The organism is Levilactobacillus bambusae (assembly GCF_003124125.1).
GTDB classification, from domain to species: domain Bacteria; phylum Bacillota; class Bacilli; order Lactobacillales; family Lactobacillaceae; genus Levilactobacillus; species Levilactobacillus bambusae.
In genome coordinates this window covers 403,701-461,371 of sequence record NZ_QCXQ01000001.1, presented here as the reverse complement: position 1 = coordinate 461,371, position 57,671 = coordinate 403,701, and the positions used below count along the sequence as shown (strand labels likewise).

Below are 57,671 nucleotides of genomic sequence, written 5' to 3'. Positions count from 1 at the left end.
TACCATGATTAAGGCCTAGTGTTATTCGAGAAATCGATGGCCGAACAATTTAAAACGGCTGGGTTACTAAGGCAGGATTGCTTTAGTGGCTCAGTCGTTTTACTATGGTGACAGTTCAATTATCTGAAGAAGGGATGGCATCATGAAATTTATTCACGCGGCCGATTTACACTTAGATAGTCCATTCTTAGGCTTGGCGAAAGCGCCGACCCCGTTATGGAATAAAATTCGCCAGTCAACGTTTCAATCGTTCACTAAGATTGTTGATCTAGCGATTAAGGAACGGGTGGATTTTATTTTAATTTCAGGGGACCTTTTTGATCGGGATGTTCAATCCGTCAAGGCCCAGGGTTTTTTACTTAGTGAGTTTAGCCGGCTACGGGATCAAAGGATTTCCGTAATCATTAGCTTTGGTAATCACGATTATTTGGCGGATCAACAATTAGCAGTTGATTACCCGGATAACGTTTTTGTCATGCCAACGACTGTCACCACCCATAAATTAAAGTTGACAACGGGCGAAACAGTTGCCATTAGTGGATTTAGCTATCCCAGCCGGTGGGTAACGACTGATCCTTCCGCAGATTTTCCCACGCGGGAGGGGACCGATTGGCACATTGGAATGTGGCATGGCGAAGTTGCTACTAAAAACCAACGGACGGACCACTATGCCCCGTTTGACCTGCAAAAACTCCTACGTAAACGTTATGATTATTGGGCTTTAGGGCATATTCATCAACGTCAGAGCCTCAATACGAATCCACCAATTTGCTACTCCGGCAATATTCAGGGACGTGACCGAAGCGAGACCGGACAAAAGGGAGTTTTTTTGGTTCACAGTGAAGGCAACCGATTGATTCCGGAGTTTCACGCCACGGCTCTCATAGAGTGGAAATCACTCAGCATCAATGCAGCGGAGTTAGGGACCCTTACCGATCTTGACCGTACCATAGACCAGTGGGCGGCAGACCAAACGGCACCCTTTAAACTGGTAACCGTCCAGATAGCGCACGGCGAACAGCTTTCGGCGTCGTTAAAGGCAACCATTGACTCGGGGGAGTGGCTAGAGCTCTTTCAGGAAAGCCATCGTAGTCAGTTTCAGCGTCTCGGGATTTGGGTAAGCCAAATTCGCATTGATGAAGTACCGGTAAGTCCCACCCGAACTAAGATGGACCAGCAGTTTTGGCAAACCGCCGCGGAGCAGGTGTTTACCCGTGATCAGCTGCTCACGTTGAGTGGCCCACTAAGTCGGGAGGGCTTTCTGATGGATTGGCTCAATGATCCACAAACGATGGTGGAGATTAAAAGGCACGCGGGCCGGCTGTTGAGTCATCAGACGGAGGATGTTCAAAATGAAAATTAAACGGCTCACCCTTTACGGGTACGGAAAGTTTGCAAATCAATCGTTTGATCTGGATGGCACGATGACCACCTTTTACGGGCAAAATGAAGCTGGTAAGTCAACGATTGCGCAGTTTATCCCCGCAATTTTATTTGGGTTCCCGTCAAAACGGTCTGCAGATTTGCGTCACGAGCCACTAACCGGTGGGCGATATGGTGGCGAACTCATTATTGAAAAGCAGGGCCAGGAATTTCGAGTTCAACGCGAGTCCGGTCCAAAACGGGGCCGGGTAACACTAACAGCCCTTCAGACGGGATTACAATTACCGCCCGAAACGTTGACTGATCTCATTGCTCCGCTGGATGAAGCGCTATACGAAACTGTGTTTTTCATTGATGAACCCCGGCTGGCGCAGGTGTTTTCGTTAAAACCAGACCAGCTCACGTATTTAATTCAAGGGTTGGGGGCAGCTGGAAGCGAAGAATGGCAGGAGTATGAACATCAATTAGAGCACTCGGCTAGGGATCTTTATAAACCCACGGGCAGAAATCCCGTTATCAACCAGCAACTTGGCACGCGGGCCGAATTAGTGGACCGAATTGAACAATCCAAAGCAGTCTACCCCCAGTTTGTAAAGGCCGTTGACCAGCAGCATCAGTCAAACGAGCGGCTCAAGGATTTGGAAACAACGGTGCATCAAGCCAACCAAGAGCTAAATGAACTTCAAGTTCTGGAATCCAAGTGGCCGACTTACAACCGACTAACAGTTCTGACTGATCAGCAGACTAATCATACGGTTGGATTCAGTCGGGATGATGAACAGGAATTACAACATTTATTGGTCCGATTGGATGACTTAAAGACCCAACAGCAAGATTTACAAGCCGAACTGGCACAGGCTAAGGGACAAACGCCCCAACAGATGGTTGGGTATGCAACACATCAGGAACGGTTTGACTCATTAGCAGCCGAACTGGCACAGATGACTCAGGTAGCGTTACAAATCGAACGGGATCAATCAAACCAACGGAATCAACATGAAGAATATCAAGCTTTGCTAGACCGATATTCGGTTGGTGGACAGGTTCCCCGACCGTTTACACGTTCGGATGATCAACTGGTTTCGGAGTTATTAAATCAACAGCGTAAGCTACGGCAACGTCAGCAAACCATGCAGAACCAACTAAACGCTGCCAACGAACAAGGCCCCAGAACCCGAACCACACAGCGTCAGCCGGTTACCCGAGACCTTCTACTAATAGGAGTGGGGTTAGGGCTACTTTTAGTGGCGCTGTTTATGCCAAGTATGGCGGTTAAACTGGTGGGGGCCTGCATTGGACTAGGAATTGCCGCCTACGCGTATTTCGGTTTGTCGGCAACGACGTCACACAGTCTACCGACTGATCAAGTTAGTGAATTTTGGGCGCAGCTTCGTGAAAATAACCGTGATGCGCAAGCGGTAACGGATCAATTAGATCAAATCGGAATTCGGTACGGCCTGACAGCGTTAGATCCTGAACAGTGGTCCTCAATTCAGCGTGACCTCAATCGGTTGCAGCAGTTACAGCGGGAAATTCAGGATCGGGGACAATTCCCGCAGCGGATAGTTATTGAAGACTACCTGCAACAATGGCAAACGGTTATGCCCGAGCTTAAGTTCAGTGATCAGATGAGTTATTCTAATCAACTGCAGGCGGTTTCAGCGAGGGTCGATCGTATTCGAAGTGCCGCACAGTCGGAACAGTCTACGGTTAGTTTGTTAACCCAGCTCCGCCGACAAGAACAGCAGCTAAGCGGTCAAGTTGAACGCCAGGTTAGCCAAGTTAACCAATTCTTGCGGAACCGCGGGGTAGAAACGGCCGATCAATTCAACGCCCAGGTTACCGTTGAGAGGGATCGGGAAGTTGATCAGACGGAACTCAGGCGGTTGAGTCAGCAATTATCAGCTGATGATTTGAAGCATCTCGCCCAGTATAAAACCCGGCAGGAGCTTCAAACGCAACTTGAGACGGTTCAAAACCGGAGTACTCAACTTCAGCAGCAACAGACGAATACCGTGCATGAACTAGCCGAGTTAGCCGCTAAAATTGAGGCGTGGACAACTAACGGGCTGCAAACGGACCTGGAACAGCAGCTGGCGGCGTTAGATACTGAAATCATTGCCAACGTTGAAAAGTACTTATCCCACCAATTTGCGGCCCGGTGGATTGATCAAATGTTGGCCCTAGCTTCCCAGGATCGGCTGCCTGAAATTATTCAGCTGGCAGAGGGACAGCTAGCACTTCTAACTAAAAACCGGTATACTCAAATTAAATTGAGCAGTGAGCAGATTGAAATTAAGGGTGAACAAACACCGTGGTTAACGGTTGGTCATCTCTCCCGGGGGACGGCTGAACAATTATATGTTTGTTTGAAGTTAGCCGTGGCACGCGTTTTAAGTGAGAGTCACCGACTACCACTAGTGATTGACGATGGATTTGTGACCTTTGATGACCAGCGCCGGCAAATGATGTCGCAGTTGTTAACGGACGTTGGCCAACAGTTACAAGTGATTTTGTTAACCTCGGATGCTCAAGCTGCTCAAACAGTTAACCAAAATCAGTTAATCAAACTTTAGGAGGGATTACCTTGGCTGAACCACAATTACTTATGACCTACGGTGTTGATGATGAATTAACCACCTTTGTGTTACTAAAATCCGTTGACGTCCGGGTAGCCAAAAACGGCAAGAAATATTTGGCGATCATTTTTCAGGATGAATCTGGGGAGATTTCCGGAAAGTACTGGGATGCTTCCGATGAAGATATTGCTCAGTTTGTGGCGGGGCAGGTAGTTCAATTGCACGGAAAGCGGGAGACTTACCAGGGCTCCCCGCAAATTAAGATTTATCACTTGCGGTTGGCAACGGATACGGAACCTAACGATCCTAAACTCTACGTGGAACATTCACCGATGAAACGGGATGACATGGTTAATGAAATTAGTCAGACGTTGTTTGAAATTACGGAGCCGTCATGGAATCGGATTATCCGGTTCCTATTGAAGGAAAAACAGGAAGCCTTTTTTGACTTTCCGGCGGCCAAAACCAATCATCATGCCTTTGAAGGTGGATTAGCATACCATACGATTTCGATCTTGCGGTTAGCCCATTCCGTGGTTAAACAATACCCAGCATTAAACGGACCGCTGCTTTATGCTGGCGCCATTTTGCATGATTTAGGCAAGACGTCTGAATTAAGCGGACCCGTTTCAACCACCTATACGAACGAAGGCAATCTCTTGGGGCACATTTCGATTGTCGACGGGGATATTGTGCGGGCCTGTGTCCAACTAAAAATTGATCCCGATGATGAATCTGTCATTTTATTGCGGCACATGGTTTTATCACACCATGGCGAACTGGATTACGGTTCACCGGTTGCCCCGGAATTAATGGAGGCTCAAGTTCTTCACGACCTAGATGAAATGGATGCGTCCATTATGATGCTATCAGCGGCCTTAGGCAAAACGGAACCCGGTCACTTTACGGAACGGCTTTTTGCAATGGACGGCCGCCGGTTTTTCCGGCCAACCCGGTTGCCAGAACAGGTCCCAGAAAAGGGGCAATAATCAAAAAAGGCCACTCCCGCGGGAGTGGCCTTTTTTTGGTACTTAGTTATTTACTAGCACTGGAACTTGATGAGATGTAATCAGATAAGATATTCTTTAAATCGCTATCCTTAATCTGAACGTCACCGTTCTTTAAGACTTTTGAAACCACACTGTGCAGCTTAGTGCTGTCGTTTAAATCATTGTTGATGATTTGTGATTTCAATTCAGCCTTGTGGTCTTGCCACTTACCCTTGCCAGGATTATCTAGCATTAAGATAACGTGGTAACCATACTGGGTTTTAACGGGTTCGGCCGTGTATTCGTTGTTGTTCAACTTAAACGCAGCCTTCTTGAATCCAGAGTCAAGGGAAGTATCTGTGTTGTCAAACTTAGGTAGCTTACCACCATTGTTCTTAGTTGCGGTATCCGTTGAATTCTTCTTAGCTAAGGAAGTGAAGGTACTTTGAAGTTTCTTTGGATCCTTCTTGTTGTCGTTTAACTGGTCGATGATATCTTCAGCCTTTGACTTCTTAGATACAAGGATTTGAGCAACTTCGACCTTAGGTTGGTAGCTCTTGAACTGCTTTTGTAAGTCAGCATCGGTAATCTTGGTGTTGGCCTTAACGGCTTCCTTTAACAGAAGGTTAGAGCGAATTTCGGTCTTTAGTTGGGAAGCTGTCATCCCACTTTGGGAAAGGACGCTGCTAAATGATGACCCATACTGTGACTTATATTCATCATATTGCTTTGTCACTTCGGACTTCTTAACTTTATCGCCGTAATCCTTTTCGAGCACCTTATTTAAAATCATTTGTTGCAAGATCTGTTTTCCAGAAGAGGTGGTCTTCATACTGCTGTAGTAGGCACTTTCAGTAACGTCTCCACCCTTGGTAGTTGCGACTGCTTTGCTTCCACAGCCGGCTAATGTCAAACTAATGACAATTCCGCTGAGTGCAATGACCCATTTCTTCATAATATGTTCACATCCATTTCTAAATGATTAAATCGTACAAAATTCATCTTACCACACGTTCATGAAATCCTATAAAAAGACGCAATAACTTTACAAAAAGTTCATATTATTCATGGGTAGTAGAATCTTGGCCGTTTAACCGGTTAATGGCGTCGTTTAGTTTGGCCACGCGGGGCTGAATTTTAAACTCAAACTTGTTAATGTCCGTTTGAATATCGGTTATAACCGGTTGGGCATTTTGAATGGCTTCCTGAAGTTTGGTGAGGTTATGTTGGACCGCCCGCCGTGAGGCCTGAAATTCTTGGTATTGGTCCACCTTAACCCGAACATCATTAACCTTTTCTTTTCCCCAGTCAATGGGATTCTGACGCGTTTGGATTAGGTGAAAGGCCAAGCCAATTCCGGCGGTAACGATGGATCGCTCGGCAAAATTTTTTAGTCCCATACTAGTCCTCCATTTCGGCTTCAATGGCCCGTTGAATTTTAATGTAGTCTTCAGGCTGATACTTTGATGAGTTGTCTTTAAACGTCATTGAAAAGTCATCGTGGTCGGTGTAACGGGGAACCAAGTGGAAGTGGGAATGAAAGACGGATTGGTAGGCAACCGCACCATTATTATTCACGATGTTCATGCCCTGGATATTAGGGTTTGATTTCCTTATTGCGTTGGCAATTTTGGGAATCCGTGAAAAGACAGCCGCGGCTAGCTCAGGATTATACGCAAAAATATCAGCCACGTGAGTTTTGGGAACCACTAATGTATGACCAGGAGTTCCCTGAGAAATGTCGAGAAAGGCCTTAACGACGTCATCCTCATAAACGGTATAACTTGGAATTTCCCCTAAAATAATTTTGCAGAAAACACAGTCTGGATCAAAAGTTGCGTCCATAGGACATCCTTCTTTCAGTCAGTTTAAGCCCATTATACAATGAACGGTACCAAGAAAACACAATTAACCTGAAAACGGTTGACAGATTTTAGAGTTTCACACGGGTGTGCTATACTGTGGACAATCAAATGGATTAGAAGCGGAGGGATTGATTTGACGTTAGAAGTCAGTCACGTGGTTGGCGGGTATTCACAAATCCCCGTTTTAAAGGATATTAGTTTTGACGTTAAAGACGGTGAGTTAGTGGGCCTGATCGGGCTGAACGGAGCCGGAAAGTCAACGACAATCAACCACATAATTGGGTTATTAACGCCCTTTAGTGGCACCATCTCCATTAATGGAATAACCATTGCGGAAAACGATCAGTTGTACAAACAGCAAATCGCATATATACCGGAAACCCCGGTTCTATACCCAGAACTAACACTGAGGGAACACATCGAACTAACCATTATGGCTTACCGGTTAAATCAGGAAGAGGCCTGGCAAAAGGCGAACGAACTTTTAAAAACCTTCCGTTTAGACAACAAATTAGATTGGTTTCCGTCTAATTTTTCGAAGGGGATGCGGCAAAAGGTCATGATCGTTTGTGCGTTCATTACCAACGCCAATCTATTTATTATTGACGAACCCTTCATGGGGCTTGATCCCCTGGCTAAAAGTGATTTACTTGCTGAAATGGATAAAAAAAAGCGAGCTGGCGCTAGCATCTTAATGACCACCCACGTTTTAGAAACGGCCCAGCAATACTGTGATCGGTTTGTGCTGCTTCATGACGGGCAAGTAAGGGTGGAAGGGACGCTAAAGGAATTACATGAGGCGTTTCCGGATAGCGGTGAGTCGTTAAATGATATTTACCTTTCCCTAACCAAGAAAGCGGGTCAAACGGAATGAAAACTTTATTTTCAACCCGACTGAGCCGACATTTAAGGAACATGGTGAAGTATCTCCGCCTAGTCTTTAATGATTTTTTTATCTTTGCTCTCATGTTCTTAATTGGCGGTTTGGGTTACGGCTATTCCATTGAACTCCAGCGGTTGCACGCAAATAGTTGGTGGGCTCCGCTCATTGTCATCGTGGTGGCAATGATTAGCGTTCAAATTGGCCGGTTAGCGACCCTGATTGAAAGTGCCGATAGTGTTTTTTTGCTTCCAAGGGAGCATGATATGCACGCGTATCTGGTGGCAGGAAGACGTTACAGCCTTTGGTTAGCAATGGTAACGCAGGGCCTAGTTTGGTTTGTGCTGCTGCCCTTTATTCGGGTGACGTTGACCACTAACTGGATGAACATAGTGGGACTGCTAATCATCATGGTTAGTCAGAAGGACTTAATCTTGCGGCGGGCGTTAGCCAATTGCTACCGGTATGAAACCCCGCTAATTAAACGGGGCTGGATGATTGACTGGGGCTGGTCCTTAATTTTATTTGCTACGGCGGCTTACGGCGGCTGGGTCATTGCAGCCGGGTTAGCGATTGCGGCCGACCTTGTTTTTGCAGTGCAGACCGCTACCACTTGGGCTAAGCACCCGATTGATTGGCGGGCGGAGATCGTCAGGGAAGATAGTCGAATGCTCAGTATCTATCGGTTCTTCAATCTGTTTACGGATGTCCCTATGCTACGTGGAACCATTCACCGGCGTAGCTACTTGGACGGGTTGTTTCGCCGAATTCCGGCTAACCAAGCGAATACGTTTCGGTATTTATATGCTCGGGGACTTGTCCGGGGAACGGAGTTTAGTGGCCTGATCATTCGACTGACTCTGATCGGGCTGGTCATTTTGTACTTCGTCAGGGGGCTTTGGCTCCCCGTAATCTTTTCGGCGTTGTTTGTCTATCTCCTAGGATTCCAGTTACTGCCGTATTTTTCCCAGTTTGACGATAACGTTTTTACGCACATTTACCCCGTGGCCAATACGGAAAAACTGAAAAACTTTCAGCAGGTGATGCGAACCATTCTCATCGTGACGGGGGTGTTGTTTGTCGTGATGGCTTGCATCGCAAATCTGAACTGGGAAACGCCCGTGGTGTTAACCTTAGTCCTCGGGGTTGAAATTTGGGTGATGGTTCAATTTTATGCCCCCCGGCGGTTAGCCCGACAAAAAAATTAAGTTGACGTTAACCTAGGTTAGCCAGTAAAATAAGGCTATTCTGAACTTAAATCGAAATCAGAGCTGTGTTCAGTCAACGGGTTGAACATAGCTCTTTTATTTACACTTGGAGGAAAAAAGATGCGCGTACGCAATAAACCATGGGCTAAACCGTACATTGAGGAACATCCTAATTTAATCGTGACCGATCCAGTTCCGTTAAAGGGAAACTGGCAGAGTCGGTTTTCGGCCGTTCAGCCCCTACACGTTGAAATTGGGACCGGGAAAGGTCAATTTATTGTTGAGATGGCCAGGTTACACCCCGAAATCAACTTTTTGGGAATTGAAATTCAAACGTCAGTAATTGCTATTGCACTCAAGAAGGTGGTTGAAAGCGAACTGCCAAACATTCAATTAATTTTGTCTGATGGTGCTGACGTTGACACCTTCTTTGATCCGAATGAAATTGACGAAATTTATTTAAATTTTTCGGATCCGTGGCCTAAAACGAAGCATGAGAAACGGCGGTTAACTTCAGCTGGATTTTTGAAAAATTATCAGGATGTTTTAAAACCAGACGGCTTACTTCAGTTCAAGACCGATAATCGGGGACTGTTTGAATATTCACTGGTGAGTTTAAATAACTTTGGAATGATTTTTCAGGGAGTTTGGCTGGATCTTCACCAAGCTAACGATGAGGTAGAAGACGTCCAGACCGAGTACGAACAAAAGTTTTCTGCGCTTGGACCGATTTATCAAGTTATCGCTAAGTTTAACCAGGCATAGAACAAATTGAACGAATAAAGCAGACCGGGCAATCCGTAAGTGGATTGCCCGGTCTGCTTTATTTAGTCGGGCCTGCTTAAGGCGGAGTCGCTTTAGGCGAGTGTTATTTTAGTTGAAGTCGGTTGGTCCGTCCGGTGAACATCAAGGATACTGCCTGTTTTGGCATCCGCAATGAATTCATAGGTCACTAATTCATCGTCCTCATACCGGGTAATGCCACCGTAGTAAACGTCGGTCTTTAGAGCAAATTTTTGAAAGGGAACGGCATGGGTTTGAATCCAGGTGCCCTCTACGGGTGCTTCCGCTCGAAAGGCCTTCTTCACTTCAGTTAGAATGGCTTCAGGTGAGAGTCGCTGCGGTTTGCTAATAAATTGGCTGATAATGTAGCCGATGACCGCTGCAATGATACCCGTTAAGCTAAGCTGATAAAGCTGTTCGTTTTTAGCTCCCATAGTAAAACCTCGCTTTCGAGATGATTTATCCTTAGTATACCAATGAATCCTATAAATTTCACACGAAACGAAAAATTGCGCCAATTTCTTGGTATAATAGTTAGCAGATAGTTTTAGACGAGGAAGGGTGTTTAGATGTTAATTACCAGTTATAATCCGGGTGAATTAGGGGATACCTTAATTACCATTGTTGGTCCCGACGCTGAAGAGCAAGCGAGCGTTCGCCAGCAGGATATTGTCCGGATTTACGATGTTAAAACCAATCAAACGACTGGTTATAATTTTTTTAATGTTTCAAAAATTTTACCAAAGCTTACGGGAAACGGACAGTTAATTCTCCCGACTGACGAAGTAGCGGCGTTGAATGCGGCGTTAGTGCAGGCCGGGTTTGATGGTGAGCTAGTGGCTGACATGCAATCTAAGTTTATCGTAGGGGTGGTTAAATCAGCCGTTGCCCACCCAAAATCTGACCACCTGTTGGTAACCGAAACTGAAATTGGTGGGGGAAAAACCCTGCAAATTGTCAGTGGTTCGCCTAACATGAAAGCGGATATTAAAGTCGTGGTTGCCGTGCCAGGAGCAATGATGCCAAACGGCGAGATTATTTGGCCGGGTGAATTGCGTGGGGTTGAAAGTAATGGTATGATTTGTTCAGGCAGAGAATTGCAGATTAAAAACGCACCACAACGGCCTGGAGCTTTAATTTTACCAGATGATTATCAACCCGTTGGCGAAGCGTTTGACTTTGAACGAGCAGAAAGTTTGTTCGAATCCTAAATAAGATCTGAACTGGCCGGGCACATCTAATGTTCCTGGCTTCTTTTGTGCCTTTTACCTATTGTGAATTGAATTGTATTTTGAAAGGAATCGGATCCGAATGAATCATTATGATGGCCCTGCTTTTTATCGCAAATTTGCGGGCAGAACGGAACCAAAACAACGTCGGACACCGAATGAATCGGAACGAAGCACGTCACCCTTTAAACGTGAAGAAGGATCCGTGAAGAAGACACCCGCCACTAACCCGACTTCGGTCAATAAACGGGCTCAATTAACACCGAAAGTGGCAGACCAGACTAAAACGTCGGGAACCACAGCAAAAACCCGGGGTGAGTTAACGGAAGATGCAGCAAACTACACCCGGCCGTTTACCCCAACTAAAATTCCAGCCCAGTTAGTCACGAAACCCCGGATTAAACGACCAGAGATTGGCTATCAGTCACTTGTTCGGCATTTACATAAGCCAGATGACCAGGTCCTGCTTTTTGACTTCAATACCGTGATTTCAGAGCAGCCGCAGTCAACTTTAACGTTTGCTCCTACGGTCGATGAACAATCAGAAACAGGAACACCAGTAGCCTCTAATGAGCAACCGACTACCTTGGAACTAGATGCCACTCCACTTAACCAGCAAGCAGAACTTATTTTGCCGGATGAAGATGAAGTGACACGGTTGGCAACTAGTTTAGCAGCACAGACGCCTAAGGAGGCCACAGGGACCACTAGCGAGTCCCTATCTAATGAGATCGTCAGTCCCACTGATGATCAAACCCAACCGGTGGAATGTGAAGAAGAGACGGAAGAGTCAGTTAGTGACGTTTCGTCGGACCAAACCGTGGTTGACGAACCAATCGTGGAGAGCCAGAGTGTGGCCTATGCAACGGAGGAAAGTGAAATTGCAGCGGCAACTCCGATAATAGGGGAGGGTGAACAGTCCGATTCTACGACAACTTTATCCGGTGACTTAGACGTTTCTGAATCGATGATATTAGGTCAGAAATCTGAAACGGTCGAAACAAATGAACCGACCACAAAACCAGAGTCATCATCTGCATCTAAGCAGCCTAAAGCCCGAATTCATGCGGCTAAGTCGGTTAAACCACGGGGCTTAGGTCATGGGTTAGGCGATATTATGTCTGATGAGGAAAACGACCAACGTGATTTGGCATTATTTAATCGTGAGTCGGATCAGCCTGATATTGTTGAACAGCCCCAACCGGCCCTGCGGGAAGACGGTCACGGATATGAATTTCCGGGCATTGATTTATTGACCCCTCCCGTAACCCAAGATGATGACCAAATGGATGATTGGATTGAACACCAAGTGGACATCTTAGATCAGACCTTAAGTGCCTTTAACGTTAAGGCCGAGGTGTCGGACTGGACGATTGGGCCAACGGTAACCCAGTTTCAAATTCATTTAGCGCTTGGTGTTAAGGTCAATAAGATTACGAATTTGATGGACGACTTAAAGTTGGCGTTGGCTGCGAAGGACATCCGGATTGAAGCCCCGATTCCTGGAAAATCAACGGTGGGAATTGAAATACCTAATCCGAAGGCCCGGCCAGTTATGCTGTCTGAGGTTGTCAACACCCCTAAGTTCCAGGAGAGTGAGTCACCGTTAACGATTGCACTTGGGGTCGATTTAAACGGGGAACCGCAAATTACGGATCTGCGCAAGATGCCGCACGGCTTAATTGCTGGTGCAACCGGCTCAGGAAAGTCCGTTTTCATTAACTCACTGTTACTTTCCATTTTATACAAAGCCACCCCCCAACAGGTCAAGCTCCTGCTTATTGACCCGAAGGCCGTTGAAATGGCGCCGTACAATGGGATTCCTCATTTAATTGCGCCCGTTATTTCGGATTCTAGAACGGCTTCGGCGGCCCTTAAGTGGGCGGCAAAGGAAATGGATCAGCGGTACGAAAGGCTGGCAGCGGCTGGGGTTCGGAAGATTGAACAGTTTAATGACCGGGCTGATGCAAATGATGAACCCGGCCTGAAAATGCCGTACATCGTGATCATTATTGATGAGTTAGCTGATTTAATGATGGAAGCAACGAGCGAAGTTCAGGATTATATTGCCCGAATTACCCAAAAGGCACGGGCGGCTGGAATTCACCTGATTGTTGCAACCCAACGCCCTAGTGTAGATGTCATTACGGGAATGATTAAGAATAATATTCCAACTCGGATTGCCTTCATGGTTTCAAGCCAGGTTGATTCACGGACCATCCTTGATCAGGGTGGTGCAGAACGGCTCCTTGGCCGTGGTGATATGCTGTACATGGGGAACGGGTCCAGTCAAGCGGTCCGGCTCCAAGGTGCATACGCCGATGATGAAGTGGATTTAATCACGAACTTTGTTAGAACCCAGGGGAAGCCCCAGTACGCATTTTCCCCTAAGAGCCTTCTGGAGCACGAAACTGAAGTCGAAAATCAAGACGAGTTGTTCCCTGAGGTCTTACAGTTTATTGCCGATGAGGATACCGTTTCAACATCAAAGCTTCAGCGAATTTTCTCAATTGGCTACAACCGAGCGGCCAAATTAATTGATGACTTGGAGAAACATGGATATGTTTCGGCCCAGCAGGGATCAAAACCAAGGGACGTTTACTTCGAATCAGCTGACCTTGCTGAGTTACAGCAGTCGGCACCCCATCAATCTGAAAAATCAAGTTTTTAGCGTGGGGTTGCTCGTATTAAAATCATCTTTAGAGTGTTCTAGGGTCAAGACCCTAAATAATTAAAAAAAACTGGTTAGAAAAGAGGATTTTTCCATGGATAAAGAAACCACGTACTACTTCGTTGGAATTAAGGGCTCGGGAATGAGCGCGATGGCACGAATTTTACACGATAAGGGCTTTCAAGTTGAGGGTTCTGATATTTCACAGTATACGTTTACGCAGCGTGGATTAGAGGATGATGGGATTCCGGTTTACGATTTTAACGTTGATCACATTCATGATGGATTAACGGTGATTGCGGGAAATTCATTTAATGATGACCACCCTGAAATTAAGAAAGCCCATGAAATGGGTCTAACGGTGTATCGGTATCATGAATTCTTGGGTCAATTAATTAAGGATACAACTAGTATCGGGGTAGCCGGGGCCCATGGAAAAACAAGTACAACTGGTTTGCTGGCCCACGTTTTAAGCGGCGTGGCCCCAACCTCCTACTTAATTGGGGATGGAACGGGAAAGGGAACCCCTAACGCCCGATTCTTCGTCTACGAAGCGGATGAATATCGGCGCCATTTTCTGGCAACATACCCAGATTACGCCATTATGACCAACATTGATTTTGACCATCCCGACTACTATCAGGACAAGGATGACTACTTTAGTGCGTTCGAAACCTTTGCTAACCAAGTGCAAAAGGGAATCGTTGCCTGGGGTGACGATCCTTACCTGCGGAAGCTAGAAACTAAAACCCCGGTTTACTACTACGGAACGAGCGATAATGATGATTTCCAAGCGGTAGATATTAAGCGGACAACGCAGGGATCTAAGTTTCATGTTACCTACCAGGACAAAGATTTAGGCGAATTTGAAATTCACTTGTTCGGTGAACATAACGTTTTGAATACGTTAGCAGTGATTGCGGTTGCCTACTTTGAAGAGGTTGATCTAAACGAAATTCGGCGGGAACTGTTAACTTTTCAAGGGGTTAAACGCCGGTTTACGGAACGGACCATTGCGGACATGACCATTATCGATGACTATGCCCACCACCCATCAGAAATTAAGGCAACGCTAGACGCGGCTCGGCAACAGTATCCCAACAAAGAAATTGTCGCTGTCTTCCAACCCCATACGTTTAGCCGGACCATTGCATTAATGGACGAATTTGCGGAAAGCCTGAATTTAGCTGATCAGGTCTTCTTGACCCCCATTTATAGTTCACCACGTGAAAAGAGTGGGGATGTCTCAAGTGAGGACTTGGGTGCAAAAATTTCTAAGGGCGGCCAAGTCATTACCCTGGATGATGTTTCGCCGCTATTGAATTTCCATAATGCAGTCGTTATTTTTATGGGTGCCGGCGACATCCAAAAATACGAACGAGTTTACGAAGATTTACTGAGTAATTCAACGTTAAACAATAGTTAGAGAATCAAAAAGTTAAACGTTGCCTTAAAAAAATTGTCATCTCAGTTGAAGTGGCCCCTGATTTTGGATTCCGATTCAATCTCAGGGGCCACTTTTGGCTTACAAGTGATGACTTGAATTGGGAGATTAACATGATGAACTCCTGTGCTTTGATTGTCATAGGGGGAGTGCACGTTGGTTAGCTAACCATTTCTTTAAGCGGATTTTTCCGTGTTTATAGTCGCAAAGAGGTCCCCAGTTGCGTTTCAACGGACCGATTTGGGGGCTTTAATTCACTGGTTTCAGGTCCGTAACGGCGTTATTACGGGCTGTACCCTGAATAATACGTGCATTAAGACGGCTGCTTCGGCATATGAACGCCACCTGAACGTTAAGGTTGTGGCGGAACCCTGCGTGGCTAGTTCGAAAAAACGTGGGCGATGGCGGTTGCCGAACTGAACCACTAAGTTATTATGGCCGACCAGTTGATGACGCAACTGAGTGATTCAGATAGTAGCGGAAATGAGTTTAATAATGGCTTGTAAGTGATTTGTGAGCCATTATTTGACTCTTCATTTGCGTCTGTTAAACTATGAACAGGTATTTAGCAAATTGATTGTTAGAAAGAGGGAAGGTTTATGAATAATTTTGAACAGCGGCCAACGGTCAATGCCGAGGTTGGGTTAAACGCCTTTTTAACTAAGATGTTTGGGTGGATGACCTTAGCCGTTATTGTTTCAGCTATTACGGCTTACGGAATGTCATTTGCCCACATTCAGTTGAGCGGCTTGGGAATTTGGGTGCCACTCATCGTCTGGTTTGTTCTTCCGTTCTTCGTTAACGCACAAGCCATGAAGCGCCCGGGACTAGCTTTTGTTCTACTAATGGTTTATGCGGTGGTTACCGGTGGGGTATTTTCAATTTATGCACTAATCTATAGCGGAACCGCAATTACATCCGCCTTTTTATCCAGTGCCATCTTATTCATTACAATGGCGGTAATGGGGTTAACGACAAAACGCGATCTCTCTAAGCTGGGAAATCAAGCGTCGGCCGCCCTAATTGCCTTGGTCATCGTCATGTTAATTAACCTATTTTTGCGAAACTCACTAATTTCATTAGTGTTCTCTGTCATTGCGGTCATTATTTTTACAATTTTGACGGCAACGGATACTCAACGGTTAAGAAACCTATACTTGCAGTATGGAAATGAAGAAACGACAACTGGATTAGCGGTTTCGGGTGCTCTGCAGTTATACTTGGATTTTGTTAATCTGTTCTTGCAACTTCTCCAAATTTTTGGAATCTTCGGTAACGATCGGAATTAATTTTAGGCAGTGAAGGATCATCTCCGGATGGTTCTTTTTTTATGGGAAACTTTGGTGGAATAATGTTTTTAACGGGGGCAATTTGGTAAAATAAGGGGTAGAAACTTTAATTGAACGGATTTGCGGAATGGTTTATTTCGCGGAAGGAGAGACATATGGCAGAAAAGCGACTATTGCTTATTGACGGAAACAGTATTGCGTTTCGGGCGTTTTATGCATTATATAAATCGCTAGATCGGTTTACGAATGCAGAGGGATTGCATACCACCGCAATTTATGGTTTTAATACCATGCTTGATACCATGCTGGCTAAGGTCAACCCGACGAACGCGCTAGTGGCTTTCGATGCTGGTAAAACAACTTTCCGAACGGAAATGTTTTCGGATTATAAGGGCCAACGGGATAAGACGGCAAGTGAACTATCCGAACAGCTGCCCTTTATTCATGACTTATTAGCGGCCCGCGGCATCCAGAGCTACGAACTGAAGGACTATGAAGCCGATGATATTATTGGGACGTTAGCCTGTCAGGCAGATCAAGCTGGGTATACGACGACCATTGTGACAGGTGATCGGGATCTTAAGCAGCTCGCAACGGATCAGACGACCGTTGCAGTCTCTAAACGTGGGGTCACGGAGGTTGACTTATTTAACCCGGTAAAGATCCACGAGACAATGGGAATTACCCCAATTCAAATTATTGACGTCAAAGCACTTCAGGGGGATGCCTCTGATAATTATCCAGGCGTTGAGAAGGTCGGGCCAAAGACTGCCCAAACCTTAATTCAAGATTATGGGAGTGTTGAGGGTGTCTACGACCACTTGGATGAAGTTTCCGGTAAAAAGTTAAAGGAGCACCTCATTAGCGGGAAGGAAAATGCGCTGCTGGGCAAAAAACTCGCCACGATTATTCGGGATGCTCCGTTGACGATTGGTCTGGAAGATACGAAGTACGATGGCATTCACCGAGAAGAACTCATTGCCTTTTATGAGAAAATGAATTTTCAGTCCTTCCTTAACCGGATGCCAATGACTGATGGTGAACCAAAGCCAGTTGCCGAATCAGAAGCCATTAAGTACACTGAATTGACCGAGGATAACCTGGATCAGCTTGGCGATTTATCTGGAACGGTTGATTTTTATCTCGAAATGATTGATGAAAATTACCATACTTCAGCTATTAATGGGTTTGCGATTGGTCAGGACGGCCATTGGTTTGTGAGTCGTAACGCTTCATTAATCAAGCGCCAAGAGATTCGGGGGCTCCTCGAGAATTCTGAAGTCAAGAAGGACGTTTTCGATGCGAAACGAACTTACGTTGGATTAAGGCGGTTAGGCGTTGACCTTAAAAACGTTGACTTTGATTTGCTGTTAGTTTCCTACTTGTTGAACACCAATGATAATTCCAATGATTTAGGGAAGGTCGCTAAAGAACATGGTTATCAACAAATTCCGACCGATGAAGCTGTCTATGGTCGGGGGGCTAAGCGGGAAATTCCAATGGATGACCTCGTTTTCTTTGAGCACCTGGCCCGTAAATTAAAGGCAGTCGCTGACCTTAGAAAGCAATTATTAAACGAGTTGGATCGGCACGAGCAAACCCGACTATACTATGATATTGAGCTACCCATTGCAGTCATTTTAGCCCAGATGGAAATCGAAGGAATTACGGTGCAGGCGGAAACGTTAGAGGCCATGGGCAGCAAATTAAGTGAACGCATCGCGGAACTAGAACAGGTGATTTATCAAGAGGCCGGGGAAGAATTCAACATCGGGTCACCTAAACAACTCGGCCACATCCTGTTTGAACAAATGGGGCTGACGCCGCTTAAGAAAACTAAAACGGGTTACTCAACTTCAGTGGATGTGCTAGAACAACTGGCTGCAGAGGCCCCAATTGTTGAAAATATTTTAAAGTACCGCCAAATAACAAAAATTCAGCATACGTACGTCGAGGGACTATTAAAGGTGATTAGCCCCACTGATCATAAGGTCCACACCCGTTATTTACAAACGCTAACGCAGACTGGCCGGTTATCATCCGTTGACCCAAACTTACAGAACATTCCGGTTCGTTCTGACGAAGGGCGTCAGATTCGGCAGGCTTTCGTTCCCCGGCATAAGGGATGGAAGATTTTTTCATCCGATTATTCTCAGATTGAGCTTCGGGTGTTAGCGTCGATTTCACACGATCAAAATATGCAGGATGCCTTTAAAAATGGTGAAGATATCCACGCCGCAACGGCTAGAAGAATTTTTGGGTTAAGTTCGAATGATGAGGTAACGCCTGATCTTCGACGTCAGGCTAAGGCCGTCAACTTTGGGATTGTTTACGGGATTAGTGATTACGGTCTATCAAAGAACATTGGGATTAGCCGGAAGGATGCCCGAACGTTTATCGACAAGTACTTTGCGGAGTATCCCGACGTTAAGAAGTATACGGAAGACGTTGTCAAGGCGGCCGAAGAAACGGGCTACGTTGAAACGATCGCCCATCGGCGCCGGTACCTTCCAGACATTAATAGTAAGAACTTCAATAAACGGTCGTTTGCTGAACGTACGGCCATGAACACACCAATCCAAGGTAGTGCGGCCGACATTATTAAAATTGCAATGATCCACATGCAGGAGGCCTTAAAGGATTACCAAGCTACCATGCTGCTACAGGTTCATGATGAATTGATTTTCGAAGCACCGGAAGAAGAAATTAGTCAGTTAGAAAAACTGGTTCCGTCCATTATGGATTCAGCCGTTCACCTCGATGTTCCGTTGAAGGTTGAAAGTCACTATGGGGATACTTGGTACGATGCGAAGTAAGGATAGAGATGGGGGAGCGAAATGCCAGAGTTACCAGAAGTTGAAACGGTTCGGCGGGGATTAACGGAATTAGTCGGGGGTGCCACGATTGACCACGTCACCGTGAACTATGAAAAAATGATATCACCAGATAGTCCTGAATTTGAATTATTATTGGAGGGTCGCACGCTGGAACAAATTGATCGGCGGGGAAAATATTTGCTGTTCCGGTTTAACGGGGGATTAACCATGGTGTCCCACCTTCGAATGGAGGGCAAGTACGATGTTCAACCCGAAGGCGCACCGATTGCCAAGCATACCCACGTTATTTTTCATTTGACGGATGGTCGGGAGTTACGCTATATGGACTCCCGGAAGTTTGGCCGGATGGCGTTGCTGCCAACGGGGCAGGAGGATCAGCTATCCGGAATTAAACGCCTGGGTCCTGAACCAACCCCCACAACTTTAACCCTCGCTTATATGAAGCAGGAATTTAGTAAGAGCCGCCAGGCGATTAAGCCCTTTTTGCTGGATCAATCCCACATTACGGGATTGGGGAATATTTACGTTGACGAGACGTTGTGGATGACAAAGATTCACCCGTTAACCCCAGCCAAATTGCTAACGGACGATGAATTAGCCATGTTACGTCTTAATATCTTAAATGAAATTGAACTGGCGATTGCTAATCACGGGACCACGGTTCATTCGTTTTCAACCGCCTACGGAAATGCGGGGAGTTTTCAAAATTCCCTCCATGTTTATGGTCGGGCCGGGGAACCGTGTGAACGATGCGGCACCTTGATTGAAAAGACTAAGGTCGCGCAACGGGGGACGTCATTTTGTCCCTACTGCCAAATTCAAAAGGAGTTAATTAAAAAATGACAACGTGGCTAGGGTTAACGGGCGGAACTGCCGTGGGAAAGTCAACGATTGCAAACTTTTTTGCCGATCAGAGCGTTCCCGTTGTCGATGCTGATCAGGTTGCCCGCCAGCTTGTCACTCCGGGTACCCCCGGATTAACCGCCTTGATCTCTGAATTTGGGCCCGAAATCGTAGCTGAAAATGGGACGCTGGATCGAAAAATGCTGGGACAGCTGGTGTTTCATCAACCCGCTGAACTTACCCGCCTAAACCGTGTGATGGCGCCCTTGCTGCTTCCTGAAATTCTTCGACGGATGAAGCGTGAACGAAATTCAGAGTTAGTGGTTCTGGACGCCCCAACCCTGTTTGAGGCGGGGTACGTTCCGCTAATGGATCTTACCATGGTCGTTGTGCTATCACCGGCTAAACAACTAGAGCGATTAATGGCCCGGGACGGATTAGATCAACAGGCTGCCGCTGAACGAATTGCCAGCCAATGGTCACCATCATTTAAGGCCAGTCAAGCAGATGTTGTCATCGATAGTTCGGGAACGATTGCTAAAACCCGGAAAAAAGTGTTAAAATGGCTTGATGACACTGATTTTAGTGGCTGATAAAGTTTAGTAATGAGGTGACAACGATGCAATGCCCACACTGCCATCATAATGGTTCTCGGGTTGTTGATAGTCGACCAACCGATGACGGACGTGCGATTCGTCGACGGCGGGAATGTGAAAACTGCGGTTTTCGATTTACAACGTTTGAACGAATGGAAGTCACACCACTTTTGGTGATTAAGAAAAACGGGGCCCGTGAAGAATTCAACCGGGAGAAAATTCTCCGGGGAATTATTCGCTCAGCTGAAAAACGGCCCATCGGTATGGATACAATGACTAGAATTGTAGACGAGGTTGAAAACAAGGTTCGCTCACTAGGTGAAAACGAAGTGGCCAGCCAAGTAGTCGGCGAGTATGTGATGGACGAATTGCGGACGACTGATGAAATCGCCTATATTCGGTTTGCCAGCGTTTACCGGCAGTTTAAGGATACTGGGGTCTTTTTGAACGAGTTAAAGGACATGATTGAAACGGATAAGAAGAATCAGGACGGGCATAAGGGGTAACAAAAATGGAAAATTCATGGCATCAATTGAATTTACGCTCGGGCTTTGTTGCCAGTGTAACGGGATGGATAACTGACCTGGACTGGCAGGTCCTGGCGCAACTCTATACCCCCTTCATTGGGTCATTGTCGGCGACCGTTTATACGACACTCTTTTGGCGTTTTACCAGTGGGGAAGAGCTTCAGACCCACGCCAAACTTCAGGAGGCACTGAACGTTAGTCTTCAGGATTTTTATAATGCCCGCCTAAGATTAGAAGCAGCTGGGTTGCTGACCACGCGAGTGAGTGAACGTGATGCGCAGCCTGTTTTTTATTATCAATTAAATCCGCCAGTAGATCCTGGCGATTTTTTTAACGATGATCTATTAAGCGTGCAGCTATTGAGTATTGTTGGGGAGTCCGAGTATCAGCGGTTGGTGGATCATTTTACCGTGGTGCCGGAATCGGGCAATGACACCCAAAATATTACTAAGAATTTTTTGGAAGTTTTTCATCCAAGCGATCAGCAGTTGAATCAACTGCCAGACCCAGTCCTTAAGGGACGCCATAACCTGACAAATAATCAACCTGAATCGAACCGATTGGATCAGGTGGATGACTTTGACTTTCAGTTACTTGGTCAGATGCTGGAGAAATCCTATATTAATTTGGACCAGTTGAATGCTCAGCGTCAGTTGATTTTAATGGAACACGTCACCTATGGCATTGATGAGATTGAGATGAAACGGTTGATCGAAACGGCTACGAATATTGCAACCAATGTGTTTGATCCCGAGCAGTTTAAACGGCTCGTTGTTAATCAATTTAACCAGTCCCAAAGGCCGGTTAAATCTGAAACCCAGCGGGAAACAACTTCGGTGGTTCAACCTAAGGTACCGGCGACAACTGGCACTGAGGACCAACTCATTCAATTTGCTTCTGCGCTAGCTCCCGTCAACTTCCTTCAGGCCCTTAAAAATGAGCAGGGGGGATACGTGACGGATGGTGAACAGCGGGTGGTTCGGAACTTAGTTAACCGACAATTGTTTGCACCATCACTGATTAACATTATGATTTACCACCTGTTAGTGGATGAAAACCGGCCGACCCTCAATAAAAATCTCTTGGATGCCATTGCCAATGATTGGGCCAGGGATAAAATTACAACGCCGCAGGGAGCGATAGCAGAGATTCGCAAACACCAGCAGCAAGCCAGCCAACCAAAGAAGACCAAACAGCGGTCCAGTCGTAATCAACGTCAGGGAAAGGCCGTTACGGAGACGCTGCCGGATTGGGCCAAAAACCCAACCACGCAGTCAACCGAGAAGCTGTCATCGGATGAACAAGAAAAACTGAAATCACGAATCAAGGCAATGCGGGAGTCCACTAAGAATAATCAAACTAGTGATAAGGAGGTGCGTTAACCATGGAGAGTTTAAACGAGATGATGGCCAGTTACATGCGCCGTCACAATGTTGATCATAACTATGAAGAACTGATGAGTCGGGTTCTAAAGGACCCGGATGTTCAAGCCTTTTTGGCCCAGCATGCTACTGAACTGAATGAAGATGCCGTGCAAAAGTCGGCCGCAAAACTGTACGAGTTTGTGAACGAGAAGGATAAGGTAGCGAATGGACAGTCTTCGTTTGCGACGGGATATGAACCGCGCTTAGTTTACGCTAACCATTTAATTGACGTGGCCTACGAACCGACTAGGGAAACGAAACAGCGCGAGCAGCAGCAGATTTTAGCGAACCGGGTGCATGCAATTTCAATGCCGAAAAACATTCGGGAAGCCAGCCTAGAAAACTTTGACGTGGATGATGCTTCCCGTAAGGAGGCCATTAGTGCGGCTCTGGACTTTATTGATGTCTATTCTGCCAGTCCGAAACGTCGGCATCAGGCCCTTTATCTTTACGGCAGCTTTGGGGTGGGTAAGACCTACTTACTGGGTGCCGTTGCAAATGAACTTGCTGAACGGGGATTTAAAACGACGTTAGTTCATTTTCCGAGCTTTGCCGTGGAAATGAAGAGCGCGATCGCCACTAATTCCGTGCAGGATAAATTAGATGCCATTAAACGGGCCCCGATTTTAATGATTGATGATATTGGGGCTGATGCGATGTCGGCGTGGGTACGGGACGAAGTCTTTGGGGTCATGCTAGAATATCGGATGCAGGAGGAACTGCCGACGTTTTTTAGTTCTAATTTTTCAATGGCCCAGTTAGAAAGGGAACACCTTCAAGTGACGACTAACGGTGGCGATGAACCCCTTAAGGCGCAGCGACTTATGCAGCGGATCCGCTTTTTGGCTCGTGAAATTGAAATGATCGGGGTTAATCGCCGGCCCCATTAGAAAATCGCCAAGTTTCCTAAAAGTCCCTTGACTTTAATTTGGGAAGAGTGTTTAATTATCAACGTAAGTAACGAAGACATGATGACTAATTCTCAGTGTCAGAGAGGCTAACCCCGTCTGAAAGTTAGCTGACTAGGATTAAGTCGTTACCACTTTGTTAAATCGTTAGGTGGATAATACCTAACCGGATCGTTTCGTTATCAACGAGTAGAGTTCACCTAACCATAGGAATTAGGTGAAGAATTCGGGTGGAACCACGTTATTAACGTCCCCAGCACAGGTGTTTTTGTGCTGGGGACTTTTTTATGCAGGTTCGGCCCCTAATTAAAAGGAGAGTGTACGTAATGGCAGAATTATCAGTGACGTTCCCCGATGGTAGCGTTAAGTCGTTTGACCAAGGGGTAACGAGTGAAGACATCGCCAAGTCCATTTCAATTAGTTTGGCGAAAAAGGCTGTCGCAGCAAAGGTGGATGGCGTGCTTGTCGATATTTTAGAACCCATCACCCACGATGCAACGGTTGAAATTGTAACAAAGGATTCTAAGGACGGGCTAACTGTCGCTCGGAATACGGCAGCTGTCTTGTTGAAGCTAGTCTTAAAACAGACCTACCCTGAAATTCATTTTGGTGAAGCCCGGGCCGATGAAGATGGCTTTTTTGTCGACACGGATAAGGCGGACGGCCAAGTCAGTGCGGATGAATTAGATGGCCTGGAATCTAAGATGGCAAAGCTGGTGCAGGCAAAGCTGGCCGTTGAGCACGTTACCTTAAGTACTGCTGATGCCCTTAGCCAGGTTGCCGGCGACCCTTACTCAACTGAGTTGGTTAATGATGTGGTTGATGACAAGGTCAGCTTCGTTAAGATCAACGATGAGTTAATCCTTCAGGATGGCCCACAGTTACAAACGACTGGGGACCTCAAACAGTTTAAGCTCCTTTCTGTTGCTGGTGCTTACTGGTTGGGAAAATCTTCTAACCCAATGCTGCAACGGATTTACGGCACGGCATTTTACAAGAAGGCTGATTTAGACGAAGATCTAAAGCAGCGTGAGGAAGCCCGGGAACGCGATCACCGGGTAATCGGGAACCAATTGGACCTTTTCTTTGTTGATCCAAAGGTTGGGGCCGGATTAGCCTACTGGATGCCAGATGGTGCTACCATTCGCCGGACGCTGGAACGTTACATTATTGACAAAGAAGTCACTCACGGTTACCAACACGTTTACACGCCGGTGCTGGCTAACTTAGACCTATACAAGACGTCTGGACACTGGGATCATTACCGTGAGGACATGTTCCCACCAATGGATATGGGGGACGGAGAACTGCTTGAATTGCGGCCGATGAACTGTCCAAGTCACATTCAGATTTTTAACCATCACATCCGGTCCTACCGTGAACTCCCACTTCGGATTGCCGAACTTGGCATGATGCACCGGTACGAGAAGTCTGGCGCACTTAGTGGGCTTCAGCGGGTGCGGGAAATGACGCTGAACGATGGCCATACGTTTGTGACTCCCGATCAGATCCAAGAAGAATTTACTAAGATCCTGAAGCTGATGGTTGAGGTTTATTCTGACTTTGACATTAACGACTACACGTTCCGGTTAAGTTACCGGGATCCAAAGAACACCGAGAAGTACTTTGACGATGACGAGATGTGGAACAAAGCTCAAAGTATGTTGAAGGGGGCCATGGATGACCTCCACCTTGACTACGTTGAAGCTGAAGGGGAAGCGGCCTTCTACGGTCCTAAGCTGGACGTTCAAACGAAGACGGCGATGGGAAATGAAGAAACGCTTTCTACCATCCAATTAGACTTTATGCTGCCAGAACGCTTCGACCTCACCTACATTGGTTCAGATGGTCAAGAGCACCGGCCAGTGATGATACACCGGGGTGTCATTTCAACCATGGAACGGTTTGTCGCCTACCTCATCGAAATGTATAAGGGGGCCTTCCCAACCTGGCTGGCTCCACACCAAGTTCGAATTATTCCAGTTTCCGAAGAAAAACACGGAAACTATGCTGAAGGGTTACGAAAAGAGTTTGCCGCTGCTGGTGTCCGGGTTGATGTTGATACCCGGGGCGAGAAGATGGGCTACCTGATTCGGGATGCCCAGACCCATAAGGTACCTTATACGGTCGTTGTTGGTGAAGATGAAGTGAATAACAATACCGTTTCAGTTCGCCGTTACGGGGAACAAGAGACCAAGACGGAAACTAAACCAGAATTTCTGGCCGAAGTATTGGATGATATTGCGTCCTACAGTCGAAATGGGAAACCAGCAGAAAACCAACTTGAAAAGAAGTTGGATGCCGAGACAAAATAACTTCAAATTTCATGAGTGTGACCTTGACAAGAACAGGGGATTCAAGTAATATAGAAAACGTTGATAAATTAAGTAGAGGCCACCGCTTCTCACCTAGCGACGTTGATGTTACTGGGCCAGATATCTTGTTAATTTTAAAATTTTCTTGAAAAGAAATTAACGGGTGCGGTATGCTGAATACTGCACCCGTTTTTTATGGCGTTAAGCCATAATTGGTCTCATATTTTAATGGAGGTGAATTACCATACCAAAGAAAGACACAAAGAAGAACATGATGGTGAATGATGGAATTCGTTCGCGTGAAGTTCGCTTAATTGACGATGAGGGGAACCAGCTTGGTGTTAAAGCAACAAGTGACGCTCTGAAAATGGCCGATGATGCAGAATTAGACTTAGTTTTGGTTGCGCCAAAGGCTAAACCGCCCGTTGCCCGGATTATGGACTACGGAAAGTACCGGTTCGAACAGCAGAAAAAGGACCGTGAAGCCCGGAAAAACCAAAAAGTTGTCAGCGTGAAGGAAGTTCGGTTAAGTCCCGGAATTGACGTGAACGACTTCAACACGAAGTTGAAGAACGCCAAAAAGTTCTTAGCAAAGGGCGAAAAGGTCCGCGTTTCCATTCGGTTTAAGGGCCGTGCCATTACCCATAAAGATTTGGGTCGTGACGTCTTAAACCGATTTGCTGCACAAACAGCAGACGTTGCTACCGTTCAACAACATCCTAAGATGGATGGACGGAGTATGTTTTTAATGTTAGCTCCGCTAAAGGATAAAAACTAAGGCGACTAACGTTAAAGGCTGTAAATTTTAAGGAGGAACATTTCTACTATGCCAAAGATGAAGACGAACCGTGCTGCCGCAAAGCGTTTTAAAAAGACTGCTAACGGTGGTTACAAGAGTGCCAGTGCTTACACTAGTCACCGTTTCCACGGTAAGACTAAGAAACAACGTCGTAACTTACGTGGAACTCGTATGATGAACGAGACAACCGTTAAGACTTACAAGAAGTTGTTATTAAACAAGTAATTCAGTTTACTTGATTGTGGGTCGATTAAATCGACATATCGTTTTTGATGATTTAGGAGGAAAAGAATATGCCACGAGTTAAAGGTGGAACAGTTTCACGTAAGCGTCGTAAGAAGATTCTCAAGTTAGCTAAGGGTTACCGTGGTTCAAAGCACCGTTTATTTAAGACGGCTAAGGACCAAGTAATGAAGGGTTACCAATACGCTTACCGTGATCGTAAGACCACTAAGCGTAACTTCCGTCGTCTTTGGATTGCCCGGATTAATGCGGCAGCCCGGATCAACGGTTTGAGTTACAGTAAGATGATGCACGGTTTAAAGGAAGCCAACATTGACGTTAACCGTAAGATGTTAGCTGACTTAGCCGTAAATGATGCAGATGCATTTGCTGCATTAGCAGAACAAGCTAAAAAGGCTTTATAAAATTAACTCGATGTTTTATTGAGTTAAAAACCAGTCCCACGGGTAGTAATCACTATCCGTGGGACTGGTTTTATTTTTGATTAATCGTTCGTTAAAATAATTTTTCCGTGGTGGCCAGAGTCTAAATCTTTATGGGCTTCGATAACCCCGGCTAAGGAAAATGGTTGGGTTTCACCGACTTCGATGTCGAGCATGCCGTCACCGTAGAGATCAACCATATAATTGAGGGCCTTACCTGTTTGGTGGTAAGTCGCATCATTCATTTCAATGAAGGTGATGTCGGGGGCGGCTTGTCTAATCGAATTTGGAATGTGAGTTAGAGATAGTAAAATGCCGGTTGGCTTAAGCAGGTCTAACGCCATCTGTAAATGGTCGGCTCCCCGTGACGCATTCACTAAGAAATTAGTTCGGTGTAGTTCATCAATGTTTAAAGCATGATCATAGGTCAAGACTTGATCGGCGTGCAACTGTTGGGCCCGCTGGGTGTTTCGGGGGGAGACCACTGCTTGCGCCCGATGACCCAGTTGTTTAGCGATTTGAAGGGTTAGCGACCCTACCGCTCCGGTTGCGCCCATGACCGTAATCATTTGGTCTTCGGGTAATTCGGTGGCCCCAAAGAAAATATCGTAGGCGACGGTTCCGGGGGTTGGAAGTGCGGCGGCCTCAGCTAAGGGTAGTGCTTCTGGTTTTCTGACCATTCGCTTTTGGCTCACGGGAACGTATTCACCATAACCGCCAATGTTAGCCTTGCCAATCACGACTTCGCCAATGGAAAATTGATCAGCATCTGAACCTTGTTTGACGATTGTGCCAACGATATCCGTCCCAGGAACAATGGGGAAGTTCATTGGCCGATCCTTTTGGGTTTTGCCTTCTCTCATTAAGGCGTCGTAGGGAGTGACTCCAACGGCCATAACCTTAACGAGCATTTGGCCTGGTTTAAGGTCTGGTTCGGGCAGGTCGAGGTCCGTAAAAACATCTGGCCCACCAAATTGATTGAATCCATAACTGTACATGTAAAACGCTCCCTTCAGTGGCTAATTGTTCCAAGTTTATTGTACTCCAGTTATCAAGTGGTTTCATTCCTGGTGCCTTGTGATAAGATTGGAACAATAGTGGTCAAACGGGGGAAAATTGCGTATAATATTCTCCTAGATGTAAATTGGGCGGAGCATGCTCAAAGAGGAGGAATTTGGTAATGATTGATCAGTTTAAACCCACGTGGATGGTACCCGCAATCTACGATATCACGCCAGACCAACTAAATAAGCACGGGATTCGGGCAATCTTAACTGATTTAGACAATACCTTAATTGCCTGGAACAACCCGGACGGGACCCCCGAATTACGGCGGTGGATGTACCAAATGCACGACGCTGGAATTACAATTGTGGTGGTTTCAAATAATAGTGCTGCGCGAGTCTCACGGGCAGTTGCTCCCTTAGGGCTACCGTTTGTGTCACGGGCGTTAAAACCCGGAACTTCTGGCATTGAACGGGCCCGGCGCAAGGGACATTGGTCAAAGAATGAAGTGGTGATGGTTGGGGATCAACTGATTACTGATGTTTGGGCAGCCAACCGCGACGGGGTCCGCAGTATTTTAGTAAAACCAATATTAGAAACTGATCGATGGAATACCCGGTTTAACCGGCACTTTGAAAAGAAACTATGGCGGCGACTTAAAACCGCCCATGATGATTTAGATTGGCAGGAGGACATTAATGACCGAAAATAAAACGGATGAGTTACTGATTGACGGAGAACCCCTTTACTGTATTGGGTGTGGGGCCCGAATTCAGACAGCTGATAAAACCCAGCCTGGGTATACGCCAGCTTCAGCCTTAAAAAAAGATTTCGATAAAACTGAAGTGTACTGTCAGCGCTGTTTTCGGTTGCGGCACTATAACGAAATTACCCCCGTTGGCCTAACGGACGATGACTTTTTACGGTTGTTGAGTCAAATTCGGGATGCTAACGCCTTAATCGTTTACGTGGTTGATATTTTCGACTTTAACGGCAGCTTGATTCCCGGTCTGCACCGATTTGTTGGTGAAAATCCAGTGTTACTGGTTGGAAATAAAGCCGACTTGATGCCGAGTTCAATCAAACAGTCAAAGCTGAAGGATTGGATCCGGCAGCGGGCCAACGAAGCTGGAATTCGGCCAATTGATACGGCGTTAATTAGTGCAAAGACGAATCAATCGGTGGATGAACTGCTTCAGTTAATCGATCAATACAGGGGAGATAGAGATGTCTACGTTGTCGGTGTCACTAACGTTGGTAAGTCGACGTTAATTAACCAAATTATTCGGCAGAACACCGGGGCCAAGGATGTCATTACGACCTCTCGCTTTCCGGGGACAACGTTGGATCGAATTGAAATTCCATTGGATGATGAACACGTTTTAGTGGACACCCCCGGAATTATTCAACCGGAACAAATGGCCCATTACCTGTCGGGAAATGATTTAAAGGTCGTTACACCGCAAAAAACGATTAAGCCCAAGGTGTATCAGCTTAACGATGGCCAGACCCTATTCTTTGCTGGCATGGCTCGGTTTGACTACATCAAGGGCCCGAAGCACGGCTTTACCCTATACTTTGAAAATAACTTATACGTTCACCGGACTAAGCTTGAAAATGCCGATCAATTTTACGACAAACACGTGGGGGATTTATTAACGCCGCCACATGCGGACGATGAAGCCCTGCCCGAATTAGTTCGGCATGAATTTCATACCGATGAAAAAAGTGACCTGGTCTTTGAAGGCTTAGGATGGGTGACCGTTCCAGCTGGGGTGACCGTAGCTGGTTGGGCACCTAAGGGCGTATCAGTCATATTACGCCGCCCCATGGTTTAATCGACTAGCAGACTTGAAACAACTTGGAGGAAATTAAATTTAAATGACTTTACGTGGAAAACAAAAACGCTATTTACGGGCCCAGGCTCACTCGCTAAAACCCATCTTTTCGGTTGGAAAGAACGGGCTCACGGAGGCGTGGCTGAATCAATTGACGGGCGCCTTAGAAAAACGGGAACTCATCAAAATTAACTTACAGCAGGCCGCTGATGTGACGACTAAGGAGACCCAGGCATTCATTGAAGAAAATACCCCAATTGAAGTGGTACAATCGATTGGTAGGGTCTTAGTACTTTACTTACCGGCGAGTGACGAAGCTAACCAGCGCTATTCAGTCACCGTTAATCACATGTAAGGAATCGGGGATGCATTTTGGCTAAAACGACGACGCAACTTCGTCCTGAGGTTGCAATTCAGGTACAGGTGGATGAAATTAAGCCTAAGCACCGTATCGGGATCTTAGGTGGGACATTCAATCCTCCGCATATGGGACACCTCATCATGGCGGATCAAGTCTGTACGCAGCTGGATCTCGAACAGGTTTTGTTTATGCCTGATGCACTTCCACCCCATATTGATCAAAAACTGACTATCCAGCCAGAGGACCGCGTGAATATGGTAAAATCGGCGATTGCTGATAACCCCAAGTTTGGCCTTGAGCTAGAGGAGGTCAACCGGGGCGGGAAGAGTTATACGTTTGAGACGATGAAGATCTTGACGGAACGGCACCCTGAAAATCAGTACTACTTCATTATTGGTGGCGATATGGTCGATTATTTGCCAAAGTGGTATCGAATCGAGGATCTTGTGCACCTGGTTCAATTTGTAGGGGTCGGTCGGGAAGGGTTTCGGTGCGAATCACCCTATCCCGTCATGTGGGTTGATGCACCAGAAGTTAACGTCAGTTCCACGCAGATTCGTCAATTGGTTAGCCAGCGGCGATCGATTCGCTACCTGGTTCCCATGATGGTTGAACGTTATATAAAGGAGCATCAGTTATATCATGACTAAGGATTTGGTTTATCACGAACACCTAACGCCTTACACCCGGGAAGAACTTGTCGAAAAGATTCATACCCAACTGAAGAAACCCCGATTTGAACACGTTTTGCGGGTTGAACAAGTTGCAATGGAACTCGCTAAGGAAAATGATGCGGACGTTGAACGGGCTAGTATCGCGGGATTATGTCACGACTACGCTAAGCAACGGCCCGACGCTGATTTTATTACGGCAATTAAGGCCTACCACATGGATCCCGACCTCCTCAACTATGGCAATGCCATCTGGCATGGTCTCGTTGGTGCCGAGCTGGTAAGACGGGAACTATTAATTGACGATGAAGAGATTTTAAATGCCATCCGGTACCACACAACGGGAGCTCCCTACATGACAACGTTGGAGCAGATTATCTACATGGCCGATTATATTGATCCAAAACGGGATTTTGACGGGGTTGAACAGGCGCGACAGTTATCACACGAAGACTTACCGAAAGCCGTTGCCTACCAAACGAAGCGGACCCTGGCCTATTTAATTGCCAAAAATGCACCAGTCTATCCTGCGACTCTAACGACGTATAACGCCTGGGTGCCTCAATATTCTGACTTATAAAAGGGAGTAAATGAATGAACAGCAAAGAAATTTTAGAAATTGCCGTTAAAGCGGCTGACAGTAAAAGAGCTGAAAATATCGTTGCCTTAAATTTAGACGGGGTTAGTTTAGTTTCCGACTATTTTTTAATTATGGATGCGGGATCTGGTCGTCAGGTGCAAGCCATCGTCGATGCGATTAAAGACGCTGAAGAAAAGGCCGGCGTAACCGTAAAGTCCGTTGAAGGTAAGGATGCCGCTAACTGGATTTTAATGGATTTGGGTGACGTCGTGGTTCACGTCTTTAAGTCCGATCAACGTGGTTACTACAACCTCGAAAAATTATGGTCACAGGCACCTGCCATTGACGTTGCCCAATGGGTGACTGAATAATGGAAAACTATACGACATTTGCTGAGCTGTACGATGAGCTCTTCGATCCAGCCATGTACGATCAGTGGCTGGATTTTGTCGTGTCAAACGTCAAACCGGGTGACGGTCCCGTATTGGACTTGGCCTGCGGAACGGGACGGTTAGCGGTTATGATGGCTAAGGCCGGCTATGAGGTGAGCGGCTTGGATCTTTCAGCCGAAATGTTAGCGATCGCAGACCGGCACGCATGGGAAGTGGACGTGACGATTCCGTGGATGCAGGGGAATTTGTTAGACTTAGCTGGGGTTACCCCAGCCTCCGTGGTGACCTGTTTTGATGATTCACTAAACTATTTGGCTGATGAAGAGGAGGTCGGACTGGCGTTTAGTCAGGTGGAAAAGCACCTTGTTAGTGGGGGAACCTTTATGTTTGATGTGATCACCCCGTACCAAACGGATGACCTATATCCGGGCTATATGTATAATTATCACGATCAACACCGGGCGTTTTTATGGTCGAGTTACGGAACAGAAATCCCTCATGAAGTCGAACATGATTTAACCTTCTTTGTTTATAACGAAGAAAAGCAGGGTTACGATAAATTGAATGAGCTCCATCATGAACGAACTTACAGTTTGGCAACCTACCAAGAACTATTAGCGAAGGCGGGATTTTCCCGGGTTGAGGTAAGTGCGGATTTTGGGAATGGTGAAATCACACCGGAAACGACACGCTGGTTTTTTACGTGCCATAAGGAGGCGTAAACCCCATGTTACATGCGGTTGGCATTGTTGCGGAGTATAATCCATTTCATAATGGGCACCGGTATCAGCTGTTGCGAGCTAAGGAAATAACGGGGGCTGACGTAACGATCGCCATCATGAGCAGCAATTGGCTGCAACGGGGGGAACCGGCACTCCTTGATAAATGGGATCGAACCAAGTTAGCCCTGCAAAATGGGGTGGATCTGGTTATCGAACTGCCGGTTCAGTTTGCCGTCCAACCGGCTCACCGGTTTGCTATGGGCGGGGTCCAATTAGCAGCTGCAATCAACTGTGATTGGCTGGCTTACGGTGCTGAACACCCTGAGATCGATATGATGAACTTAGTTATGGAACAACCCCGGCAGTCAGATTTCTTTCGTCGGTTCGACCAAACGTATGCCGCACAATATGATCGTTTTCTTCAAGCCGCAACGGGAATTCGATTGACTGACTCAAATGATATCTTGGCGTTTGCTTACGCGCAGGCTAACCAGCAGTTGGGCTCACCCCTCCATTTAGTGCCCGTCAAACGGGAGCAAAGTCGGCACCGAGATCCAACTATTGAACGCTCAACCTCGGTTGCAAGCGGAACTGCAATCCGGCGAGCCGCTTTTAAACAGCGCTGGGACACGGTAGGGCGGGTAGTACCGGAAGCGACCTTGAACGCCCTTCAGCAAAAATCCGGGATCACCTGGGCCGACTTTTGGCCCCAGTTACAGTCGGGATTAGGGATCACCAATGTCAATCGATTGCGGGATTTCTATATGATGACTGAGGGAATTGAATTTCGGCTTCAGCGTGAAGCAAGGAGGTCAACTAATTTTGACCAGTTCATGCAGCGTGTGAAAACAAAGCGGTATACGTACACCCGGCTCCAGCGTCAGGCGGTATACGCGCTATTGCAGTTAACGCCCGATGAAATGATCGGTTCCGCAACGCTGCTCAGGGTTTTGGGGTTTAACGATACGGGCCGAGCCTACCTACACCAAGAAAAAAAGCGAACGGGTCTGCCGTTAATTACCCAGCTATCACCTGCGCTCGTTGATGGCGAGTATCAGGCTGAGTATAGGGCGGGCCTCATGCGCCAAATGGTGACGGGGGTTGAACAGGATTTGCACCGTCACCCGATTTATGCGGCATCATTATGAGTTGAATCATTTATTAGCTATCAAGGAAATCACCTTGACATTATATTTTTGAACGGGTATACTTATATCCGTTGCATTAGGAGGTCTTTGCGATGAAATGGTCGTTATCTGATAGCTTAAAGAATCAGGAACCACTTCAATTTGATGACACCTTAGACTTAAAGTCTGACTTGATGGATCGGTACCCGAGCGAGGTGTTGGATTTAACTCCCGTTCACGTTTCAGGTACCCTGCGTAATGAGGGCGGTCAGGTAGTATTGACGGCGCACATTACGACAACCATTACGGTTCCATCTTCACGGTCGCTTGAACCCGTAGCGTTACCAGAGGACTTTGAAATTAAGGAATACTATGTCAATACGCAGGCTGCACTGACTCAATTCGAGGAATCAGATGTTGTTTTAGTCATTGAGGACGACATTATTGATTTCGATAAAGCGGTTGGTGATAATATTCTTGCACAAGTCCCAATTCACATTCTGACCGATAAGGAAGAACAGGGCGCCCCAATGCCAAACGGCGAAGACTGGCGTGTCATTTCGGAAGCGGATCAGGAACAAGAGAAGAAGGACAATCAATCTGTTGATCCACGTCTTGCAAAGCTTAAGAATTACTTCCCTGATCAGGATGATAAGTAATCCCTTTGCAAGCCAATAAAAATTTCACTAGTGGATAATTTTATTTGAAGGAGGTGTTGGTCTTGGCTGTACCAGCACGTAAAACGTCTAAAACTAAGAAGCGCATGCGTCGGGGTCACATTAAGTTGTCTACTCCTAACTTGTCAGCATGCCCAAACTGTGGTGAACTTCGCGTAAGCCACATGGTTTGCCCTAGTTGTGGATATTACAATGGCCGTCAGGTTGTTGCTAGTAATAAGTAATCTATCGTTTGATAGACAATGAAAAACACCCAGAAGTCCGCGGCTTCTGGGTGTTTTTTTGTCGATTTAATGGGTAGCTCGAATTAACTTTTGAAGCCAGAGAGTGAGGCCGATTCCCGTAATAACCAGCATTAGGCTGCCAAATGGAGTAAGTGATAATCCGCCAATTTGAGTCAGTTTACCACCAAGCGTCGACCCCATGGCAATTCCAACGTTAAAGGCTGAAATATTAAGGGCGGACGCCATCGTGACGTCTTTAGGGGTGAACTTTTCGGCTAGCTGAACAATGAATAGCTGGAGGCCTGGGACACTCATAAACGCCATGAGACCCAGAAATAGCACGGCCATTAACCCAAGGTAATGGGTATTCATTAATAAAAAGAAACTCAGGGTAGCAAGGCCTAACCCAGTGAACATTCTTAACAGGGAGGTTAGCGGCGATTGATTTGCGAGCCGCCCACCAACGGAATTCCCAATTGCAACCATCATTCCGTACAGAACTAAAATTAAGATAATTGATCGAGGTTGCCAGCCCATATTTCTCATTAGAATGGGTGATAGATAGGTGTAGATGGGAAAGGTGGCCCCGTATCCGAATACGGTGATTAAGAGGGCCAGCAGAAGCTGCGGTTGCCCGAGGATCCGCCAAATCCCCCTAATTTCTGATCGTCCGGGAGTAGGAAGGTTTTTGGGGACCAGGATAAAATCGGCAATTAGGCCAATGACGCCAATCCCAACGATAAACAGAAAGGAGAAGTGCCAACTGGTCAGTTCACCGATAAACGTCCCAAGTGGTACTCCGGTAACGGTGGCGATGGTGAGTCCGGTAAACATAATGGCGATGGCGGAAGCCCGCTTGTTTTTAGGGACCACGTTGGCCGCAATTAAGCTTGAGATCGTCATAAAAATACCGTGGGCTAAAGCGGCAAGAATCCGACCAAGTAATAGAACCCAAAAGGCTGGCGCAACCGCTGAAATAAGGTTGCCTAAAATGAACAGCAGCATGGTAGCCATCAAAAGGGTTTTACGGTTGATCTGGCCGGTGAGAAGGGTAAGCAGGGGGGCTCCAATTGCGATTCCAGCTGCATACACTGTCACCGTTAGGCCCGCGGTTGAGAGTGAGATGCCAAAGGTTTTAACCAGCATGGGAATTAGGCCGACACTAATAAATTCGGTTGAACCAATTCCAAATGCGCTTACGGCTAATGCTAAGAGCGTTAACGTTGGGTGCGTGGGTCTTGATGTTGATTTAAGTGATGAATCCATTATCAATTCCTCCTAACAAAAAATAAGTATGCAATTGATTATACGGAGGAATTTAGGCTAAGCAAGTAGGTACCTAAAAGTAACCAGTAAAAACAACGCCCGTGTCAAACCGGATTAACAACCGAAAAAGGGAGGGTCACCGGAATTGGTTAAATTTCGGTGACCCTCCCTTTATATTAAATTATAGGCTTTTAAGCCTCAACGACTTCTAAATGGTCTTAAGCGAATGAGTTACTTAGTAAAGTCAACGACCATCCGACCAACAATTTGGTTGTTCTTCATTTCGTCAATGATATCGTTAACTTCATCTAGACGACGAGTCTGAACAATTGGGTGAACCTTTCCTTCGGCGCCAAATTGGAAGGTTTCGGCAAGGTCCTGACGGGTTCCCACTAAGGAACCGCGAACTTCGATTCCATCCAAAACAGTTTTGGCAATGTTAAGGCTCATATCCCCTTGAGGTAGGGCAACGGCAACAAGCTTACCGTCTGGCCGAAGTGCGTTAACTGATTGAGTAAAGGCATCGGTGGTTACGGCAGTAACTTGGGCGTTGTGAACCCCACCAACTTTTTCTTGAATTTGTTCTGAAACGTTCCCGTCGTGACGGTTGATTAAGACTTCTGCACCGTTGTCAGAAGCGGCTTGCAGCTTTTGTTCGTTGCCATCAACAGCGACTACGTGGGCCCCGAAAACGTTGTGAGCGTATTGGATGGCTAAGTTTCCTAAACCACCGGCGCCAACAACTTCAACCCATTGGCCAGGCCGAGTTTCCCCAACCTTTAAGGCCTTGTACATGGTAACACCGGCACAGGTTAATGAGGTTGCTTCAACGGGGTCTAATTCATCAGGAACCTTAACCGCATAGTTAGCATCGACGATACATTCTTCTGCCATGGCACCGTCAACCGTGTAGCCAGAGTTTAAGACGTTCCGGCAAAGGGTTTCCCGACCGGTCAAGCAGTATTCACAGTGGCCGCAACCTTTGTAGAACCAAGCGATAGAAACCCGGTCCCCAATTTTTAGGTTGGTAACGTCATCCGCAGTTTCGATTACTCGACCCACGCCTTCATGTCCGATAATCCGGCCAGGCACTTCACCAAAGTCACCAGCAGCAACGTGAAGGTCAGTGTGACAAAGACCACAATATTCCATTTTCACTAGGGCTTCACCATGGTGAATGGGGCGTAACTTAACATCCTTAATATCAACGTAACCGTCAACAGGGTCGCGAACAACAGCTGCTTTCATATCAATAACCTCTTTTTATTATCCTTTTTTTTAACACGGTTACATTATATCGAACTAGACCAAAAAAACAAGTGAATTTTTGAACAAAAAGTGGGATTTATAAAAAAATAATAAACTCATGAAAGTATAAAAATAAGCTGAGAAGCGCCTTACAAAAGACTCAGGATATGATAGAATAAACGTTGAATTGTGTTCATTTTGGGATCATCTAACACAAACAAAGCTAAACGGTTAGAGGGGTTAACGGATGAGTCGAATTTTAATAATTGAAGATGAGAAAAACCTAGCTCGGTTTGTTGAGCTGGAATTACAACATGAGGGGTACGAGGCACAGGTTGAGTTCAACGGTCGTTCTGGACTCAAAACAGCGTTGGAAGGTGACTTCGACGTCATTCTGCTAGATTTAATGCTCCCAGAGCTAAACGGAATTGAAGTTGCACGGCGGGTCAGGGAAGTGAAGACAACCCCCATTATCATGATGACCGCCAGGGATTCCGTTATTGACCGGGTTTCCGGGTTAGATCATGGCGCAGATGACTACATCGTCAAGCCGTTTGCCATTGAGGAATTGTTAGCCCGGCTGCGTGCGCTCCTGCGTCGAATTCACATTGAAGAAGAGCAGAAGAGCGTCAAACAAACGACGGTAACCTTTAAAGATCTGACCATTGAGAAAGAGAATCGGGTGGTTCGGCGCGGAACGGATGTGATCAATCTCACCAAGCGGGAGTATGAACTGCTACTTACCCTAATGGAAAATGTCAACGTGGTTTTGGCCCGGGACGTTTTGCTAGCCAAGGTTTGGGGTTATGAATCGGACGTTGAAACGAACGTAGTCGACGTTTATATTCGATACCTTAGAAACAAAATTGATGTACCCGGACAGAAGAGCTATATCCAAACGGTCCGGGGAACTGGGTACGTGATGCGATCATGAGTCAATCAAAGTCAGAGACGAAGGAACCAACTCGGAAACCGCGGTTTTCCTTAAAGTGGAAGTGGGCACTCAGCACGACGGTTGGCGTTTTAATTATCTTCTTAGCGATTATTGTGATCCTCTTTAACAGCTTTACATCCATCATGATTAAGCAGGAACAATCCCACGTTTCTGATTCGATGGTGGTTTTAACGGATAAACTGAGCGGAACGCAGGGGCCCTTAACGACTGATGATATTACTCAGCGACTGCAGGGTCAGCTGGCACCGATGCAAACTAATGGTAAGGCAGCCCGGCAGTTTGTTTTCTGGAACAACGTGAATGTCACAATTTTTGGTCCCAGTGGCGAGCGGCTGTTTGCCTCCCAAAATAATCGGGCCCGGTTCAAACGAATCCGGACGGACACGGTTGCTCGGAGTCAGGTCGCGGGTGAGTCTGGATTGATTGGCCGGGCCCCCATCATTTCTCGGTCGACGCACCAAGTGATTGGTTACGCTCAAATTGACGACCAGATGACAGACCTTCACCGAACTAGCCGACAATTAGGCGCCATTTTAGGTGTTCTTGCCCTCCTAGCGGTTTTCTGCGCGGCGGTTTACTGTTACATTATGGCTAGCTTTTTGCTGCGGCCAATGGAAGAGATTAGCGACACGATGAACATCGTTAGGGCTGATCCCCAAGCAGAGGTTCGGGTCCCCGATTTGAACCGGAATGATGAACTTTCGGATTTGGCCCAACTATTTAACGGGATGCTAGATCAGATGCAGCGGTATATTGATCAACAAACGGAATTTGTGGAAGATGTGTCACATGAACTAAGGACCCCGGTCGCTATTTTGCAAGGGCACATGGAAATGTTGAAACGCTGGGGGAAGGATGACCCAGAGGTTTTAAACGAATCCATTGATGCGTCACTTCAGGAAACCAAGCGAATGGAAAGTTTAGTTCAAGAAATGTTGGACCTCTCACGCGCAGAACAAATTGAATTGAACTTTGGCAATGAAATTACGAACGTGACTAAGGTCGTTCACCAAGTCTATAATGACTTTGAAATGATTCACCCCGACTTTACGTTTGTTTTGGATGACGACGTTGAAAAGGAAGTTGACGTTCAAATATACCGCAACCACCTTGAACAGGTCTTGATTATTCTGCTTGATAATGCGGTGAAGTATTCGACCAAGCGGAAGGAGATTCACGTGACCTATGAACGCAGCGAACGAAACGTTGATATTGCGGTTCAAGACTTTGGTGAGGGAATTGCCCCGGATAATATTGATAAGGTCTTTAACCGGTTTTATCGGGTCGATAAAGCCCGCAGCCGAAACAAGGGGGGCAATGGGTTAGGGTTATCCATCGCCCGACGTTTGATTGAGGCCTATCACGGGACGATATCGATTGAAAGTTCCCTGGGGTACGGGTCCATATTCCAAATTTCCCTCCCGATTTTAACGGGACAGGAAGTCGAAATTTTAGAGGAAAAACGGGATATGGCTGAAACGCAGCGGGACCAAAAGCCGCTTGCGTCTAACCTCTTAGAGGATCCTAAAGCCGAGGATCAGGCATCAAAACAAGATTAGAGTTAACGAAACGATCACTAACGAAATGGGCGACACGCTGAACTTCAATTGATTTTTGATTGGGATGAGCCGTGGAGGCCTTTTTTTTATGGTCGAAAACGGTTGGGCAAGACGTGAACTAAAAATAATTTATGTTATGTAAAGCAAATGATCAATAAAAAAGCCGACCTCTTCAGGTCGGCTTGGGTCATTATGATTGATCGTGATGCTGTTTACCAGCGTTTCGGTTACGGTTTTGAGGTTGTTCAATGACCTTTTTTTCTGGTTTTGGGGTGACCGGTTCCGTTGGAGTAACCACTTTAACGGGATGGGCCTTTATTTCTTGGTCGACTTGCCGCCGAATACGTGGGCGGTAGAGATTAATGATTAACGTTTGCAAGCAAGCAAAAATTCCACCAATGAAGAAGTAGAGTCCGAGTCCTGCGGGTGATTGGAAGGTAAAGACAAAAATCATAACGGGGGATAACCACATCATCATTTTCATTTGCTTCCGCTGATCCTCTGGCATTCCTACCATACTGAGGTAACCTTGAAGCAGGTAAATTAGGAAGGACAGAATGGCCAGGAGAATACTTGGTTTCCCCAGGGGAATTCCAAAGAAAACGCTTTTTGATAGCTCAGGTGAGTATCGAATAGCTGCGTACAGGGCGGCAAAGATCGGGAGCTGAATCAGAAGGGGTAGGCATCCGATGCCCCCGGTCATACTAATGTTATTATCCCGGTAGACCTTCATCATGTCCTGACTGACAGCGGCCCGTTCTTCTGGGGTCTGCGCTTCTTTTTGGCGTCGTTGAATGTCGTTTAACTGCGGTTTAACCGCAGACATCCGTTCTTGTTGTTCCGTGGATTTGCGAAGTTGACTGACCATCATCGGCATTAAAACTAATCGAACCAAGACGGTTAAAACAATAATGGCCCAGCCGTAACTGCCGCCAAAGAATTGTGCCAACCACTCCATAATGTGCTGGCCGGGTACGGCCAAATAATCATACACAAATCCGTATGGTTTACCGTTTTTGGTGCGCACACACCCGGAGAGGATTAATGCCAACGTTCCTAATAGTGTTAGAACGGAGGCCCGTTTTATTTTTTTCATGAACCAGAAACCCTTTCTTTCATCAACAGATTAAAGCAGATCCGTAAGAAAAATCTGCCCCACATAAACTTCATACTACTGGAAAAGGGGGGCCATTACAAATAATTTCTGTCCCTTTTTTGCTGGGTTTAGTACGCGACATTCCATAATGGGACCGGTTAGCGGGACGACGGAATGGCGTAAACAATGTAATTTGGGTTTACTAGGACGGTTTTTCCCGTGGAAATTCGACCCTTAAGAACATTAAGGCTGGTCGGGTCAATTTGGGTAAAGGTAAACCGCTTATCGGTTCCGTTATCCGTATAATGAACAAAGACGTCAATTTTGGCAGTGTCAGATTCCGCCTCGAGTTCATTAAGTAAAGCTAGAATTGTTTCAACAATGGTCATGAAAAGTCACTCCTTTGATTTTAAACGATGACCTCAAATTCAGTATCGTGGCGTAAGGGAATTTGAGTAAATTGAATGTTGGTAACCCGAGTGTATGGGGTGGGTCCCTTTTTTAGCGCCGCCATAAACTCATTCAAACTATTTGAATGAGCGGTGGCATAGAGCTCTACTTGACCAGATTCTAGGTTTTGAACCGTACCGGTAACGTTTAACCGGTTGGCTAGGGATCGAGTTGCCCAGCGAAAACCAACACCTTGAACCCGGCCGGTAACGATGATGTGAATGGATTTCATAGGGAAGACCTCCGTTCTTTCCTTCTATCTTAACATGTGGGACTATGATAAAATTTAGGGGAGCTTAATTAAAGGAGAAAAAACATTGGAATTCATTAAATCCACTAAAAATAACCGAGTCAAGGACTGGAAAAAGTTAACCACTAAAAAGGGCCACCAGAAGGATCGGGCTTACCTATTAGACGGCTGGCACCTTGTTAAGGAGGCAATTGCCGCGGAGGCCCCAGTTGTAACCCTTATTGGAACGGGCGATCAACTAGCCGAACATGGTGAGTTGTTGCCCGAAGGTGTAGAAACCGTGGAAATTAGCCTTGAAGTAGCCAACTATTTGGGAGATACGGTGACCCCTCAAGGGATTTTTGCGGTTGTGAGGATTGAACCTGCAACCTTGACCAATGCGAAAGCAGCTGAAGGCGTTTGGCTTTTCTTAGATCACGTTCAAGATCCAGGCAACATCGGGACCATGGTTCGAACGGCGGATGCGGCCGGCCTAACGGGGGTTGTGTTTGGTCGCGGAACGGCTAGCCAGTATACCCCAAAGGTTTTACGTGCGATGCAGGGAAGCCAATTTCACGTCCAAATCGTGGAAGCCGATCTGCACGAATGGATTCCAGCCTTTACCAACCGTCAATTGCCTGTCTATGGCACTAAATTGGACCCCCAAGCAAAATCCTACCGGGATGTTAGTCCCATGGATAATGGGGCAATTGTCATGGGGAACGAGGGCAACGGGATGGCCGATGATTTGTTGGCACAGACCACGCTCAACCTTTATATTCCGATTAAGGGTGAAGCTGAATCGTTAAACGTGGCGGTCGCCGCTGGAATTATGATGTTTCAATTAGTTCAGTAGGATTAAAGTTCCGTAACTTACTTACTTTTTAATTGCATTTTTTTGAAAAATGGTTATTATAGTCATCAAATATATGTTAAGTGAGCAGTTGAAAAAAGGAGCCTATTTATGACCGAAACTTCTTGGAAAGATGATAAAGAATACGTGGCGTTAGTGGCTGACCTGTTAGAGAAGCCGGAAGTTAAGCAACTGGGCAACTATGTTCAGCATCACCATTCTACCCGATTAGATCACTCAATTTCGGTTTCTTATCAAAGCTATAAGATTGCTAAGCGACATCATTTGGATGTTCGGGCAACTGCACGAGCTGGGCTGCTTCACGATTTATTTTACTATGACTGGCGGAATACTAAGTTTGATTTAGGCTCCCACGCTTTTATTCACCCTCGGGTAGCGTTAAGAAACGCAGAGAAACTCACCGCACTTTCGCCTAAGGAAAAGGATATTATTCTGAAGCATATGTGGGGGGCAACGGCTGCTTTTCCGAAGTACCGGGAAAGCTACATCGTTTCGCTAGTTGATGACTACGAGGCCATTCATGAGTTTATGGGCCCGTTTCGGGGTCGCATTCAGCAGTGGATGGAAAAAATTACCCCAAACGCTTAAATCAAGAGAATGTTTTGCCTGAAGGAGGATGTTAAATGACTGAAGCAGTTGACCTAAAGAAGTCGGAAGCCACCGATGACTATTGTTTATGTCCCCGGTTTACCAAGACCTTCTCATTCTTAGGGAAGAAATGGAACGGGCTGATTATTGATGTCATCTTAGATGACGGGCCCCAAAGGTTTAAGGATTTAGCCCGACACGTACCAAAATGCAGTGACCGGGTTCTAGTAGAACGATTAAAGGAATTAGAGCAAATGGGGATTATCACCCGGCAAACGTTCCCTGACTCTGCGTTGATTCAGTATGATTTGACGGAAAAGGGTCGTGAATTAAAGGATGTTATGGCTGCAGTTCACCTGTGGTCTGAAAAATGGTGGGATGAAGATACGCTTGACGCTGTTCCACAAAACGGTTAGACTAAATTCATCAAACAAATGACAAACATAAAACGTTGACGGAAAATTAGTAGGCTAGTGGGCTTAATCAGAGACGATCTCACCCCGGTGAAAGGGATCGGTAAGCAGCTAGTTGAATTCATTTCCTGAGTTGAAGGTTGGAATCCCCCTGGGTGAATAACCTTTCCGGTACCAATGACCGTTATCATTGCTGAGTGTGGCTCTAGGGCCAAATCAGGGTGGTACCGCGATGCTTCGTCCCTCAATATGAGGGATGGAGCATTTTTTATTAGTTCGTTTGTTAAATAATGGAGGAGAATGTATGTCGTTACAAGATAACTTAAACGCCTTACGCGATGAAGGCCTTGCTAAGATTAAAGCAACGGATAATTTGAAGTCGTTAAACGACATCCGGGTCGCCCTTTTAGGAAAAAAAGGGAAAATTACGGAAGTCCTGCACGGTATGAAGAATTTGCCCGCCGAAGAAAAGCCAAAGGTGGGGGCGTTTGCCAATACTGTCAGAGATACGTTAACCGAAGCACTAACTAGTCAACGTGAAAAATTAGAGGAATTAGCTTTAGACGCTAAGTTAAACGCGGAATCAATTGATGTGACGCTCCCAGGTACTCCGGTAGCCGAGGGGGAACCACACGTCATTCAACAGATTATTGATCAAATGTGTGATCTGTTTATGGGCATGGGGTACCAGGTTCTTAGCGGACCGGAAGTTGAAGAAGAGCGGTATAACTTTGAAATGATGAACTTGCCTAAGGATCATCCCGCTCGTGATATGCAGGATACCTTCTACCTGTCATCAGAAATTTTAATGCGGACCCAAACTTCGCCGATGCAAGCCCGGACGTTAGAGACCCATGACTTCAGTCAGGGACCTTTAAAGATGGTTTCGCCAGGGGTAGTTTTCCGACGGGATACGGATGATCCAACGCATTCCCACCAATTCCATCAAGTTGAAGGCCTAGTGATTGATAAACATATCACCATGGCTGATTTAAAGGGGACGCTCCTATTGATGGTGCACGAACTCTTTGGTGAAAAGTTCAACGTTCGTTTACGGCCAAGCTACTTTCCGTTTACGGAACCTTCCGTTGAAGCCGACATTACCTGCATGAACTGCGCGGGTAAGGGCTGCAGTGTTTGCAAAAACTCCGGTTGGATCGAAGTCCTCGGGGCTGGAATGGTCCATCCTAACGTGCTGAAAATGGCGGGAGTTGATCCTGATGTTTACGGCGGTTTTGCGTTTGGGGTCGGTCCTGACCGGTTTGCGATGCTAAAATATGGGGTTGATGATATCCGGGACTTCTATCTAAATGATGTCCGGTTCTTAACCCAGTTTTCAAAGAAAGGTTAGGTCAGTAACGTGAAAATTCCTTATAAATGGCTTAAAGAATACCTCGATTTGGACGTTTCAGCGGCCGAACTTGGTGAAAAGATTGAACGGACTGCCGTTGAAGTTGATTCAGTAGCGAGTCCAAGCGCCGGAATGAAGAAGGTTGTGGTGGGGGAGATTGTCGCTATGGAACCCCATCCAGATTCCGACCATTTAAATATTTGTCAGGTGAATATTGGCGAGGCAGAACCCACGCAAATCGTTTGTGGCGCTCCTAATGCTCAGGTGGGTAAGAAAGTCATTGCTGCCTTATCAGGGGCCCGAATTGCGGATAACATCAAGATTAAGAAGTCCAAGATGCGGGGAGTGCAAAGCAACGGAATGCTATGTGCCCTCCAAGAAATCGGGTTCCCAGAATCCGTTGTTCCAAAGGAATATGTTGATGGCATTTACTTCTTGCCGGATGATGCCGTTCCTGGCGCTTCCGTTTTTCCGTACTTGGGAATGGACGACGATTTAATTGACATTGATGTGACACCAAACCGGGGTGACATGCTTAGTGTTTATGGTACCACCTATGAATTAGCGGCAATTTATGACCAAACCCCACGGTTAAATCACCCGGACGTGCCGGAAAATACCGATCAAAAGGCAGCTGATCTCATTACCGCTAACGTTGATAAGGACCTAGCGGCAATTTATAAGTTGCGGGTCGTTCAAAACATTGAGATTAAACCTAGCCCAATGTGGATGCAAATTAAGTTATGGGATGCTGGAATTCGGCCGATTAATAACGTGGTGGATGCAACCAATTACATCATGCTGAAGTATGGTCAACCCCTTCATGCTTTTGATCTCGATAAATTTCATGGAAAACAGGTTAACGTTCGTTTAGCTCAACCGAATGAAACGCTGACAACGTTGGACGGAAACGACCACGAAACGAACCCGAATGATATTGTAATTGCCAGTGAGGATGCACCCATTATGTTTGCTGGGGTCATGGGGGGCTTAAACACTGAAATTGATGACACTACTAAAAACGTTGTCATTGAAGCAGCTGTGTTCGATCCGATTCGGGTTCGGAAGACGGCTCAACGGCAGAACTTGCATACGGATGCTTCACAACGGTTTGAACGCGGGGTTAACCACGGTGGCGTGCAAGAGGCCCTAGATGCTGCCGCCCAGTTAATGCACGATCAAGCAAATGGACAGGTGGCTCAAGGGACAGTAACAGGGAGTGACCAAGACGTTCAACCCGTTCTAGTTGATATCACAATCGACCGAATTAATAAGGTTCTCGGAACGGAGCTAAGCGTGGCGGAAGTAACCTCGATCTTTACCCGGTTAGGTTTCGGAGTTGAAGAACACGCCGGACTTTACAGCGTTTCGATTCCTTCCCGTCGCTGGGATATTACGATTGATGCTGATTTAATTGAAGAGGTGGCACGAATTTATGGTTACGACAATTTGCCAACCACCTTGCCAACCGGACAAATGACGTTAGGCGTCCTGTCACCGGCTCAACGTCAAATTCGAGCTACGCGAACGTCCTTAGAAGCGGCTGGATTAAACCAGGCTATTTCATATTCGTTAACAACGGAGAAGAAGGCGGCGCAGTTTGCACTCCAACCTACGGCGTTAACTAAGTTAGCATGGCCGATGAGTTCCGATCATGCCTTCTTGCGGACCAGCCTAATCAGCGGACTGCTTGATGATGTGGCTTACAATGAGGCCCGGAAGGTAAAAAACGTGGCTCTGTACGAACAGGGACGTGTCTTTTACCGGGAGGATGATCAAATTCGGCCCACGGAAGAAGAACATGTGGCCGGAGTGTTAACCGGAACCCTTAACGATTCGACTTGGAACGATCATGAAGCTAAGGTTGATTTCTACCAGATGAAAGGAATTGTGGAGCATTTGCTTAGGGACTTAGCGGTTGTTGGTCCCGTTGAGTTTGAAGCGACTGCTGACTACCCAGATATGCATCCGGGCCGGACAGCTGCCATTTTCGTACATGGTCACCGGGTTGGGTTCGTCGGTCAAGTTCATCCGCGCGTTGAAAAACAGTGGAAAATTAGCGAAACTTACACGTTTGAGATGAACCTTCAAATGTTAATTGATATGCAAAAGAGTGACGATCAATACAACCCAATCTCTAAGTACCCGGCGATTACCCGGGACATTGCCATGTTAGTGGATGCTAACGTGACTAACCAACAGGTATTAGAGGTTATTAAGAAGCGTGGGGGGGCCCATCTTACCCAGGTGAAATTATTTGATGTTTACACGGGGAGTAAGCTCCCGGCAGATAAAAAGTCGTTAGCTTATACGTTGACCTATCAGGATAAAACGAAGACTTTAGTTGACGAGGATGTTACGAAGGCCTTTGAAAAGGTTGAGAAATTTTTGGAATCTGAATTAGACGCCGAAATTCGGTAGTTAAGGTTCCGTTTAAAAAGCGAGTTGTCGGTGGTTTCGACAGATGACTCGCTTTTTGTGAATGTTTTTGTTAAATCCAACAACTGACGGTGCTAGGCGAATGTTTTTTTAGTATAATGAAAAAGATTACGGTAAAGAACGGAGGAAATAATTTGAATAATGGAACGGAACCTACGCCACCGCGTTCCAGTGGTTCACAGAAGGGGCAAAAAAGCCCAATGAAACGCATGGTTCTCTGGGTGATTGGACTACTGATTGCTTTAGTTGTTGTTTTAGGGATTGTGGGGTACCGGTACTTTCAGGAATCCCTGCAACCGCTAGATAAGGATAGCGACAAGGTCGTCCAAGTCTATATCCCGCTGGGAGCATCAAATAACAAAATTGGGTCAATTTTACAACACGATGGAATTGTTAAGAGCGGAACGGTTTTTAACTATTACGTTAAGTCAAATAACATCAGTAATTTCCGCGCTGGATATTACCAGCTTAAGTCTTCGATGACGTTAAAAACGGTTGCCCAGCAGCTTGAACGGGGCGGATCCGCCGAACCAATCCAGAGTACTAAGGGTAAGGTTCTTGTCCGGGAAGGTGAAGGCATTAAAGATATTGCCGCCGGGATTCCGGTTACCACCGACTTTACGAAGGATGAGTTTTTAGCGCTGATGAAGAATAAACAGTTCATCAATTCTTTAGCCGTTAAATACCCTGATTTACTGGGTTCCGCAATGAAATCCGAAGGGGTTCGGTACCGGTTAGAGGGGTATCTTGCTCCAGCGACCTACACGGTGGAAAAGAAGGGAACCTTAAAACAGTTAGTAACTGAAATGGTGGCTAAGCGGAACGAGGAACTGAAGCCCTACTTTAAGACCATTCAAAAGAAGGACATGACCGTTCAAGAAGTCCTGACCCTTGGGTCCTTAATTGAACGCGAAGGGGTCACAAAGAGCGATCGGCGTAAAATTTCCGGAGTGTTCTTAAACCGGATTAACGCAAATATGCCACTTCAATCAGATATTTCAATTTTGTACGCTCTGGATAAGACGAAGAAGACGGTTACCTATAAGGATCTCAAGGTGGACTCGCCGTATAATTTATACGTCAACTCTGGATTTGGCCCGGGACCGTTTAACAATCCAAGTATGGAATCCATCTTAGATGTTATTCACCCGAGTGACGTTAAGAAGGGGTACTACTACTTTATTGCGAATACCAAAACGGGGAAGGTCCACTTCTCAAAGACCTACGCTGAGCACCAAAAGTGGACTAAGAAATACGAAGAAGATAATAAGTAAGCATGACTAAAGGACGGCGACAAACGGATATGGCAGATTTAAAGCAACGGCCGATTATTGTTGGGGTAACGGGCGGTTCAGGAAGCGGAAAAACGAGCGTCAGTCGGGCAATCTTTGATCAGTTGGCGGGACATTCAATTATGATTCTTCAACAGGATTCCTACTATAACGATCAAAGCGACATGACGATGGAGGAACGGGCGGCCGTAAATTACGACCATCCGTTGGCCTTTGACACGGACCTGTTGATTGAACAGTTAACCGATTTATTGGCGTATAAGGCCATTGAAAAACCGGTTTACGATTATACTACCCTCACTCGAAGCGATCGGACGGTTCGCCAAGAACCCCGGGACGTGATTATTTTAGAGGGAATCCTCATTCTAGATGATGCCCGGCTAAGGGATTTAATGGATATTAAGGTTTTCGTTGATACGGACGACGATATTCGCATCATTCGACGGATTCAGCGGGATATGAACGAGCGGGGGCGGTCGTTGGAATCCATTATTTCGCAGTACTTACAGTCGGTTAAACCCATGTACCATCAGTTTGTGGAACCGACCAAGCGATACGCGGACATTATCGTCCCAGAGGGTGCGGAAAATCACGTTGCAATTGATTTGTTAACGACGAAGATCCGAACAATTTTAGCGCAGAGTGGTCATGATCAAATGAACTTTGAGAATTTTGACACAACAATTTGATTTAAAAGGTAAAAATGATTGGCAGAACTGCAGGCAAGTGGTATTGTTTGTATTGCTGATTTAAACGAAATTTTATGAAACAGGGGTGTCCATTGTGGCAGACGAAAAAACTTACCCGATGACCGAAGAGGGTAAAGTAAAGCTAGAAAACGAATTAGAAGACTTAAAAATGGTTCAACGACCTAAGGTAATTGAACGGATTAAGATTGCCCGGTCCTACGGAGATTTATCTGAGAACTCAGAGTATGAGTCAGCTAAGGACGAACAAAGTATGTTGGAAAGCCGGATCTCTACGGTTGAGCACATGCTGCAATTTGCTGAAGTGATTGATCATAGTGCAACCGATGAAGATGAAGTTTCCGTTGGTAAAACCGTGACCTTCCAAGAGGGTGCTGATGAACCAGAAACCTATACGATTGTAGGTTCTGCAGAGGCTGATCCAATGAACGGTAAAATCTCGAATGACTCACCAATTGCCAAGGGACTCCTTGGTCACCATAAGGGTGAAGACGTGACAATTGATATTCCTTCTGGGGATATGGCCGTTAAAATTGTTGATGTGAAGTAAATTAACTGAAGTTCCTAAAAAGGATCCAGGAAATCGTTTGATTTCCTGGATCCTTTTTAGGTTAGAACTCAATGTCGTTAACGACGACGTTTTTGCCAAAGAATGGTGCCACAGACGGTGATCAGGCTTAAAAGACTCAGACAAATTCCAAGGGTCATGTATGGTGGCCAGTAGGTGAATTTAACGTGGTTCTTTCCCTTATTAATTTTGATGGCATTAAACATCTGCAAGGTTCGGTAAACCTTGACGGGCTTTCCATTTACAGTGGCGTGCCATCCCTTTGAGTAAGGAATCGAGGTGGCGAGAACCGATTTTCGATCGGTTCCAGTAACGTCTCCTTCAACCGTGTGACTATTAAAGTGGGTGACCTTAAGTTGATTCTGCTTTAAGTCCTTGAGGGAGTTAATAACGGCAGGGTTATTTAACTCGTAAAGGGTGAAGTTCTGTAACCACAGATTATTTTTCTTAAGGGTAATGGTTAGGGTTTGCGGTTTCCCTTTGGCTTGGTTAGCAACGTTGACTAAAATGGTATTTCGCCAATAATCATACTGGTGAAGCTTTTTACCGTTTAACGTAATGGTGGCGTTACTTGGGACTAGGCTAGCTCCAAAGGTAAAGTAATAAGAATTGTTGGTTTTAGGGGTAAACTTGAACTCAACCGTTGCCGGTTTTAAAATATCCTGCTTCGTTAGAATGGTTCCGGTGAGTTTGGTTTGGCGGGGGATGTTTTTAAAGTTGACTTCATCAAAGTTTTGAACGAGGTAACTTTGCTTATCACGGCTCTTACCCGTTAAAGCAGCCAACCAGTTAGCCTGGTACTGGGATGGATCAAGAGTCGTATTCTTTAGGGATAGAATCGCATCGTTGGCCGCGTACCCGAAGGCAAGAGCGTACGGATTCTGATGGGTTGTGGACATCGTATCCGTCGAAATGACAGGATAGCTCTTCAAGTCGGCCCGGGTAGAGTCTGAGACTAATACGCTGTTATCGTGTGTGATTGGACTATCCTTTTGTTCAAAGTAGTACTTATAGTTAAGCAAGGCATCTGTAATTAAGGTTCCGTTAGAATCAACAACGAATCCATCGCCATTGGGATTTCCCATTTGACCGTAGAAGGTGGGGACCTGTGCTTCGAAGGTTGACCCAAAGAAGGAGCCGCCGTTATAGCCAACCTGCATGGGATCTACTTTATCCCTTTGGAAGGTTTTGCCAATCCGATATAGTCCCTGGTCTTGATCTTGTACGGTATTGGTTATTTTCTGCAGTTCGTCAGTATACTGGCCGTACTGGGTCTGACTGACGTAACTGATATTATTGAGGGATAGTGATGCGTTCATGCCCATTTCAACGGTAACAAGGGCGAGAACGACCCAAGGGTAATAACCCAACCGTTGATGCGGAATAATAATTAAGGCGAATGCTAGGGCAAGGGCGACCGTTCCGTAAATCAAATGATCACGGTTGAGGTAGCCAAACTGGTTTAAGTTAAGGCTGACATATAGGGTGATTGCAATCACGACAGCTGCTACAATGGCAGTGGCCGCCGTATTTGGAATGAAATTGGGTTGCAGCGTTTTGGCCGCCAGTAAAATCATCCAAAAGCTAATCACAAATGAAAACCGGTAGGGGTACCAAACCGGAAATTGACCGGCGTGCCATAGAAGGTCGAGGGGTTGCAAAAAGACACTGAGAAATAACACGAGGGTAACGACCCCGGCAGCGATTCTTGATGCCAGCTTGGCGGAACCGTTAAAAAAGAAGTAAAGAAAGCCTAGAACCGCGAACGCTCCAATAAAGAGGTTGGGGGTACCGTGGGGCATTTGATTGAAATTAAAGCTACCCATGAAAAATTTACCGAATAACTTAGGGACGTTATACTCGGCGGTCCATTTCCACGTTTTAACGGTGTAAGTCGTCTTTCCCTCCGTCAAGGAATAGAAGGTTGGCAGAAGTATCCAAGCGGCCAGAAGAGCGCTTAAAATGGACGACCAAGCAAATTTAAATAACCGTTTAAACCAGTTGCGCCACGTTTCAAATTGATCGACGGTCCGCCACAGGAAATAGAGAATCGAAAATAGGCAAATCATGTAGGCCATGTAGTAGTTAATGATGAACATGAGGGTTAGCCAAAAAACATAATGTCTCACACGACCCGTTGCAATGAGTCGGTCAAGCCCTAAGATAATTAATGGCAGTAGGATCAAAGCATCCAACCACATCACGTTTAACTGGTTTGCAATGGCCCAGCCCATGAGTGAGTAGGCCGTGGAAAAGGCGATAGTCAGTGGACCGCGTTGGATTTTTTCTTGTTGCAACAGCCAGGCAAAGGAGAGCCCAGCACTCCCGTACTTAAGAACGGTAATGAGGAAGATGCCGCTGGTTAGCGTTGCTTTAGGAAAAAATAGTAATAGCAAGTTAAAGGGGCTCATTAAGTAGTAGGCGTATAGCCCAACGGATTCACCACCCAAAGCCTTCTCAAAGGAGTAGAAAAACTGGGTTGGATGGTGTAAGATAGTTCGCCGGAAAAAGGCGAAAAAATCAACGTATTGCTGACCTAAATCTACCGTGAGCAGACTATCACTACCAAAGGGAGCCATGCCACGGTATGCAAAGTAAATGGTCATCAGTAAAGCGGGTAACAAAAAACTTCCCAGCAGGGTCAAAAACTGCTGCTTTGTATGACCATGGTTCAACCAAATTTTACGCAAACGCGCCACCTCATTCTTTAAATATAGTAAACATTAGGTCTTAAACCTGTACAAGTTGCTTTCAAATATCTAGAATATCATAGAATACTTAAATTTCCTTGAGTAAACGTAACCGAGCTAAAAATTTGGTAAAATAGAAATAGATTAATAAGGAGCGTTTGTCGTTGTGAAAAATTTTTATAACCGAAAGGTGAATCGGAAGCGGCCCACCTCGAAAAAACCAAATTCGAAGTCTCGGATTCCCTTCCGGCTTAATATTCTCTTTTTTATTGTCGCCATTTTATTTGCGGCACTGATTGGTCAATTAGTTTATCTGCAAATTATTTATGGTTCTAAGTTTAAGGCCGAGGTTAATTCTTCGGATAATACCGTTGAAACTACAAACGTTCAGCGGGGAATGATCTATGATTCAACGGGTCGGGTCCTCGTTGGTAATAAAGCACACCAAGCAATTACATATACGAAGGGATCCAACGTTTTGTCGTCTGATCTGTATAAAATTGCAAACAAGCTGGGGACCTACGTCTCAGTTTCAACGGAAAAGCTGACTCCCCGTCAGGAAGCAGATTATTACCTCACGGATGAAAGTCGATTAAAGGCGGTTGAAAAAAAGGCCGGGGCAACTTCAAGCAACATGAGCGTCTCGGATCGATATGATAAAGCCGAAAAGTATTTGATGGATTCGAAGGCTGGCATTCCGTTAACCCACGCCCAAAAGAATGCCGCCGCAATTTTTGCTAAAATGAGTGGATCCTATGCGCTATCGACCACCAATATTAAGGATTCAGATGTGACCCAAAAGGAAGTTGCCGAAGTTGGGGAAAATCTGTCTGAAATGCCGGGGGTTAAGGTTGGGACAAGCTATACCAGAGACTACCCGTACGGGAAGTCCATTAAATCAATTATCGGAACGGTTTCTTCCGAAAAAACGGGGTTACCGTCGGACAAGGTAAATACCTTGTTAGCAAGCGGTTATTCGCGTGACGACAGTGTTGGGCAGTCGTACCTTGAGGAACAGTACCAATCCGTTCTTGCGGGGACTAAAAAGCAAACGTTAGTGACAACCGAAGCAAATAGTTCCCTCCAAAAGGAAGTCACTCAATATGGTGGTAAGAAGGGGGATAACCTCGAACTTTCCATTAACGCCAAGTTCCAAAATAAATTGCAATCCCTTGTCCGATCGGCTGCTGAAAGTGCCGGTGGGGTGAATACCGGGGTCTATGCCGTGGTTATGAATCCTTATACGGGTGCCGTCATTGGGATTGCGGGAGTGGATCAAAATCCGTCAACGGGCAAGATTACGGATAATGCCCTCGGAACAATTAATAATTCCATCGTAATGGGGTCCGTTGTGAAGGGGGCGATGGTTTCCGGTGCCCTCATGGAAAACGTGATCTCCCCAACGAATAGTACCCTGACGGATAAACCAATCGATATTGGGGGAACCAAAAAGGCATCCTGGTTTAATAAAACGGGGAGTGCTAACATGGCCGTTACGGCCTCTGAAGCCCTTGAAGTCTCGTCTAACTCCTATATGATGCAGCTTGCCATGAAGGAAGCCAAGTTTAATTACACCCCTGGTGGGGCATTAACGATGAACCCAAACGTGTTTGACACGGAACGGAAGTACTTCAATATGTTCGGACTGGGGGTCCAAACGGGGATTGATATTCCCGGAGAAAGTACGGGGATTGAAGGGGCCAGTGGGGCTGCCAACATTGGGCATGCCCTCGATGAATCTTTCGGTAACTACGATGCTTATACCGTGATGCAGGTTGCTCAATACATGTCCACGGTCGTCAACGGGGGTTATCGAATTGCACCGCACGTCCTTTCAAGCATTCGGAGTACTCAGTCTAACGGTCAACTTGGGTCAACCGTCTCAACGGTTTCTCCCCGGGTCTTAAATACCATTCCTTGGACAAGTGCCGAAAGAAAGGTTGTCACGGATGGATTCTATGACGTGGTCCATGGAACGAACACCTATAAGACGGGGGGATCAATGTCGTCAATTTCGCCATCGGTATCCGGTAAGACGGGAACGGCTGAAACCTTCTATAAAGGAAATTCAACGACGACCCTTTCGCTGGCATCCTACGCACCGTCGACTAAGCCACAGGTGGTGGTCGCCTTAGCCATGCCAAATATGAGTGACGAGGATGATTCCAACAATATGGCCCTCGCTAAACAAATTTACAGTGCTTACTGGGATATGGTTCAATCCAGCTCAAACTTAAAGTCTCAGGCATCCAGCTACGATGATTAAGCGGATAGGAATTAAACTGACTGTTAAGTAATTTTCCTTAACATATTTACAGAATTACTGGTAATTCGATCTGAAAAATGATAAGATATTACGAGTTAAGGGTCTTGACCCGAATTCTAAAAGTCAGTTGGGAGGTTTACCCACTATGCGCGTAAACATTACTATGGAATGTACTGATTGCCACGAACGCAATTATCTAACTAGCAAAAACCGTCGTAACAACCCGGACCGTCTTGAATTGAAGAAGTACTGTCCTCGTGAACGGAAGGTTACTTTGCACCGCGAAACAAAATAAGGCTTAGGCGCAGACCTGCGCCTTATTTTTTTATGGGACAATGAACAACAGAAATCCCAATTTTAAAGGGCGAGTAGCCGCGAGTGAAAAGCTCGTTGGCTACTCGCCCTTTATTGATGATTTTGGGGGAAATGAAGGCTAAAAATGATAACAGATAAGAAAACGGTTCGACAGACAGTTATTGCCCAACTTAAGTCCCTTCCTAAGCAGCAGCGGCGTCTGGAAGAGCAGGGGTTGATTGATCAATTAATGGCTAGCTCTGAGTGGCAACGAGCCGCCACCGTTGGCTTAACGATGAGCACAGCCATTGAGCTTGATACGGTGCCGCTGATTGTTGCCGCTTTGAACGCCGGCAAGCGGGTTGTGATCCCGCAAACCCGACCAAACCGAAAAATGGTTTTTATCGACTATGAAGCCGGACACGTTCCACTGAAACGGACGAGTTATGGCATTTTAGAACCGGAAAATGGCCGGGAAGTCCCCGCAGATGACATTGACTTAATTATCGTCCCCGGACTGGCGTTTATTCCCAGTGACGGAACGAGGTTAGGTTTTGGAGCGGGATACTACGATCGTTACCTAGCGACGTATTCAGGATCGACGATTGCACTGGCACGCTCACCCCAAATTTACTTGACGGCTGAGTGGCCCGTTGAATCGTTTGATGTTAAACTAAAACGGATTATCACGAATTAGACTGGGGGTGACAAAATGCAGCAGCTAAACAGATTAAACCGCCAGCCTTGGGTCACCGAACTTTTACTGGTCGCAATGGTCGTGATGTTTATTATTGAAACCCTTGCCGGCGGAAGTGAGAGTACCTCTGTATTGATCATGTTAGGGGCCAAGGTTAACCCCTTAATTCAAGCGGGTGAGTGGTGGCGATTAATTACTGCAGCCTTTTTGCATATCGGGTTTACCCACTTGCTGATTAACGGGATTACTTTTTATTACCTGGGCTCTGAAATTGAACGCCTCTTTGGGCATTGGCGGTTCACGGTCATTTTCTTAGTGTCGGCAATTGGCGGTAATCTAGCCAGTTTTGCCTTCTCAAACGCCATTTCTGCGGGTGCCAGTACGGCAATCTTTGGGTTGTTTGGGGCCTACTTAATGTTAGGGGAATCCTTTTGGGAGAACGCCTACATTCGCCAGATGACGAAAACGTTTCTGCTTTTCATTGGAATGAATCTGGTAACGGATATTTTCATTCCCGGGGTCGACCTCATGGGCCACTTAGGGGGGCTAACTGCCGGATTTTTGGTAGCGTATTCAGTGGAAAATCCTAAAACTGGTCCAATTAGTATATATAAGAGAATTACGGCGTCTATCGTACTGATTATTGGATTGGTATGGCTGTATTTACGCGGGATGAACGGATTTTAAGTCATAAGGTTCGTGCATTTTTCGGAAGGATGTGGGACAATGAAAACGTTATATGATGTGCAGCAGTTGCTAAAGCAGTTCGGGATTTATGTTTATCTGGGTAAGCGGATGTGGGATATTGAAGTGATGGCCCTTGAATTAGATCATCTCCATCAGGCACGAGTGATCGATGATAAAACGTTTGCACGAGCAAAAATCGTGTTAACCCATGAACACCGAATTGAAGAACAGCTGGCCAGAAAAAATTAATTATCCTACTGGAGGGATCAACCCATGAGCAAGAATTTAATCGGTATCGATTTGGGCGGTACGACAACAAAAATGGCCTTTGTTTCACCAGACGGTGACATTATGAACAAGTGGAAAATTCCAACGGACATTAGTGACGAAGGTGGCCACATTGTTCCTAATATCATTGATTCAATTCAGCAGGAGATCAAAGATTCTAACTTTTCCATTGATGACTTTACTGGAATTGGAATGGGAACTCCTGGTGCCGTGAATATCGATGCTGGTACTGTGATCGGGGCCTATAATTTAAACTGGGTAAAGAAGCAGAACGTCCGGGACCAAATTCAGGGTGCCTTGGGATTACCATTTGTATTAGAAAACGATGCTAATGTGGCAGCCTTAGGTGAATACTGGAAGGGCGCTGGTGAACGGGATAACGACGTGGTGTTCGTTACCCTTGGAACAGGTGTCGGTGGCGGGGTCATCCTTGGTGGCCATCTCATCCACGGTATTAATGGGGGCGCCGGTGAAATTGGTCACGTAACGGTTGAACAAGATGGGTATCAATGTACCTGTGGTAAAAAGGGTTGTTTAGAGACCTACGCTTCCGCAACGGGTGTCGTACACGTTGCTTCAGACATGGCAGCCGAATTTACCGGAACTTCACGGTTAAAGGAAATGGAAGATAGCGGCGAAGACATTACGTCTAAGATTGTCTTTTACTTAGCGGATAACGGTGATATTTTAGCTAATCAAATTGTTGACCGGGTAACCCGGTACTTAGGGTTGGCGCTTGGAAACGTAGCAAACACCATTAACCCAGCGAACATTATTATTGGGGGTGGGGTTTCAAACGCCGGAAACACGTTACTCCAACCAACAACCCGGTACTTCCAAGAAACTGCGTTTAAGTCAGTCCGTGACTCGACTAAGCTACGGT

59 protein-coding genes and 1 other annotated feature (2 of these 60 cut by a window edge) are annotated in these 57,671 nt (G+C 46.1%); of the genes, 48 read left to right on the top strand and 11 right to left on the bottom strand.

What is annotated here, in order from left to right; genetic code table 11:
* The 4 genes from DCM90_RS02445 to DCM90_RS02430 form a co-directional block, all read left to right on the top strand.
* Positions 1 to 12, top strand: partial view of a YlbF/YmcA family competence regulator gene (locus tag DCM90_RS02445; RefSeq protein ID WP_109249767.1) — the 3' end only. 339 nt of this gene lie to the left of the window's left edge; the window shows 12 of its 351 coding nt (coding positions 340–351); its start codon lies beyond the left edge, outside the window; it ends in the stop codon at positions 10 to 12.
* 130 nt (positions 13 to 142) lie between these two features.
* Positions 143 to 1,363 carry a metallophosphoesterase family protein gene (locus tag DCM90_RS02440; RefSeq protein WP_109249766.1) on the top strand — a complete coding sequence of 407 codons (1,221 nt, stop codon included), beginning with the start codon at positions 143 to 145 and terminating at the stop codon, positions 1,361 to 1,363.
* The gene (locus tag DCM90_RS02435; protein ID WP_165815181.1) at positions 1,353 to 3,959 is read left to right on the top strand and encodes an ATP-binding protein; all 2,607 of its coding nucleotides are present in this window, start codon (positions 1,353 to 1,355) and stop codon (positions 3,957 to 3,959) included. The genes DCM90_RS02440 and DCM90_RS02435 overlap by 11 nt, the downstream gene beginning before the upstream one ends.
* Before the next feature lie 32 nt (positions 3,960 to 3,991).
* Positions 3,992 to 4,951 (top strand): 3'-5' exoribonuclease YhaM family protein, encoded by a 960-nt coding sequence (locus DCM90_RS02430; protein WP_109249836.1) that lies wholly within the window; start codon positions 3,992 to 3,994, stop codon positions 4,949 to 4,951.
* Positions 4,952 to 4,997: 46 nt separating this feature from the next.
* Here the strand turns inward: DCM90_RS02430 and DCM90_RS02425 are convergent, their stop codons facing one another.
* From DCM90_RS02425 to DCM90_RS02415, 3 genes are all read right to left on the bottom strand, one after another.
* Entirely contained in the window at positions 4,998 to 5,906 is a 909-nt protein-coding gene (locus DCM90_RS02425; protein WP_109249764.1) for a peptidylprolyl isomerase, read from the bottom strand.
* A 106-nt stretch (positions 5,907 to 6,012) separates the two neighbouring features.
* Positions 6,013 to 6,351, bottom strand: coding sequence for a hypothetical protein (locus tag DCM90_RS02420; RefSeq protein WP_109249763.1), 339 nt, complete (start codon positions 6,349 to 6,351; stop codon positions 6,013 to 6,015).
* Position 6,352: 1 nt separating this feature from the next.
* Complete coding sequence (locus tag DCM90_RS02415) at positions 6,353 to 6,796, bottom strand: HIT family protein (RefSeq protein WP_109249762.1); 444 nt, start codon at positions 6,794 to 6,796, stop codon at positions 6,353 to 6,355.
* 153 nt (positions 6,797 to 6,949) lie between these two features.
* On the opposite strand from DCM90_RS02415, the gene DCM90_RS02410 reads away from it, so the two are divergent.
* The 3 genes from DCM90_RS02410 (at position 6,950) to trmB (ending at position 9,669) form a co-directional block, all read left to right on the top strand.
* The gene (locus tag DCM90_RS02410; RefSeq protein WP_109249761.1) at positions 6,950 to 7,690 is read left to right on the top strand and encodes an ABC transporter ATP-binding protein; all 741 of its coding nucleotides are present in this window, start codon (positions 6,950 to 6,952) and stop codon (positions 7,688 to 7,690) included.
* A complete protein-coding gene (locus tag DCM90_RS02405; protein ID WP_109249760.1) occupies positions 7,687 to 8,904 on the top strand; it encodes an ABC transporter permease in 1,218 nt (405 codons plus the stop codon). Before DCM90_RS02410 ends, DCM90_RS02405 begins: the two co-directional genes overlap by 4 nt.
* 120 nt (positions 8,905 to 9,024) lie before the next feature.
* Positions 9,025 to 9,669: a tRNA (guanosine(46)-N7)-methyltransferase TrmB gene (gene trmB, locus DCM90_RS02400; RefSeq protein ID WP_109249759.1), complete on the top strand. Its 645-nt coding sequence runs from the start codon at positions 9,025 to 9,027 to the stop codon at positions 9,667 to 9,669.
* A 92-nt stretch (positions 9,670 to 9,761) separates the two neighbouring features.
* Here trmB and DCM90_RS02395 read toward each other — a convergent pair whose 3' ends face one another.
* Positions 9,762 to 10,121 (bottom strand): PepSY domain-containing protein, encoded by a 360-nt coding sequence (locus tag DCM90_RS02395; RefSeq protein WP_109249758.1) that lies wholly within the window; start codon positions 10,119 to 10,121, stop codon positions 9,762 to 9,764.
* Positions 10,122 to 10,256: 135 nt separating this feature from the next.
* Here DCM90_RS02395 and ytpR point away from each other — a divergent pair, with 135 nt between their 5' ends.
* From ytpR to rplT, 15 genes are all read left to right on the top strand, one after another.
* Positions 10,257 to 10,898, top strand: coding sequence for a YtpR family tRNA-binding protein (gene ytpR, locus DCM90_RS02390; protein ID WP_109249757.1), 642 nt, complete (start codon positions 10,257 to 10,259; stop codon positions 10,896 to 10,898).
* 100 nt (positions 10,899 to 10,998) lie between these two features.
* The gene (locus DCM90_RS02385; protein WP_109249756.1) at positions 10,999 to 13,587 is read left to right on the top strand and encodes a DNA translocase FtsK; all 2,589 of its coding nucleotides are present in this window, start codon (positions 10,999 to 11,001) and stop codon (positions 13,585 to 13,587) included.
* Between the two features lie 94 nt (positions 13,588 to 13,681).
* Positions 13,682 to 15,013 (top strand): UDP-N-acetylmuramate--L-alanine ligase, encoded by a 1,332-nt coding sequence (gene murC, locus DCM90_RS02380; RefSeq protein WP_109249755.1) that lies wholly within the window; start codon positions 13,682 to 13,684, stop codon positions 15,011 to 15,013.
* Positions 15,014 to 15,223: 210 nt separating this feature from the next.
* The gene (locus DCM90_RS02375; RefSeq protein ID WP_109249754.1) at positions 15,224 to 15,451 is read left to right on the top strand and encodes an isochorismatase family protein; all 228 of its coding nucleotides are present in this window, start codon (positions 15,224 to 15,226) and stop codon (positions 15,449 to 15,451) included.
* 179 nt (positions 15,452 to 15,630) lie between these two features.
* Positions 15,631 to 16,320, top strand: coding sequence for a Bax inhibitor-1/YccA family protein (locus tag DCM90_RS02370; protein ID WP_109249753.1), 690 nt, complete (start codon positions 15,631 to 15,633; stop codon positions 16,318 to 16,320).
* 155 nt (positions 16,321 to 16,475) lie between these two features.
* Positions 16,476 to 19,136: a DNA polymerase I gene (gene polA / locus DCM90_RS02365; RefSeq protein ID WP_109249752.1), complete on the top strand. Its 2,661-nt coding sequence runs from the start codon at positions 16,476 to 16,478 to the stop codon at positions 19,134 to 19,136.
* Between the two features lie 21 nt (positions 19,137 to 19,157).
* On the top strand, positions 19,158 to 20,000 hold the full coding sequence (mutM, locus tag DCM90_RS02360) for a bifunctional DNA-formamidopyrimidine glycosylase/DNA-(apurinic or apyrimidinic site) lyase (protein ID WP_109249751.1): 843 nt from the start codon (positions 19,158 to 19,160) through the stop codon (positions 19,998 to 20,000).
* Positions 19,997 to 20,593 (top strand): dephospho-CoA kinase, encoded by a 597-nt coding sequence (coaE, locus tag DCM90_RS02355; RefSeq protein WP_109249750.1) that lies wholly within the window; start codon positions 19,997 to 19,999, stop codon positions 20,591 to 20,593. Before mutM ends, coaE begins: the two co-directional genes overlap by 4 nt.
* A gap of 26 nt (positions 20,594 to 20,619) precedes the next feature.
* Positions 20,620 to 21,102 (top strand): transcriptional regulator NrdR, encoded by a 483-nt coding sequence (gene nrdR / locus DCM90_RS02350; protein WP_109249749.1) that lies wholly within the window; start codon positions 20,620 to 20,622, stop codon positions 21,100 to 21,102.
* Between the two features lie 5 nt (positions 21,103 to 21,107).
* Entirely contained in the window at positions 21,108 to 22,505 is a 1,398-nt protein-coding gene (locus DCM90_RS02345) for a replication initiation and membrane attachment family protein (RefSeq protein WP_109249748.1), read from the top strand.
* Between the two features lie 2 nt (positions 22,506 to 22,507).
* Entirely contained in the window at positions 22,508 to 23,437 is a 930-nt protein-coding gene (gene dnaI / locus DCM90_RS02340; protein ID WP_109249747.1) for a primosomal protein DnaI, read from the top strand.
* Between the two features lie 344 nt (positions 23,438 to 23,781).
* Entirely contained in the window at positions 23,782 to 25,770 is a 1,989-nt protein-coding gene (gene thrS / locus DCM90_RS02335; RefSeq protein ID WP_109249746.1) for a threonine--tRNA ligase, read from the top strand.
* A 271-nt stretch (positions 25,771 to 26,041) separates the two neighbouring features.
* A complete protein-coding gene (gene infC / locus DCM90_RS02330; RefSeq protein ID WP_109249745.1) occupies positions 26,042 to 26,548 on the top strand; it encodes a translation initiation factor IF-3 in 507 nt (168 codons plus the stop codon).
* A 48-nt stretch (positions 26,549 to 26,596) separates the two neighbouring features.
* Positions 26,597 to 26,794, top strand: a complete 198-nt coding sequence (rpmI, locus tag DCM90_RS02325) for a 50S ribosomal protein L35 (protein ID WP_109249744.1) — start codon at positions 26,597 to 26,599, stop codon at positions 26,792 to 26,794.
* A 68-nt stretch (positions 26,795 to 26,862) separates the two neighbouring features.
* Positions 26,863 to 27,216, top strand: a complete 354-nt coding sequence (gene rplT, locus DCM90_RS02320; protein WP_109249743.1) for a 50S ribosomal protein L20 — start codon at positions 26,863 to 26,865, stop codon at positions 27,214 to 27,216.
* 80 nt (positions 27,217 to 27,296) lie between these two features.
* Here the strand turns inward: rplT and DCM90_RS02315 are convergent, their stop codons facing one another.
* A complete protein-coding gene (locus tag DCM90_RS02315) occupies positions 27,297 to 28,232 on the bottom strand; it encodes an NADP-dependent oxidoreductase (protein ID WP_109249742.1) in 936 nt (311 codons plus the stop codon).
* Positions 28,233 to 28,414: 182 nt separating this feature from the next.
* On the opposite strand from DCM90_RS02315, the gene DCM90_RS02310 reads away from it, so the two are divergent.
* The 10 genes from DCM90_RS02310 to rpmF all read left to right on the top strand — a co-directional run bounded on the left by DCM90_RS02310 (position 28,415) and on the right by rpmF (position 34,831).
* Positions 28,415 to 28,951, top strand: coding sequence for a YqeG family HAD IIIA-type phosphatase (locus tag DCM90_RS02310; RefSeq protein ID WP_109249741.1), 537 nt, complete (start codon positions 28,415 to 28,417; stop codon positions 28,949 to 28,951).
* The gene (gene yqeH / locus DCM90_RS02305) at positions 28,938 to 30,077 is read left to right on the top strand and encodes a ribosome biogenesis GTPase YqeH (protein WP_109249740.1); all 1,140 of its coding nucleotides are present in this window, start codon (positions 28,938 to 28,940) and stop codon (positions 30,075 to 30,077) included. The genes DCM90_RS02310 and yqeH overlap by 14 nt, the downstream gene beginning before the upstream one ends.
* 43 nt (positions 30,078 to 30,120) lie before the next feature.
* A complete protein-coding gene (yhbY, locus tag DCM90_RS02300) occupies positions 30,121 to 30,432 on the top strand; it encodes a ribosome assembly RNA-binding protein YhbY (RefSeq protein ID WP_109249739.1) in 312 nt (103 codons plus the stop codon).
* A 56-nt stretch (positions 30,433 to 30,488) separates the two neighbouring features.
* Complete coding sequence (locus DCM90_RS02295; protein ID WP_225365947.1) at positions 30,489 to 31,088, top strand: nicotinate-nucleotide adenylyltransferase; 600 nt, start codon at positions 30,489 to 30,491, stop codon at positions 31,086 to 31,088.
* Positions 31,081 to 31,689: a bis(5'-nucleosyl)-tetraphosphatase (symmetrical) YqeK gene (yqeK, locus tag DCM90_RS02290; RefSeq protein WP_109249737.1), complete on the top strand. Its 609-nt coding sequence runs from the start codon at positions 31,081 to 31,083 to the stop codon at positions 31,687 to 31,689. The genes DCM90_RS02295 and yqeK overlap by 8 nt, the downstream gene beginning before the upstream one ends.
* A 14-nt stretch (positions 31,690 to 31,703) precedes the next feature.
* On the top strand, positions 31,704 to 32,060 hold the full coding sequence (gene rsfS, locus DCM90_RS02285; RefSeq protein ID WP_109249736.1) for a ribosome silencing factor: 357 nt from the start codon (positions 31,704 to 31,706) through the stop codon (positions 32,058 to 32,060).
* Positions 32,060 to 32,803, top strand: coding sequence for a class I SAM-dependent DNA methyltransferase (locus DCM90_RS02280; protein ID WP_109249735.1), 744 nt, complete (start codon positions 32,060 to 32,062; stop codon positions 32,801 to 32,803). The genes rsfS and DCM90_RS02280 overlap by 1 nt, the downstream gene beginning before the upstream one ends.
* Positions 32,804 to 32,808: 5 nt before the next feature.
* A complete protein-coding gene (locus tag DCM90_RS02275) occupies positions 32,809 to 33,951 on the top strand; it encodes a nucleotidyltransferase (RefSeq protein ID WP_109249734.1) in 1,143 nt (380 codons plus the stop codon).
* Between the two features lie 92 nt (positions 33,952 to 34,043).
* Positions 34,044 to 34,589, top strand: a complete 546-nt coding sequence (locus DCM90_RS02270) for a YceD family protein (protein WP_109249733.1) — start codon at positions 34,044 to 34,046, stop codon at positions 34,587 to 34,589.
* A 62-nt stretch (positions 34,590 to 34,651) separates the two neighbouring features.
* A complete protein-coding gene (gene rpmF / locus DCM90_RS02265; RefSeq protein WP_109249732.1) occupies positions 34,652 to 34,831 on the top strand; it encodes a 50S ribosomal protein L32 in 180 nt (59 codons plus the stop codon).
* Positions 34,832 to 34,897: 66 nt separating this feature from the next.
* On the opposite strand, the gene DCM90_RS02260 is transcribed toward rpmF, so the two are convergent.
* Both DCM90_RS02260 and adhP read right to left on the bottom strand, forming a co-directional pair.
* Entirely contained in the window at positions 34,898 to 36,097 is a 1,200-nt protein-coding gene (locus DCM90_RS02260; protein WP_109249731.1) for an MFS transporter, read from the bottom strand.
* A gap of 231 nt (positions 36,098 to 36,328) precedes the next feature.
* On the bottom strand, positions 36,329 to 37,345 hold the full coding sequence (gene adhP, locus DCM90_RS02255) for an alcohol dehydrogenase AdhP (protein WP_109249730.1): 1,017 nt from the start codon (positions 37,343 to 37,345) through the stop codon (positions 36,329 to 36,331).
* 247 nt (positions 37,346 to 37,592) lie between these two features.
* On the opposite strand from adhP, the gene DCM90_RS02250 reads away from it, so the two are divergent.
* Together DCM90_RS02250 and DCM90_RS02245 are read left to right on the top strand one after the other, a co-directional pair.
* On the top strand, positions 37,593 to 38,279 hold the full coding sequence (locus DCM90_RS02250) for a response regulator transcription factor (protein ID WP_109249729.1): 687 nt from the start codon (positions 37,593 to 37,595) through the stop codon (positions 38,277 to 38,279).
* Positions 38,276 to 39,859 (top strand): HAMP domain-containing sensor histidine kinase, encoded by a 1,584-nt coding sequence (locus tag DCM90_RS02245; RefSeq protein ID WP_109249728.1) that lies wholly within the window; start codon positions 38,276 to 38,278, stop codon positions 39,857 to 39,859. Before DCM90_RS02250 ends, DCM90_RS02245 begins: the two co-directional genes overlap by 4 nt.
* A 190-nt stretch (positions 39,860 to 40,049) precedes the next feature.
* Here the strand turns inward: DCM90_RS02245 and yidC are convergent, their stop codons facing one another.
* The 3 genes from yidC to DCM90_RS02230 form a co-directional block, all read right to left on the bottom strand.
* On the bottom strand, positions 40,050 to 40,955 hold the full coding sequence (gene yidC / locus DCM90_RS02240) for a membrane protein insertase YidC (RefSeq protein WP_109249727.1): 906 nt from the start codon (positions 40,953 to 40,955) through the stop codon (positions 40,050 to 40,052).
* 158 nt (positions 40,956 to 41,113) lie between these two features.
* A complete protein-coding gene (locus DCM90_RS02235) occupies positions 41,114 to 41,344 on the bottom strand; it encodes a hypothetical protein (RefSeq protein WP_109249726.1) in 231 nt (76 codons plus the stop codon).
* 20 nt (positions 41,345 to 41,364) lie between these two features.
* Positions 41,365 to 41,637, bottom strand: a complete 273-nt coding sequence (locus tag DCM90_RS02230; protein ID WP_109249725.1) for an acylphosphatase — start codon at positions 41,635 to 41,637, stop codon at positions 41,365 to 41,367.
* 85 nt (positions 41,638 to 41,722) lie between these two features.
* Here DCM90_RS02230 and DCM90_RS02225 point away from each other — a divergent pair, with 85 nt between their 5' ends.
* The 8 genes from DCM90_RS02225 to greA all read left to right on the top strand — a co-directional run bounded on the left by DCM90_RS02225 (position 41,723) and on the right by greA (position 49,848).
* The gene (locus tag DCM90_RS02225; RefSeq protein WP_109249724.1) at positions 41,723 to 42,490 is read left to right on the top strand and encodes a TrmH family RNA methyltransferase; all 768 of its coding nucleotides are present in this window, start codon (positions 41,723 to 41,725) and stop codon (positions 42,488 to 42,490) included.
* 108 nt (positions 42,491 to 42,598) lie between these two features.
* Positions 42,599 to 43,096 (top strand): HD domain-containing protein, encoded by a 498-nt coding sequence (locus DCM90_RS02220; RefSeq protein WP_109249723.1) that lies wholly within the window; start codon positions 42,599 to 42,601, stop codon positions 43,094 to 43,096.
* Positions 43,097 to 43,131: 35 nt separating this feature from the next.
* On the top strand, positions 43,132 to 43,512 hold the full coding sequence (locus DCM90_RS02215) for a winged helix-turn-helix transcriptional regulator (RefSeq protein WP_109249722.1): 381 nt from the start codon (positions 43,132 to 43,134) through the stop codon (positions 43,510 to 43,512).
* Positions 43,513 to 43,538: 26 nt separating this feature from the next.
* Positions 43,539 to 43,757 (top strand) — a binding site (T-box leader).
* 56 nt (positions 43,758 to 43,813) lie between these two features.
* Positions 43,814 to 44,860: a phenylalanine--tRNA ligase subunit alpha gene (gene pheS, locus DCM90_RS02210; protein WP_109249721.1), complete on the top strand. Its 1,047-nt coding sequence runs from the start codon at positions 43,814 to 43,816 to the stop codon at positions 44,858 to 44,860.
* Between the two features lie 9 nt (positions 44,861 to 44,869).
* On the top strand, positions 44,870 to 47,281 hold the full coding sequence (gene pheT, locus DCM90_RS02205; RefSeq protein WP_109249720.1) for a phenylalanine--tRNA ligase subunit beta: 2,412 nt from the start codon (positions 44,870 to 44,872) through the stop codon (positions 47,279 to 47,281).
* Between the two features lie 116 nt (positions 47,282 to 47,397).
* Complete coding sequence (gene mltG / locus DCM90_RS02200; RefSeq protein WP_109249719.1) at positions 47,398 to 48,573, top strand: endolytic transglycosylase MltG; 1,176 nt, start codon at positions 47,398 to 47,400, stop codon at positions 48,571 to 48,573.
* Between the two features lie 29 nt (positions 48,574 to 48,602).
* A complete protein-coding gene (gene udk / locus DCM90_RS02195) occupies positions 48,603 to 49,280 on the top strand; it encodes a uridine kinase (RefSeq protein WP_109249835.1) in 678 nt (225 codons plus the stop codon).
* Positions 49,281 to 49,374: 94 nt separating this feature from the next.
* On the top strand, positions 49,375 to 49,848 hold the full coding sequence (greA, locus tag DCM90_RS02190; protein WP_109249718.1) for a transcription elongation factor GreA: 474 nt from the start codon (positions 49,375 to 49,377) through the stop codon (positions 49,846 to 49,848).
* Between the two features lie 77 nt (positions 49,849 to 49,925).
* Here the strand turns inward: greA and DCM90_RS02185 are convergent, their stop codons facing one another.
* A complete protein-coding gene (locus DCM90_RS02185) occupies positions 49,926 to 52,556 on the bottom strand; it encodes a YfhO family protein (RefSeq protein ID WP_225365941.1) in 2,631 nt (876 codons plus the stop codon).
* A gap of 166 nt (positions 52,557 to 52,722) precedes the next feature.
* On the opposite strand from DCM90_RS02185, the gene DCM90_RS02180 reads away from it, so the two are divergent.
* The 6 genes from DCM90_RS02180 to DCM90_RS02155 all read left to right on the top strand — a co-directional run.
* Positions 52,723 to 54,822, top strand: a complete 2,100-nt coding sequence (locus DCM90_RS02180; RefSeq protein WP_109249717.1) for a peptidoglycan D,D-transpeptidase FtsI family protein — start codon at positions 52,723 to 52,725, stop codon at positions 54,820 to 54,822.
* Positions 54,823 to 54,967: 145 nt separating this feature from the next.
* Positions 54,968 to 55,117: a 50S ribosomal protein L33 gene (gene rpmG, locus DCM90_RS02175; protein WP_109249716.1), complete on the top strand. Its 150-nt coding sequence runs from the start codon at positions 54,968 to 54,970 to the stop codon at positions 55,115 to 55,117.
* A gap of 144 nt (positions 55,118 to 55,261) precedes the next feature.
* Entirely contained in the window at positions 55,262 to 55,813 is a 552-nt protein-coding gene (locus DCM90_RS02170) for a 5-formyltetrahydrofolate cyclo-ligase (protein WP_109249715.1), read from the top strand.
* A gap of 15 nt (positions 55,814 to 55,828) precedes the next feature.
* Entirely contained in the window at positions 55,829 to 56,500 is a 672-nt protein-coding gene (locus tag DCM90_RS02165) for a rhomboid family intramembrane serine protease (RefSeq protein ID WP_109249714.1), read from the top strand.
* Between the two features lie 39 nt (positions 56,501 to 56,539).
* Entirely contained in the window at positions 56,540 to 56,749 is a 210-nt protein-coding gene (locus DCM90_RS02160) for a YqgQ family protein (RefSeq protein WP_109249713.1), read from the top strand.
* A 24-nt stretch (positions 56,750 to 56,773) separates the two neighbouring features.
* Positions 56,774 to 57,671, top strand: the 5' portion of a protein-coding gene (locus DCM90_RS02155; protein WP_109249712.1) for an ROK family glucokinase. 77 nt of this gene lie beyond the right edge of the window; 898 of the gene's 975 nt are visible here — the first part of the coding sequence; the start codon lies at positions 56,774 to 56,776; the stop codon falls past the right edge of the window.

Excerpts from the sequence above, each read along its gene's own strand:
- DCM90_RS02440 (WP_109249766.1), top strand. The coding sequence starts at position 143 with ATGAAATTTATTCACGCGGCCGATTTACACTTAGATAGTCCATTCTTA.
- DCM90_RS02435 (WP_165815181.1), top strand. The coding sequence starts at position 1,353 with ATGAAAATTAAACGGCTCACCCTTTACGGGTACGGAAAGTTTGCAAAT.
- DCM90_RS02430 (WP_109249836.1), top strand. The coding sequence starts at position 3,992 with ATGACCTACGGTGTTGATGATGAATTAACCACCTTTGTGTTACTAAAA.
- DCM90_RS02425 (WP_109249764.1), bottom strand. The coding sequence starts at position 5,906 with ATGAAGAAATGGGTCATTGCACTCAGCGGAATTGTCATTAGTTTGACA.
- DCM90_RS02420 (WP_109249763.1), bottom strand. The coding sequence starts at position 6,351 with ATGGGACTAAAAAATTTTGCCGAGCGATCCATCGTTACCGCCGGAATT.
- DCM90_RS02415 (WP_109249762.1), bottom strand. The coding sequence starts at position 6,796 with ATGGACGCAACTTTTGATCCAGACTGTGTTTTCTGCAAAATTATTTTA.
- DCM90_RS02405 (WP_109249760.1), top strand. The coding sequence starts at position 7,687 with ATGAAAACTTTATTTTCAACCCGACTGAGCCGACATTTAAGGAACATG.
- trmB (WP_109249759.1), top strand. The coding sequence starts at position 9,025 with ATGCGCGTACGCAATAAACCATGGGCTAAACCGTACATTGAGGAACAT.
- DCM90_RS02395 (WP_109249758.1), bottom strand. The coding sequence starts at position 10,121 with ATGGGAGCTAAAAACGAACAGCTTTATCAGCTTAGCTTAACGGGTATC.
- ytpR (WP_109249757.1), top strand. The coding sequence starts at position 10,257 with ATGTTAATTACCAGTTATAATCCGGGTGAATTAGGGGATACCTTAATT.
- DCM90_RS02385 (WP_109249756.1), top strand. The coding sequence starts at position 10,999 with ATGAATCATTATGATGGCCCTGCTTTTTATCGCAAATTTGCGGGCAGA.
- murC (WP_109249755.1), top strand. The coding sequence starts at position 13,682 with ATGGATAAAGAAACCACGTACTACTTCGTTGGAATTAAGGGCTCGGGA.
- DCM90_RS02370 (WP_109249753.1), top strand. The coding sequence starts at position 15,631 with ATGAATAATTTTGAACAGCGGCCAACGGTCAATGCCGAGGTTGGGTTA.
- polA (WP_109249752.1), top strand. The coding sequence starts at position 16,476 with ATGGCAGAAAAGCGACTATTGCTTATTGACGGAAACAGTATTGCGTTT.
- mutM (WP_109249751.1), top strand. The coding sequence starts at position 19,158 with ATGCCAGAGTTACCAGAAGTTGAAACGGTTCGGCGGGGATTAACGGAA.
- coaE (WP_109249750.1), top strand. The coding sequence starts at position 19,997 with ATGACAACGTGGCTAGGGTTAACGGGCGGAACTGCCGTGGGAAAGTCA.
- nrdR (WP_109249749.1), top strand. The coding sequence starts at position 20,620 with ATGCAATGCCCACACTGCCATCATAATGGTTCTCGGGTTGTTGATAGT.
- DCM90_RS02345 (WP_109249748.1), top strand. The coding sequence starts at position 21,108 with ATGGAAAATTCATGGCATCAATTGAATTTACGCTCGGGCTTTGTTGCC.
- dnaI (WP_109249747.1), top strand. The coding sequence starts at position 22,508 with ATGGAGAGTTTAAACGAGATGATGGCCAGTTACATGCGCCGTCACAAT.
- thrS (WP_109249746.1), top strand. The coding sequence starts at position 23,782 with ATGGCAGAATTATCAGTGACGTTCCCCGATGGTAGCGTTAAGTCGTTT.
- infC (WP_109249745.1), top strand. The coding sequence starts at position 26,042 with ATGATGGTGAATGATGGAATTCGTTCGCGTGAAGTTCGCTTAATTGAC.
- rpmI (WP_109249744.1), top strand. The coding sequence starts at position 26,597 with ATGCCAAAGATGAAGACGAACCGTGCTGCCGCAAAGCGTTTTAAAAAG.
- rplT (WP_109249743.1), top strand. The coding sequence starts at position 26,863 with ATGCCACGAGTTAAAGGTGGAACAGTTTCACGTAAGCGTCGTAAGAAG.
- DCM90_RS02315 (WP_109249742.1), bottom strand. The coding sequence starts at position 28,232 with ATGTACAGTTATGGATTCAATCAATTTGGTGGGCCAGATGTTTTTACG.
- DCM90_RS02310 (WP_109249741.1), top strand. The coding sequence starts at position 28,415 with ATGATTGATCAGTTTAAACCCACGTGGATGGTACCCGCAATCTACGAT.
- yqeH (WP_109249740.1), top strand. The coding sequence starts at position 28,938 with ATGACCGAAAATAAAACGGATGAGTTACTGATTGACGGAGAACCCCTT.
- yhbY (WP_109249739.1), top strand. The coding sequence starts at position 30,121 with ATGACTTTACGTGGAAAACAAAAACGCTATTTACGGGCCCAGGCTCAC.
- yqeK (WP_109249737.1), top strand. The coding sequence starts at position 31,081 with ATGACTAAGGATTTGGTTTATCACGAACACCTAACGCCTTACACCCGG.
- rsfS (WP_109249736.1), top strand. The coding sequence starts at position 31,704 with ATGAACAGCAAAGAAATTTTAGAAATTGCCGTTAAAGCGGCTGACAGT.
- DCM90_RS02280 (WP_109249735.1), top strand. The coding sequence starts at position 32,060 with ATGGAAAACTATACGACATTTGCTGAGCTGTACGATGAGCTCTTCGAT.
- DCM90_RS02275 (WP_109249734.1), top strand. The coding sequence starts at position 32,809 with ATGTTACATGCGGTTGGCATTGTTGCGGAGTATAATCCATTTCATAAT.
- DCM90_RS02270 (WP_109249733.1), top strand. The coding sequence starts at position 34,044 with ATGAAATGGTCGTTATCTGATAGCTTAAAGAATCAGGAACCACTTCAA.
- DCM90_RS02260 (WP_109249731.1), bottom strand. The coding sequence starts at position 36,097 with ATGGATTCATCACTTAAATCAACATCAAGACCCACGCACCCAACGTTA.
- adhP (WP_109249730.1), bottom strand. The coding sequence starts at position 37,345 with ATGAAAGCAGCTGTTGTTCGCGACCCTGTTGACGGTTACGTTGATATT.
- DCM90_RS02250 (WP_109249729.1), top strand. The coding sequence starts at position 37,593 with ATGAGTCGAATTTTAATAATTGAAGATGAGAAAAACCTAGCTCGGTTT.
- DCM90_RS02245 (WP_109249728.1), top strand. The coding sequence starts at position 38,276 with ATGAGTCAATCAAAGTCAGAGACGAAGGAACCAACTCGGAAACCGCGG.
- yidC (WP_109249727.1), bottom strand. The coding sequence starts at position 40,955 with ATGAAAAAAATAAAACGGGCCTCCGTTCTAACACTATTAGGAACGTTG.
- DCM90_RS02235 (WP_109249726.1), bottom strand. The coding sequence starts at position 41,344 with ATGACCATTGTTGAAACAATTCTAGCTTTACTTAATGAACTCGAGGCG.
- DCM90_RS02230 (WP_109249725.1), bottom strand. The coding sequence starts at position 41,637 with ATGAAATCCATTCACATCATCGTTACCGGCCGGGTTCAAGGTGTTGGT.
- DCM90_RS02220 (WP_109249723.1), top strand. The coding sequence starts at position 42,599 with ATGACCGAAACTTCTTGGAAAGATGATAAAGAATACGTGGCGTTAGTG.
- DCM90_RS02215 (WP_109249722.1), top strand. The coding sequence starts at position 43,132 with ATGACTGAAGCAGTTGACCTAAAGAAGTCGGAAGCCACCGATGACTAT.
- pheS (WP_109249721.1), top strand. The coding sequence starts at position 43,814 with ATGTCGTTACAAGATAACTTAAACGCCTTACGCGATGAAGGCCTTGCT.
- mltG (WP_109249719.1), top strand. The coding sequence starts at position 47,398 with ATGAAAAAGATTACGGTAAAGAACGGAGGAAATAATTTGAATAATGGA.
- udk (WP_109249835.1), top strand. The coding sequence starts at position 48,603 with ATGGCAGATTTAAAGCAACGGCCGATTATTGTTGGGGTAACGGGCGGT.
- rpmG (WP_109249716.1), top strand. The coding sequence starts at position 54,968 with ATGCGCGTAAACATTACTATGGAATGTACTGATTGCCACGAACGCAAT.
- DCM90_RS02170 (WP_109249715.1), top strand. The coding sequence starts at position 55,262 with ATGATAACAGATAAGAAAACGGTTCGACAGACAGTTATTGCCCAACTT.
- DCM90_RS02165 (WP_109249714.1), top strand. The coding sequence starts at position 55,829 with ATGCAGCAGCTAAACAGATTAAACCGCCAGCCTTGGGTCACCGAACTT.
- DCM90_RS02160 (WP_109249713.1), top strand. The coding sequence starts at position 56,540 with ATGAAAACGTTATATGATGTGCAGCAGTTGCTAAAGCAGTTCGGGATT.